The 55,996-nt window shown below is 71.3% G+C and carries 51 protein-coding genes, 1 tRNA gene and 2 pseudogenes (1 of these 54 cut by a window edge); 35 read left to right on the forward strand and 19 right to left on the reverse strand.

The window, feature by feature from the left end:
* The first annotated feature begins 185 nt into the window (after nucleotides 1–185).
* From ACFYY7_RS30955 to ACFYY7_RS30975, 5 genes are all read left to right on the forward strand, one after another.
* The gene (locus ACFYY7_RS30955) at nucleotides 186–1,001 is read left to right on the forward strand and encodes an SDR family oxidoreductase (RefSeq protein WP_388666858.1); all 816 of its coding nucleotides are present in this window, start codon (nucleotides 186–188) and stop codon (nucleotides 999–1,001) included.
* A gap of 55 nt (nucleotides 1,002–1,056) precedes the next feature.
* On the forward strand, nucleotides 1,057–2,070 hold the full coding sequence (locus ACFYY7_RS30960; protein WP_376422143.1) for an SPFH domain-containing protein: 1,014 nt from the start codon (nucleotides 1,057–1,059) through the stop codon (nucleotides 2,068–2,070).
* On the forward strand, nucleotides 2,067–2,966 hold the full coding sequence (locus tag ACFYY7_RS30965; RefSeq protein WP_388666862.1) for a hypothetical protein: 900 nt from the start codon (nucleotides 2,067–2,069) through the stop codon (nucleotides 2,964–2,966). The genes ACFYY7_RS30960 and ACFYY7_RS30965 overlap by 4 nt, the downstream gene beginning before the upstream one ends.
* 103 nt (nucleotides 2,967–3,069) lie before the next feature.
* Nucleotides 3,070–3,585 carry an NUDIX hydrolase gene (locus tag ACFYY7_RS30970; protein WP_388666865.1) on the forward strand — a complete coding sequence of 172 codons (516 nt, stop codon included), beginning with the start codon at nucleotides 3,070–3,072 and terminating at the stop codon, nucleotides 3,583–3,585.
* 55 nt (nucleotides 3,586–3,640) lie between these two features.
* Nucleotides 3,641–4,135 (forward strand): FBP domain-containing protein, encoded by a 495-nt coding sequence (locus ACFYY7_RS30975; RefSeq protein WP_388666868.1) that lies wholly within the window; start codon nucleotides 3,641–3,643, stop codon nucleotides 4,133–4,135.
* Between the two features lie 39 nt (nucleotides 4,136–4,174).
* Here ACFYY7_RS30975 and ACFYY7_RS30980 read toward each other — a convergent pair whose 3' ends face one another.
* Nucleotides 4,175–5,401: a cytochrome P450 gene (locus ACFYY7_RS30980; protein WP_388666871.1), complete on the reverse strand. Its 1,227-nt coding sequence runs from the start codon at nucleotides 5,399–5,401 to the stop codon at nucleotides 4,175–4,177.
* A gap of 129 nt (nucleotides 5,402–5,530) precedes the next feature.
* On the reverse strand, nucleotides 5,531–6,097 hold the full coding sequence (locus ACFYY7_RS30985) for a GNAT family N-acetyltransferase (RefSeq protein ID WP_388666874.1): 567 nt from the start codon (nucleotides 6,095–6,097) through the stop codon (nucleotides 5,531–5,533).
* 165 nt (nucleotides 6,098–6,262) lie between these two features.
* On the opposite strand from ACFYY7_RS30985, the gene ACFYY7_RS30990 reads away from it, so the two are divergent.
* Nucleotides 6,263–6,877: a hypothetical protein gene (locus tag ACFYY7_RS30990; RefSeq protein WP_388666878.1), complete on the forward strand. Its 615-nt coding sequence runs from the start codon at nucleotides 6,263–6,265 to the stop codon at nucleotides 6,875–6,877.
* A 149-nt stretch (nucleotides 6,878–7,026) separates the two neighbouring features.
* On the opposite strand, the gene ACFYY7_RS30995 is transcribed toward ACFYY7_RS30990, so the two are convergent.
* Nucleotides 7,027–7,605, reverse strand: coding sequence for a TetR/AcrR family transcriptional regulator (locus ACFYY7_RS30995; protein WP_388666881.1), 579 nt, complete (start codon nucleotides 7,603–7,605; stop codon nucleotides 7,027–7,029).
* A 91-nt stretch (nucleotides 7,606–7,696) separates the two neighbouring features.
* On the opposite strand from ACFYY7_RS30995, the gene ACFYY7_RS31000 reads away from it, so the two are divergent.
* From ACFYY7_RS31000 to ACFYY7_RS31015, 4 genes are all read left to right on the forward strand, one after another.
* Nucleotides 7,697–8,143 carry a DUF1772 domain-containing protein gene (locus tag ACFYY7_RS31000; protein WP_388666884.1) on the forward strand — a complete coding sequence of 149 codons (447 nt, stop codon included), beginning with the start codon at nucleotides 7,697–7,699 and terminating at the stop codon, nucleotides 8,141–8,143.
* 265 nt (nucleotides 8,144–8,408) lie between these two features.
* A complete protein-coding gene (locus ACFYY7_RS31005) occupies nucleotides 8,409–8,834 on the forward strand; it encodes a DUF4267 domain-containing protein (RefSeq protein ID WP_388666888.1) in 426 nt (141 codons plus the stop codon).
* Between the two features lie 240 nt (nucleotides 8,835–9,074).
* Nucleotides 9,075–10,157, forward strand: a complete 1,083-nt coding sequence (locus ACFYY7_RS31010; RefSeq protein WP_388666891.1) for a protein kinase family protein — start codon at nucleotides 9,075–9,077, stop codon at nucleotides 10,155–10,157.
* A 90-nt stretch (nucleotides 10,158–10,247) separates the two neighbouring features.
* Nucleotides 10,248–10,451 (forward strand): hypothetical protein, encoded by a 204-nt coding sequence (locus ACFYY7_RS31015; RefSeq protein ID WP_388666894.1) that lies wholly within the window; start codon nucleotides 10,248–10,250, stop codon nucleotides 10,449–10,451.
* A gap of 123 nt (nucleotides 10,452–10,574) precedes the next feature.
* Here the strand turns inward: ACFYY7_RS31015 and ACFYY7_RS31020 are convergent, their stop codons facing one another.
* Nucleotides 10,575–11,000, reverse strand: a complete 426-nt coding sequence (locus ACFYY7_RS31020; protein ID WP_388666896.1) for a GFA family protein — start codon at nucleotides 10,998–11,000, stop codon at nucleotides 10,575–10,577.
* A 658-nt stretch (nucleotides 11,001–11,658) separates the two neighbouring features.
* Here ACFYY7_RS31020 and ACFYY7_RS31025 point away from each other — a divergent pair.
* From ACFYY7_RS31025 to ACFYY7_RS31065, 9 genes and pseudogenes are all read left to right on the forward strand, one after another.
* Nucleotides 11,659–13,656, forward strand: coding sequence for an ATP-binding cassette domain-containing protein (locus tag ACFYY7_RS31025; RefSeq protein ID WP_388666899.1), 1,998 nt, complete (start codon nucleotides 11,659–11,661; stop codon nucleotides 13,654–13,656).
* A gap of 260 nt (nucleotides 13,657–13,916) precedes the next feature.
* On the forward strand, nucleotides 13,917–14,855 hold the full coding sequence (locus ACFYY7_RS31030; RefSeq protein ID WP_388666901.1) for an NUDIX domain-containing protein: 939 nt from the start codon (nucleotides 13,917–13,919) through the stop codon (nucleotides 14,853–14,855).
* 6 nt (nucleotides 14,856–14,861) lie between these two features.
* Entirely contained in the window at nucleotides 14,862–16,091 is a 1,230-nt protein-coding gene (locus tag ACFYY7_RS31035; protein WP_388666904.1) for a methyltransferase, read from the forward strand.
* Between the two features lie 40 nt (nucleotides 16,092–16,131).
* Nucleotides 16,132–16,965: a class I SAM-dependent methyltransferase gene (locus ACFYY7_RS31040; protein WP_388666907.1), complete on the forward strand. Its 834-nt coding sequence runs from the start codon at nucleotides 16,132–16,134 to the stop codon at nucleotides 16,963–16,965.
* A gap of 23 nt (nucleotides 16,966–16,988) precedes the next feature.
* Complete coding sequence (locus ACFYY7_RS31045) at nucleotides 16,989–18,380, forward strand: phosphotransferase (protein WP_388666910.1); 1,392 nt, start codon at nucleotides 16,989–16,991, stop codon at nucleotides 18,378–18,380.
* Nucleotides 18,377–18,973 carry an NUDIX domain-containing protein gene (locus tag ACFYY7_RS31050; RefSeq protein WP_388666913.1) on the forward strand — a complete coding sequence of 199 codons (597 nt, stop codon included), beginning with the start codon at nucleotides 18,377–18,379 and terminating at the stop codon, nucleotides 18,971–18,973. The genes ACFYY7_RS31045 and ACFYY7_RS31050 overlap by 4 nt, the downstream gene beginning before the upstream one ends.
* Nucleotides 18,974–19,111: 138 nt before the next feature.
* On the forward strand, nucleotides 19,112–19,732 hold the full coding sequence (locus ACFYY7_RS31055) for a class I SAM-dependent methyltransferase (protein WP_388666916.1): 621 nt from the start codon (nucleotides 19,112–19,114) through the stop codon (nucleotides 19,730–19,732).
* A gap of 41 nt (nucleotides 19,733–19,773) precedes the next feature.
* Nucleotides 19,774–19,833, forward strand: a pseudogene (locus ACFYY7_RS31060) (hypothetical protein); the annotation flags it as partial.
* Between the two features lie 204 nt (nucleotides 19,834–20,037).
* The gene (locus ACFYY7_RS31065) at nucleotides 20,038–21,165 is read left to right on the forward strand and encodes an NUDIX domain-containing protein (RefSeq protein WP_388666919.1); all 1,128 of its coding nucleotides are present in this window, start codon (nucleotides 20,038–20,040) and stop codon (nucleotides 21,163–21,165) included.
* A 154-nt stretch (nucleotides 21,166–21,319) separates the two neighbouring features.
* Here ACFYY7_RS31065 and ACFYY7_RS31070 read toward each other — a convergent pair whose 3' ends face one another.
* Nucleotides 21,320–21,910 carry an AAA family ATPase gene (locus tag ACFYY7_RS31070; RefSeq protein ID WP_388666922.1) on the reverse strand — a complete coding sequence of 197 codons (591 nt, stop codon included), beginning with the start codon at nucleotides 21,908–21,910 and terminating at the stop codon, nucleotides 21,320–21,322.
* 458 nt (nucleotides 21,911–22,368) lie between these two features.
* Between ACFYY7_RS31070 and galE the strand changes: the two genes are divergently transcribed.
* From galE to ACFYY7_RS31090, 4 genes and pseudogenes are all read left to right on the forward strand, one after another.
* Nucleotides 22,369–23,364, forward strand: coding sequence for a UDP-glucose 4-epimerase GalE (gene galE / locus ACFYY7_RS31075; protein ID WP_388666926.1), 996 nt, complete (start codon nucleotides 22,369–22,371; stop codon nucleotides 23,362–23,364).
* An 8-nt stretch (nucleotides 23,365–23,372) separates the two neighbouring features.
* Nucleotides 23,373–23,714 (forward strand): hypothetical protein, encoded by a 342-nt coding sequence (locus ACFYY7_RS31080; protein ID WP_388666929.1) that lies wholly within the window; start codon nucleotides 23,373–23,375, stop codon nucleotides 23,712–23,714.
* Between the two features lie 165 nt (nucleotides 23,715–23,879).
* Entirely contained in the window at nucleotides 23,880–24,674 is a 795-nt protein-coding gene (locus ACFYY7_RS31085) for a GPP34 family phosphoprotein (protein ID WP_388666932.1), read from the forward strand.
* Between the two features lie 162 nt (nucleotides 24,675–24,836).
* A pseudogene (locus ACFYY7_RS31090) lies at nucleotides 24,837–25,055 on the forward strand (transposase); the annotation flags it as partial.
* A gap of 573 nt (nucleotides 25,056–25,628) precedes the next feature.
* On the opposite strand, the gene ACFYY7_RS31095 reads toward ACFYY7_RS31090, so the two are convergent.
* A tRNA-Pro gene (locus ACFYY7_RS31095) sits at nucleotides 25,629–25,702 on the reverse strand.
* A 50-nt stretch (nucleotides 25,703–25,752) separates the two neighbouring features.
* A complete protein-coding gene (locus ACFYY7_RS31100) occupies nucleotides 25,753–28,386 on the reverse strand; it encodes an ATP-binding protein (RefSeq protein ID WP_388666935.1) in 2,634 nt (877 codons plus the stop codon).
* Nucleotides 28,387–28,493: 107 nt separating this feature from the next.
* Between ACFYY7_RS31100 and ACFYY7_RS31105 the strand changes: the two genes are divergently transcribed.
* On the forward strand, nucleotides 28,494–29,021 hold the full coding sequence (locus tag ACFYY7_RS31105) for a DUF309 domain-containing protein (RefSeq protein ID WP_383715919.1): 528 nt from the start codon (nucleotides 28,494–28,496) through the stop codon (nucleotides 29,019–29,021).
* A 109-nt stretch (nucleotides 29,022–29,130) separates the two neighbouring features.
* Nucleotides 29,131–29,607, forward strand: coding sequence for a hypothetical protein (locus ACFYY7_RS31110; RefSeq protein ID WP_388666938.1), 477 nt, complete (start codon nucleotides 29,131–29,133; stop codon nucleotides 29,605–29,607).
* Nucleotides 29,608–29,614: 7 nt separating this feature from the next.
* Here the strand turns inward: ACFYY7_RS31110 and ACFYY7_RS31115 are convergent, their stop codons facing one another.
* From ACFYY7_RS31115 to ACFYY7_RS31125, 3 genes are read right to left on the reverse strand one after another with little or no spacing between them, the layout of a single operon-like run.
* Nucleotides 29,615–30,853, reverse strand: coding sequence for an FAD-dependent oxidoreductase (locus ACFYY7_RS31115; protein ID WP_388666941.1), 1,239 nt, complete (start codon nucleotides 30,851–30,853; stop codon nucleotides 29,615–29,617).
* Nucleotides 30,850–32,274 carry an NAD(P)/FAD-dependent oxidoreductase gene (locus ACFYY7_RS31120; protein WP_388666944.1) on the reverse strand — a complete coding sequence of 475 codons (1,425 nt, stop codon included), beginning with the start codon at nucleotides 32,272–32,274 and terminating at the stop codon, nucleotides 30,850–30,852. The genes ACFYY7_RS31115 and ACFYY7_RS31120 overlap by 4 nt, the downstream gene beginning before the upstream one ends.
* 19 nt (nucleotides 32,275–32,293) lie before the next feature.
* On the reverse strand, nucleotides 32,294–33,727 hold the full coding sequence (locus ACFYY7_RS31125; RefSeq protein ID WP_388666946.1) for an FGGY family carbohydrate kinase: 1,434 nt from the start codon (nucleotides 33,725–33,727) through the stop codon (nucleotides 32,294–32,296).
* Between the two features lie 448 nt (nucleotides 33,728–34,175).
* On the opposite strand from ACFYY7_RS31125, the gene ACFYY7_RS31130 reads away from it, so the two are divergent.
* Complete coding sequence (locus ACFYY7_RS31130) at nucleotides 34,176–35,183, forward strand: hypothetical protein (RefSeq protein ID WP_388666949.1); 1,008 nt, start codon at nucleotides 34,176–34,178, stop codon at nucleotides 35,181–35,183.
* 89 nt (nucleotides 35,184–35,272) lie between these two features.
* Nucleotides 35,273–36,802 carry an amino acid permease gene (locus ACFYY7_RS31135; RefSeq protein ID WP_388666952.1) on the forward strand — a complete coding sequence of 510 codons (1,530 nt, stop codon included), beginning with the start codon at nucleotides 35,273–35,275 and terminating at the stop codon, nucleotides 36,800–36,802.
* Nucleotides 36,803–36,926: 124 nt separating this feature from the next.
* Here the strand turns inward: ACFYY7_RS31135 and ACFYY7_RS31140 are convergent, their stop codons facing one another.
* From ACFYY7_RS31140 to ACFYY7_RS31150, 3 genes are read right to left on the reverse strand one after another with little or no spacing between them, the layout of a single operon-like run.
* Complete coding sequence (locus ACFYY7_RS31140) at nucleotides 36,927–38,207, reverse strand: MFS transporter (protein ID WP_388666955.1); 1,281 nt, start codon at nucleotides 38,205–38,207, stop codon at nucleotides 36,927–36,929.
* 5 nt (nucleotides 38,208–38,212) lie between these two features.
* Entirely contained in the window at nucleotides 38,213–38,818 is a 606-nt protein-coding gene (locus ACFYY7_RS31145) for a DUF5825 family protein (protein ID WP_388666957.1), read from the reverse strand.
* The gene (locus tag ACFYY7_RS31150) at nucleotides 38,815–40,731 is read right to left on the reverse strand and encodes a RiPP maturation radical SAM C-methyltransferase (protein ID WP_388666960.1); all 1,917 of its coding nucleotides are present in this window, start codon (nucleotides 40,729–40,731) and stop codon (nucleotides 38,815–38,817) included. The genes ACFYY7_RS31145 and ACFYY7_RS31150 overlap by 4 nt, the downstream gene beginning before the upstream one ends.
* 428 nt (nucleotides 40,732–41,159) lie before the next feature.
* Here ACFYY7_RS31150 and ACFYY7_RS31155 point away from each other — a divergent pair, with 428 nt between their 5' ends.
* The 6 genes from ACFYY7_RS31155 to ACFYY7_RS31180 all read left to right on the forward strand — a co-directional run bounded on the left by ACFYY7_RS31155 (nucleotide 41,160) and on the right by ACFYY7_RS31180 (nucleotide 48,728).
* Entirely contained in the window at nucleotides 41,160–42,320 is a 1,161-nt protein-coding gene (locus ACFYY7_RS31155) for a substrate-binding domain-containing protein (RefSeq protein ID WP_388666963.1), read from the forward strand.
* 102 nt (nucleotides 42,321–42,422) lie between these two features.
* Nucleotides 42,423–43,793, forward strand: coding sequence for an ABC transporter substrate-binding protein (locus tag ACFYY7_RS31160; protein ID WP_388666966.1), 1,371 nt, complete (start codon nucleotides 42,423–42,425; stop codon nucleotides 43,791–43,793).
* Nucleotides 43,794–43,868: 75 nt separating this feature from the next.
* Complete coding sequence (locus ACFYY7_RS31165) at nucleotides 43,869–44,879, forward strand: carbohydrate ABC transporter permease (protein WP_388666969.1); 1,011 nt, start codon at nucleotides 43,869–43,871, stop codon at nucleotides 44,877–44,879.
* On the forward strand, nucleotides 44,876–45,748 hold the full coding sequence (locus ACFYY7_RS31170; RefSeq protein ID WP_376422216.1) for a carbohydrate ABC transporter permease: 873 nt from the start codon (nucleotides 44,876–44,878) through the stop codon (nucleotides 45,746–45,748). The genes ACFYY7_RS31165 and ACFYY7_RS31170 overlap by 4 nt, the downstream gene beginning before the upstream one ends.
* 35 nt (nucleotides 45,749–45,783) lie before the next feature.
* Nucleotides 45,784–46,830, forward strand: coding sequence for a hydroxyacid dehydrogenase (locus ACFYY7_RS31175; RefSeq protein WP_388666974.1), 1,047 nt, complete (start codon nucleotides 45,784–45,786; stop codon nucleotides 46,828–46,830).
* On the forward strand, nucleotides 46,827–48,728 hold the full coding sequence (locus tag ACFYY7_RS31180; protein ID WP_388666978.1) for a DUF2264 domain-containing protein: 1,902 nt from the start codon (nucleotides 46,827–46,829) through the stop codon (nucleotides 48,726–48,728). The genes ACFYY7_RS31175 and ACFYY7_RS31180 overlap by 4 nt, the downstream gene beginning before the upstream one ends.
* Nucleotides 48,729–48,801: 73 nt before the next feature.
* Here ACFYY7_RS31180 and ACFYY7_RS31185 read toward each other — a convergent pair whose 3' ends face one another.
* From ACFYY7_RS31185 to ACFYY7_RS31210, 6 genes are all read right to left on the reverse strand, one after another.
* Nucleotides 48,802–49,434 carry a lactate utilization protein C gene (locus ACFYY7_RS31185; RefSeq protein WP_388666981.1) on the reverse strand — a complete coding sequence of 211 codons (633 nt, stop codon included), beginning with the start codon at nucleotides 49,432–49,434 and terminating at the stop codon, nucleotides 48,802–48,804.
* Nucleotides 49,431–50,984, reverse strand: a complete 1,554-nt coding sequence (locus ACFYY7_RS31190) for a lactate utilization protein B (RefSeq protein WP_388666984.1) — start codon at nucleotides 50,982–50,984, stop codon at nucleotides 49,431–49,433. The genes ACFYY7_RS31185 and ACFYY7_RS31190 overlap by 4 nt, the downstream gene beginning before the upstream one ends.
* Nucleotides 50,981–51,748: a (Fe-S)-binding protein gene (locus ACFYY7_RS31195; protein ID WP_388666986.1), complete on the reverse strand. Its 768-nt coding sequence runs from the start codon at nucleotides 51,746–51,748 to the stop codon at nucleotides 50,981–50,983. The genes ACFYY7_RS31190 and ACFYY7_RS31195 overlap by 4 nt, the downstream gene beginning before the upstream one ends.
* Nucleotides 51,749–51,922: 174 nt before the next feature.
* Nucleotides 51,923–52,669 carry a FadR/GntR family transcriptional regulator gene (locus ACFYY7_RS31200; protein ID WP_388666989.1) on the reverse strand — a complete coding sequence of 249 codons (747 nt, stop codon included), beginning with the start codon at nucleotides 52,667–52,669 and terminating at the stop codon, nucleotides 51,923–51,925.
* Nucleotides 52,670–52,805: 136 nt separating this feature from the next.
* Entirely contained in the window at nucleotides 52,806–53,852 is a 1,047-nt protein-coding gene (locus ACFYY7_RS31205; protein ID WP_388666993.1) for a S66 peptidase family protein, read from the reverse strand.
* 93 nt (nucleotides 53,853–53,945) lie between these two features.
* On the reverse strand, nucleotides 53,946–54,725 hold the full coding sequence (locus tag ACFYY7_RS31210; protein ID WP_388666995.1) for a crotonase/enoyl-CoA hydratase family protein: 780 nt from the start codon (nucleotides 54,723–54,725) through the stop codon (nucleotides 53,946–53,948).
* Nucleotides 54,726–54,898: 173 nt separating this feature from the next.
* Between ACFYY7_RS31210 and ACFYY7_RS31215 the strand changes: the two genes are divergently transcribed.
* Together ACFYY7_RS31215 and ACFYY7_RS31220 are read left to right on the forward strand one after the other, a co-directional pair.
* On the forward strand, nucleotides 54,899–55,777 hold the full coding sequence (locus ACFYY7_RS31215; protein ID WP_388667183.1) for a DUF2510 domain-containing protein: 879 nt from the start codon (nucleotides 54,899–54,901) through the stop codon (nucleotides 55,775–55,777).
* A gap of 120 nt (nucleotides 55,778–55,897) precedes the next feature.
* A protein-coding gene (locus tag ACFYY7_RS31220) for a hypothetical protein (RefSeq protein WP_388666998.1) crosses the window boundary here: on the forward strand, nucleotides 55,898–55,996 show its 5' portion. It continues 228 nt past the right edge of the window; 99 of the gene's 327 nt are visible here — the first part of the coding sequence; its start codon is at nucleotides 55,898–55,900; its stop codon lies off the right edge, out of view.

Consider the following 55,996-nt stretch of genomic DNA (forward strand, 5'->3'; position numbering starts at 1 on the left):
GTTTGCCCGCGGGTCTCCCGCCCCCCCGCCGGCCCCCCCGGGGGGGGGGGGGGGGGCCCCCCCCGGGGGGGGGGGGGCCCCCCCGCGCCCCCCCCCCCCGCCCGCGGTTTCCACACCTGTTCCACCAAACAAACAGTTGGTAGATTTACCCGACCGTGCAGGGCGGAAGACGGCGGGGCGGACCCATGGACATCGGCAATCCCATCGACCTCACGGGGCGGGCCGCGATCGTCACCGGCGGCACGAAGGGCATCGGCGCCGTGATCGCCGAGGCGTTCCTCGCCGCCGGGGCGGACGTGCTGGTCTGCGGTCGCGGCGAACCGGCCGAGCTGCCCGGGAGCGGCACCCGCAGGGCGCACTTCCGGTCGGCGGATGTCCGTGACCCGGCGGCCGCCGCCGCCCTGGTCGACGAGGCGGCGCAACGCTTCGGACGGCTGGACGTACTCGTCAACAACGCGGGCGGCTCCCCCGACTCCGACGCGGCCACCGTGTCACCGCGTTTCGTCGAGAAGATCGTCGCCCTCAACCTCCTGGCCCCGTTCTATGTGTCACAGGCCGCCAACCTGGTCATGCGGGAACAGGACACCGGAGGCTCGATCGTCAACATAGGCAGCGTCTCCGCGCACACCCCGCAGCCGGGCACGGCCGCGTACACGGCCGCGAAGGCCGGGCTGCTCGCACTGACCCGGGCGCTGGCCCTGGAGTGGGCGCCGAAGGTGCGCGTCAACCACATCACGACCGGCCTCGTCCGCACGGAGAGCGCCGCATCGGTCTACGGCGAGAACGGCGGGGCAGCCCTGGCCGGGGTCATCCCGATGCGACGGATGGCGACACCTGACGACGTGGCCCGCGCCTGCCTGTACCTGGTGGGTGACCTGGCCTCCTACGTCAACGGCGCCGATCTGGCGGTGCACGGCGGGGGTGAAGTGCCGGCCAGATTTCTCGCAACGGCGCGGGACACGACGGCCGGGGCGAACAATCACCCTTTCTCGTCCCCTTGACGATAATCACCACTCTCTTTATCGTCTTCATGACGAGAAAAAGAGGGGGCCCGACATGGCCGACATCACCAGGCGCTTCGGCTGGCGCCATCTGCGCTCCGCGCCCACCGCGCACATCCGCCACCACAAGCGCGGCCGGCTGGCCCACGACGGGCCAGGACTGAGCTTCTGGTACCGCTCACTGAGTGCCGCCCTCTCGGAAGTCCCGGTGAACGACCGGGAGTTGGCGATGGCGTTCCACGCCCGCACCTCCGACTTCCAGGATGTGACGGTGCAGGCCACCGTGACGTACCGGATCAGCGACCCGGCCGAGGCCGCCGCCCGGCTGGACTTCTCGGTCGACCCGGACACCGGGGTCTGGCGCGGGGCGCCGCTGGAGCAGATCGCCACCCTGCTGACCGAGACCGCCCAGCAGCACACCCTGGACGTACTGGCCAGGACGGCGCTGGCCGAGGCGCTGGTCGACGGTGTCGCGTCGGTACGCGAGCGGGTCGCCGCGGGGCTCGCCGCCGAACCGCGGCTGCCCGCCACCGGGATCGATGTGGTCGCGGTGCGGGTGGTGGCGATCCGGCCCGAGGCCGAGGTCGAGCGCGCCCTGCGCACTCCCGCCCGCGAGCAGATCCAGCAGGAGGCCGACCGGGCCACCTATGAGCGCCGTGCGGTGGCCGTGGAGAGGGAACGGGCCATCGCCGAGAACGAGCTCGCCAGCCAGATCGAACTGGCCCGCAGAGAAGAGCAGTTGGTGGAGCAGCGCGGTACCAACACCCGCCGCGAGGCCGAGGAGAACGCGGCGGCCGACGGGGTGCGCGCCGAGGCCGAAGCGGCACGCAAGGTGCGGCTGGCGCGGGCCGAGGCCGAAGCGGCACGCGAGGTCGGCGCCGCGCGGGCGGAGTCCCAGGCGGCCTGGCTGCGGGTGCACGGAGAGGTGGACGCGGCGACACTGCACGCCCTGGCGGCGACCAGGCTCGCCGAGAACCTGCCGCGCATCGACAGCCTCACCCTCTCCCCCGACGTGCTCACCGGCCTGCTCAGCAAGCTCGGCAACGCCGGCCCCGAGACCCGGGCATGAGCCTCGCGCCGCGCGCGGTACTGGTCCACCGCACCACCGAGTACGAGGAGTTGCTGGCCCGGCACGGCACGCACGGGCAGGCCGCCTTCTTCCTGTCCAGCCGCGGCCGGTCCATCGACGGGGTGGCGCGGCGGCACCGGCAGACCAGGCAGGCACTGGCCGATGTGGCGGCGGCCGTACCGCTTCAGTGGCGTCAGTCGCGGGTGGAGCGCGCGGACCTCGACCGCTTTCTGTTCGGGCCGGAGGACGTGGTGGTCGTCGTCGGACAGGACGGGCTGGTCGCCAACGCCGCCAAGTACCTCTCCGGCCAGCCGGTCGTGGGCATCGACACCGACCCCGGGCGCAATCCGGGCGTGCTCGTACGCCACCGGCCCCGGGATGCGGCCGCCCTGCTCCGGGCGGCCTCGTCCCCCGGCGGCACTGCGGACGAACTCACCATGGTCGAGGCGGTGTCCGACGACACCCAGCGCCTCCTCGCCCTCAACGAGATCTATCTCGGCCCGCCCGGCCATCAGACCGCCCGTTACCGGCTCGGCCCGGACGTCCCCGATGCCCCAGCCGAGCCGCAGGCCTCCTCCGGTGTGCTCGTCGGCACCGGTACCGGCGCCACGGGGTGGCTGCGCTCGCTGTGGCAGGAACGCCACAGCGACCTCCGCCTTCCGGCGCCCACCGACCGGCGCCTCCTCTGGTTCGTCCGCGAGGCCTGGCCGTCCCCCACGACCGGCACCACACAGGTCGCGGGCGAGCTGGGACGCCGGCAGGGGCTGAGGCTCACCGTCGAGTCCGACCGGCTGGTGGTCTTCGGCGACGGGATGGAGGCAGACGCACTGGAGCTGACATGGGGCCAGACGGTGCGGCTCGGCATCTCGGCGACCTCGCTGCGGCTCACCGTCTGAATGTCCGGCCTCCTCACCTGCCGACGGATGCGCGGCGGACGGCGGCACGACCTGTCCGTAGGCTGCCTCGTACGACCGGTACACGAGGAAATCAGGGAGCGCCATGACGACCACATCCGCGGACACCTCTTCCCGCAACACCCGTCCGCCGAAGGCACAGGCGGCGCTCGGTGTGGGTGTCATCGTGCAGGACGGCCGGGGGCGGATCCTCCTCGGCAGGCACCACGGCGGAACCTGGGAGCTGCCCGGCGGCAAGGTCGACCCGACCCATGAGTCCGTCGCCGAGGCGGCCGCCCGTGAGCTCCGGGAGGAAACGGGCCTGGAGGTCGATGCGGCGGGCGTGCGCGTCTTCGCCATGCTCCACGACGTGGTCGGGGGCATCAACCGGGTGTCGATGGGCGCCGAGGTGACCGTCCGTTCGGGAAACCCGGAGGTGACCGAGCCCCATCTGATCAGCGCCTGGCAGTGGACCGGGCTCGACGACCTGCCCGGGTCCTTGTTCGGTCCCTCCGCCCAGGTCCTCGCGGCCTGGCGCCCGGATCTGTCGATCGAGCACCCGCCGGCGCACCGGCTGATGATCGCGGACAGCACGGGCGGCGTCGGCGGCGGCGGCGCATAACCTTGCCCCATTAACCATTTGCCTAGCCCTCATAGGCAGCGTTAGCGTCCCTCGCATGAAGGCCTTGAATGAGCAGGACATCCGCACGTCGTTCATCAACTGCTCGAAGGGGGAGGCCAAACGTCTGCCACTCCCCCGTGATCTCGACGAGCAGCCCTGGGACGACCTGGACTATCTGGGATGGCGGGATCTCTCCGCTCCCGGACGCAGCTACATCGTCACCGAACGCGACGGCGAACTCATCGGCGTGACGCTCCGCTTCCCCGCCAAGCAGCGCGGCTTCCTCCACCGGAGCATGTGCTCGCTGTGCCTCACCACGCACCCGGGGAACGGCGTCTCGCTGATGACCGCCCCCAAGACCGGGGCGGCGGGGCGCGAGGGCAATTCGGTCGGCCTGTACATCTGCACCGACCTCGCCTGTTCGCTGTACGTCCGGGGCCGGAAGACCCCGGCGCCCGGTGGCCGCTTCGAGGAGACCCTGACGATGGAGGAGCAGGTGGCGCGGACCAGGAACAACCTCGACGCGTTCCTGGGCAAGCTCTACGCCTGAGCCCGGCGGCCCGACCGGCTCCCTGTCCGCTGGACGCCTTCAGGCCAGGGTGTCGGCGGTGAAGGTGACGGGCAGCCGCTCCGGGCCGCGCAGCCCTCCCGGCCGCCACCGCAGTTCGCCGGGCGGCACGGCCAGGGCGAGACCGTGGAGGCGGCGCAGGACGGTGCCGATGGCGATCTGGCCCTCCAGCCGGGCCAGCGGCGCCCCGAGGCAGTAGTGGATGCCGTGCCCGAACGCGAGGTGGGCGTTGTCCTGCCGGGAGATGTCCAAGCGGTCGGGCTCCGGGAAGTGGTCCGGGTCGCGGTCGGCGATGGCGGATGCCACGAGCACGGTCGCGCCGCGCGGGATGTCCACGCCCGCGATCGTGACGTCCTCGCGCGCGAACCGGGCGATGCCGGGGTTGACCGGTCCGTCGTAGCGCAGGAATTCCTCGATCGCCCCCGGCAGCAGCGTCGGATCGTCCCGCAGCCGCCGGAGCTGGTCGGGGTGGGCGAGCAGTGCCGCGATCCCGCTGCCGATGAGGTTGACCGTGGTGATGTACCCGGCCGCCAGCAGCAGGAAGGCCATGGCGATCAGCTCGTCCTCGTCCAGCCTCCGCTCCTCGTCCCGGGCGGCCACAAGTGCGCTGAGCAGATCGTTCCCGGGCCGGGCCCGCTTCGCCCCGATGAGCCCGGTCAGGTAACCATGCATGTGCCGCCATGCCTCGTCCGTCCGGGCCGGGTCCGGCGGCTCGGCCCCCTGCAGGACCAGGTCGTCGGTCCACCGCTGGAAGTCGCGCCGGTCCGTCAGGGGCACGCCGAGCAGTTCGCTGATCACGGTGACCGGGAGCGGCAGCGCGAAACTCCCCACGAGGTCGGCACGGCCGTCGGGCGCGATCTTGTCGAGCAGCCGGTCGGCGATCTCCTGGACGCGGGGCCGCAGCTCGGCCACGCTGCGGGCGGTGAACGCCTTGGACACCAGGCGGCGCAGTCGGGTGTGGTCGGGCGGATCGGTGCGGAGCATGTTGCGCAGTACGGATCCGCGGTCGTTGGCGGGCAGCCGCTCGATGAGCCGGGGGTCCGACGCATCGCGGACGTCGCTGCTCAGCCTCGGGTCGGAGAGGGCCGCGAGGCCGTCCTCGTACCGTGTGACGAGCCATGCCTCCAGGCCGCCGGCGATGATGGCGCGCCGCACCGGGCCGTCCTCGCGCAGTTGCCGGTAGACCGGGAAGGGATCGGCCACGAAGGCGGGATCGGTGTAGGGAAGAAGGACCGGCTGCTGACTCATCACGCCTCCCTGAGGTCCACTCCGACCTATTCCAGCCGCTTCGTACCAGCGTAATGGGCCCGGAACGGCCCCTGCTGCGGGGCGGAAGGCGGTGCGGGGTTGGAGGCGGCGCGGCGCGGCACCGGTGGCTCAGGACTCCGGTTCGCCCTTCCCGTGGCACCAGGTCCGCAGCAGCACCCTTCGCCCCTTCGCCTCCCGCGCGACGAGCTCGTCCGCGGTGGGCGCGAATCCGGCCGATCGCGCCACGGCGGCGCTCGGAGCGTTCTCGACCTCTATCCGCAGAACCACCCGTCCCGCGTCCAGGTGCTGAACGGCGTATTCGGTGGCGACCGCGACAGCCGCGGACGCCAGTCCGCGACGCCGGTACCGGGGCCCGACACCGTAGGCGAGCTCGATGTCCCGGTCGTCCAGGTCGTCCTGGAAGAGCAGCACCTCGCCCTGCGGCTGCCCGCCGTCGGCCGTGATGGCCAGCTGCATACAACGGCCTTCGCTCCGGGCCTTGCGGGCCCGCCCGAGGTATTCGCGAGCGGCGTCCACATCGAACGGCGAGGGTACGGGAGTCCAGCGGCCGATCTCCGGATCGTCGTACATCTCGACCAACGTGGGGATGTCTTCCTCGTCCCACTCCCTGAGCACAATGCCCCGCCCGGCCAGGCGAACGGGGGCGGTGGGCAGGGTTCTCGTCCGATTCTCCATGTGCCGATCATGTCCTGTCCGAGTGCCCTCATGCCGGGCCTCCTGCAGACACGGCCGGTTCTGACCGCAAGGGCAGGCAGGAGTCCGGGTCAGCACAACAGCTCGCACCGCTGTTGCTGGGTCCGGGCGCGGAGGTGCTGGGGCCGCGCCGGCCCGCGTGACGGGGTGGCAGAAGTGCTGCGCGCGGGCCAAAGGCTGAACGGGCTCCAGGAGTTGCCCTGTGCCTTCCCCACCCGCGTCCCAGCCCTTTTCGGGCTTCCCGTGCTGGCGGACAACCTCGCCGAGGGCTACGTCCTCAAGCCTGCGGGCGAGTGGCCGGAGGCGGGTCCCGGCGCCGGGGTCCGCCCGGTGGTGAAGGTGAAGCAGGAGGCCTTCGCCGAGGACGAGCGCTTCGACGGCGCACGGCCCTGTCTGGTGCCGCCGCAGGGCGCGGCCGGTGTTCCCGCCTGGCTCCTTGTGCAGGCATCGGCGCTGCTCACGCGTGCCCGCGCGGCCGCCGCGGTGAGCAAGCTCGGCCCCCGGACCTCCGTGGACGCGGTGGCGGAGGAGATCACGCGGGGCGTTTCCGAAGAGCTCTCCGAGGCCCTGGGCGGAGTGGAGGAGCCGCTCCTGCGCGCTCTGGGCGAGCCCTTCGGCCGGGGGTCCGCGCCCTGGCGGCGTTCGACGCCGAGGACCGCTCCGCCTCCCGCGGCGGGTGGGACTGAACCGGGGATCACGGAACCCGGTGCGTGGAGCCCCCGCGACGGCAGGGCGCGGCTGAAGCAGGGACCCGCGGTATGAGCATCGCAGCTTTCGGGGCGGGTGCCCGCCTGGAGCACGGGGCCCGGCGATCTGCGGCTGCGCCGTGCGGGCGCGAGTGATCGGAAGCGATGCGGCGGGCAGGCAGCGGGGCCGGAGGGGCCCCGCTGCCTGCCCGCCGGGACGGTGTGTCAGGCGATGGCGAGCCGGTCCACCAGCAGTTCCACTCTCTGCCCGGTGTACTCCGGCGGCAGCCGTCCCGCCCTGGTCAGGGTCGCCAGGCCGTGCAGGGCCGCCCAGAACGTCTCGGTGAACAGCCCCGGTTCGACGCCGCCCCCGGCGACCTCGCCGAGGGTCTCCAGCAGGGCGGCGAAGGCGTCCTTCAGCGGCTCGGGGGTGTCCTCCTGCGCGTACGCCAGGCCGCCGTCGAGCTGGAACAGGGCGTCGTAGACCGCCGGGTTGTGTGCGGCGAAGTCGAGGTAGGCGCGGGCGAGGGCGGCGACCCGCTCGCGCGGGCCGTCCGCTCCGGAGGCCGCGGCCCGCACCGCCGCGGCCAGCTCGGCGGCGCCCTCCAGGGCGACGGCGCCGATGATCTCGCGCTTGCCGCGGAAGTGGCTGTAGAGGACGGGCTGGCTGTATTCGATGCGCTCGGCGAGCCGGCGGGTGGTGACCGCGTCCCAGCCCTGCTGCTCGGCGAGTTCGCGGGCCGTCGCCACGATGAGGCGCTCGCGTTCCGCCCGTTCACGCTGCTTGCGTTCCTGTACCGACATGATTCGATCCTAGCATCGCTAGACATTCGAGCGGCAGCAGTACTAGCGTTGCACCGTCATCTAGCGACGCTAGATCCCAGGAGGGGTCATCATGCTCAACGCACTCGAGGTGTTCACCACCGTGGTCGTCGGCCTGATGGTGGGGGTGGAGTTCTCCGTCGCCTTCGTCATGAACCGGATCTTCGACGCACTCCCCGAGGACAGCGGCCAACTCGGCCGCGCCCACGGGGGCCGGATGCTCGGCGCCGTGATGCCGGTCTGGTACATCACCTCGCTCGTCCTGAGCGTGGTCTGGGCCATCGCCGGACGGCACCACGACGGCACCGGCCTCGTCGTCACCGCCGGCGCGCTGCTGATCCTCAGCGTCGTCATGTCGATCCTGCTGCTCGTCCCGATCAACAACCAGGGCAAGACATGGACCCCCGAGAACCGGCCCGAGGACTGGAAGGAGCAGATGAACCGCTGGGACCGCTACCACTATGTCCGCGTCGCCGTCATCATCGCCGCCTTCACCCTGCTGGTCGCCGCCCTCGCCTGAGCCCGCGCGGGCCGTCCCGACATGCACTGGTTCGCCCCCCGAATGTCGACGGCTTTCGCCCCATCGGGTGAGCCGACAGGACTTCGGATCCCTGACCCGCGGGCCGACGCCGCGCCGGTGGCGCACAGTCCCCACTCCCCGGGTGCGATCCCGACGAACTACGCCCCTCGATCAGCTGCGTCCGCGTGGCCTGATCAGGCCCCACACGCCTCGGCAAGCTCCACGAAGCTCACCGAGCTGACAAAGACTCACAAGGAGAAGAACCATGTCGCTGAAGAAGATCAACACCGTCCTGGCCGCCGCCTTCATCCTCTTCATCCTCTGGTTCGGGACGGAGTACATCCTGAGCCCGGAGACGACGGCGCCGGGCTACGGCCTGCCGAGCTGGCCGTCCGGCGACGGCGACGGCTTCCTGATCATCAAGGGAATCCGCGACGTCGTCCTGGCCCTGGTCCTGGGCATCCTGCTGGTGACGGGCCACCGCCGGGCGCTGGCCTGGGCGCTGCTGGTGGAAGCACTCGCCGCGTACGGCGACATGACCAACGTGCTGGTCCACCACGGCTCCGTGGCCACCGCGCTCGGCGTCCACTGCCTGACCGCGACACTGATGGTGGTCAACGGCCTGCTGATCATGCGCGAGACCCGCAAGGTCGCGGCCGCTCCGGCAACACCCGCCCCGCAGCCCGCCTGACGCCACCTCGGCGCGTGTCGGGATTCGCCTGTCAGCGCCCGCTGGGAAAGGCGAGGCACACAATCTTCTTCCAGTGGGCGGCGGCCCGGTCCCGTCTCTCCGGGATGGCGCAGCGCGGCCCCTGTTCCGATTCTCATAGACGGTCGTTCACGAGAGCGGCTGACCATTTCAGCGTACGGTCGATGCCGTTGCCGTACGTGGGATCGCCGAAGCCCTGGTTCGGGCGCTGAGGAGCCGTCGATGCTGGACCAGGATTTACTGCGCGCCGCACGCCTGGCTCGTCATGGGACCGTGAGCACTCAGCTCTCCTTGTTGAGCGACCACCGGCTCAGGGAGGTCGTGGCGGCCGCTGCCCCGCTCGGGTCGGGCATCGGCGGCAGGTCGGCAGAGCTGGACATCAACGGAACGCGCGTCTTCGTCAAGCGGATCCCTTTGACGGACACCGAGTTGCGGCCGGAGAACGTGCGGTCGACGGCGAACGTCTTCGAACTGCCGATGTTCTACCAGTACGGGGTGGGCTCGGCCGGGTTCGGTGCCTGGCGGGAGCTTGCCGTGCACACGATGACCACGAACTGGGTTCTCGGCGACGAGTATGCGGGATTCCCTCTGATGTACCACTGGCGGGTTCTGCCCGACTCCCCTCCCGAAGGATTCACCGACGAGTTCGGGGGCCTGGAGGGGGCCGTCGCGCACTGGGAGGGATCACCCGCCGTTCGTGACCGGTTGGAGGCCATCGGCCAGTCCTCGTACAGCCTGGTGGTCTTCCTGGAGCACGTGCCGCACACCCTCGCCGGATGGCTGGCCGACCACCGCAAAACCGCCGTGCCGGCAGACGGGGACGGCTTGCCCTTCCGCTGGGTGGAGGAAGCTCTGATGAGTGGAGCTGCCTTCATGAGTTCTCGCGGACTTGTCCATTTCGATGCTCACTTTGCCAACATCCTGACCGATGGCCGCCAGCTCTACTTCGCTGACTTCGGACTTGCCCTGAGCTCCCGCTTCGACCTTTCCGCGGACGAGTCCGACTTCCTCTCGGACCACCTCGCGTACGATCACTGCTACACCGCGAGCCACCTGCTCCAATACCACTTGCTCGACGGCGTGCGCGGTGACACGGAACGCCAAGTCTTCCTGCACGACTGGATCGCAGGCCGGCGACCTGGCGACACCCCGCCCGAGATCACGGCCATCATCGACCGGCACGCGCGCTCCACCGTCGTCGTGGACTCCTTCTTCCGCCGTCTGCTCACCGAAAGCAAGCAGACGCCGTTCCCGGCCGCGGAGATCGAGCGGCAGTTGGGCGCCGGCGCCACAACCCCGACCTGATCCACAACCTCGCCTCGGCTGTCCGGCATCGACTGCCACGGTCGCTGCCTGCCGATGGGCCTTTCGGTGCACCTTCCCGGGCTCTGCGCCGTGGGCGTACTGACCGGATTCCTGATTGCCGAGCAGGGCGGTGGCGAGGATCGTCTTGATCCGCTCAGCGATCTGACTCCCCGCCGTGATCCGCAGACTCCCACTTTCGAGATGGCCGGCCCGGCTCAGGTCCCGATGGTCACCGGTGTCCTCATGGCAGCGCCGATGGGCATGGACACCGCGGCGTCGCACGACCGGTATTGAACGGCCCCGCACCATTGACTGGTTGATGTGGGAAACCTTCGACTCCATGACCGCCGAACACAGTTGATGTGCGGGCGGTGCCCGGTCACAGCTCGCCCCTGCGGGAAATCCGTGCATCCGTCCTCACTGTCCGGAGGTCCTGGACGGTGGCTGGGTTGAGGGGATGGGAGGAAGCCACGCGGGGGTGTTGCAGCGGAAGCTGTGTCCGGCGGGGGTGATCTCGGAGCCGTTGTCCAGGGCCGAGAGGCAGATCCCGAGGTACTCCTCACCGTCGGCCACCGCCCCGAGCGGCGTGCAGCACACAGGGCAGGACCAGCGCTCCATCGTGGGCCAGGACCGGTACGAGCGAGGTGTCCCGGGCCCGGTCCAGCTGAAGGCGGTCCGGCGGAAGCCGACGCAGGCCATGAGCGGGCCGCCGGACAGGCGGGAGCAGTGGGGGCAGGCGCATACGTGGGGGTCGTATGGCTCTCCGGTCGCTTCGAATCGGATGTGTCCGCACAGGCAGCCGCCGGTGGACACCTCGTGGGTGGGTGTGTCGTCGTTCGGCATGGGGGTGCTCCTTGCTGTCGCGGCAGGATCGTTGTGCGCGTCGGATCGCCGCGAGCGGGCTGGGAGGTGGGCGGAATCCGGGGCGTCTGAGTGCGTCTCGGGGTCGGCAGCCTGGCAGGCCCATTCCGCAGGTGTGGTGCGACGGCACAGAATCGGGCCATTGCCGCCCCCGTGACACCGCGCGGCGCCGACTGGAATGGCGCAGTCGCTGCACGGGTCGGCAAGGGTTTCAAATTGGCCGGAAACCTGCGGCGGATGCGGCCGAAGGGGTGACCGTCCATCGAACGGGGACGTTTCAAACGCCCTGCCCCCACGTGTCCTGCGCGAACCGAGGTATTCGCACAGACGTCCAGAATTCCCCTCGCCGTCACCCGTTACGGCGAGCTGCGGGGCCAGTTCTTAGAGCACCCGTGCCATTCGATGACCTGATGGAGGACACGATGACTTCTCTTCCCGCCTCCGTGCACGAGCCCCTCGGGTTCGAACGATTGCGGCCCTCCCCTGCCCTTCCTGCCTCTGGTGTGCAGCGAGTTGGCGTGGTGGCCCGCTGCTCGGTACGGCCGGATACGGGGTGGGCAGCCGACCGGCTCCAGATCCGCCGGGCACCGGGCACGTGCACGCCGGGCCGCCGGCTGTCCGCCGGGCTGGGGTGGCGACGGTGAGCGCGCGCAAGCAAAAACACGGTGGCGTCTCGCAGGCCGAGCAGGAGCTCTACGGGGGCCGGCTCCGGTGGGACCAGAGTTTCGTGCGTTACGAAGGGGCGCTGACCCGGCTGGGGTTCGGTCAGATGGCGGCGGCCTTGCCTCAGATGGCCGGGATGGTGCTGCGTACGGGGTGGGAGGTCGACCGGCGGGCGCTGGCCGGGGTCGTGGCAGCACAGGCCGGGCAGGGGGTGACCGCCGCGTGGGGTCTGGTTGCGGTCAACAGTGTCCTGACGCAGTTGTTCGCCGAGGGCCCGACCGCGGACAGGCTTCGCGAGTCCCTGCCGTCCCTGGTGGTTCTGGCCGGGGTGTCCGTGGCAGCGGCCTTGCTGGCGGCGTGGTCGACGGCGATGTCCGGGCGGCTGGAGCCGCAGGTGGAACGCGCGGTGTCCGCCCGCTACTACGAGGCCGTGACCCGGGTCGAGGTGGAGGCGACTGAGCAGCCCGAGGTCCAGCGTGTGCTGGAGGCGGGCAAGTTCGGTACGGACTCGGCCCGCGCGATGCTGCGGTTGACCGTGGGCGTGGGCAATGTCCTGGTCGGCATGGTGGCGGCCGCCGCCGTGCTGGTGGCACTGCACTGGGCCCTGCTGCCGATGCTGCTGGCCATTGCCCTGCCCAAGGGGTGGGGTGCGGTGCGCTCGGCGCGCCGTGACTACACGTCACGTCTGAACTGGGTCGATCACCGGCGGGCGATCGCCTCGCTGCTGGCGTACCTGACCCGGCCCCATGCGGCGGGCGAGATCCGCGTGCATGCGGCGGGCAGGAAGTTGCTGGCCGGATACGAGGAGATGTCGCGGCAGACGGAGGCGGAACAGCGGCGTCTGGCGCGGGCGCAGGCGCAGACCGACCTGGTCGCCGGAGGTTTCTCCGGTCTGGCCTCCCTTGCCGGCTATGGGTTGCTGTGGTGGCTGTTGAGCAGTGGTGGTCTGCCTCTGGCGGTCGGCGGGACTGCGGTCATCGCCATCCGTACGTGCACCGCGCGGCTGACATCGCTGGTGCAGCAGGTCAACAGGCTGTACGAGGAAATGCTGTTCCTCTCCGACACCAAGAACGCCACCGAGGTGGCGGGCAAGCACGCCATCCCGTCCACCGGCACGCCGCTGCCGGCCCCCGTGTCCGCCGTACATGTGAAGAACGTGTCGTTCGTCTACCCCGGTGCGGCGTCCCCCTCCCTGAAGGGGGTGAACATGTCGGTCCGCCGCGGGCAGGTGACAGCCCTGGTCGGCGCGAACGGTTCGGGCAAGACCACGCTGACCCGCATCCTTGCCGGACTGCTGCTGCCCTCCGAAGGCAATGTGTGGTGGGCGGGCGAATCCGGTGAGCAGGTGGACCTTCGTGAAGCGGATCGGACGCAGGTCTTCGCCCAAGTGGCCATGCTTGCCCAGGACTTCCCCCGATGGGAGATGACCGCCGCGACGAATGTGGCCATTGGCATCGGCGACCGGCCCCGGGACATGGACCGGGTCGAGGAAGCCGCAAGGGCCGCAGACGTTCAGGACCTCGTCGAGGATCTCCCGCATGGCTGGGACTCGATCGTCTTCAAAGGGTACGAGCGCGGAGTTCAGCTCTCCGGCGGACAGTGGCAGAAGCTCGGTACCGCTCGCACCTTGTACAGGAGCGCGCCGTTCCTCCTCGTCGACGAGCCGACCTCGGCTCTCGATCCCCATGCGGAGATCGCTGCGTTTCAGCGCTTGTGGTCACTGGCCGAAGACAGTCATGCCGTTGTACTGGTCACGCACCGGCTGGCCGCGACAGCGAAGGCCGACCACATCTACGTCCTCGACCACGGCGTCGTCGCCGAACAAGGCACGCACGGCGAACTCATGAATATCAGCGGGGGTCTCTACCGGCAGATGTACGAGGCCCAGGCCGCACAGTACGGGCTCAACCTGCCAACAGGCAGCCGGATCCCCACGCCGCGCAGCGGCACCGACCAGCACAGGAAGACCCAGTGACCCGGTCATGCGCCTCGGGCCCGGCTCGGACCCCGCGCTGCTGGAAACGTCCGCTTCGCGGCCGTCGCGGGCACGGCCCGGCGGCACACCACACGGCGCCACAGCAGGCGGTGCTGACGGCTGTATCGCGCCCACGGTCCGCGGCCATGCCTCGACGCCGGACGGGGCCTCAGCCGATGCGCCCGCACTCGTCGCCGGCGCCGCTGGCCGGCGCTCCGTACCGACCACCAACCGACTCCCTGCGTATAGGCGGTAATTCGTTGAACGCGTCCGCTTTCCCCCAGTCCGCAAGTACCGCCGTCCTGATCGTCAACAGCCGCGGCGAGTACCTCCTTCACTTGAGGGATGCGCACAAGCCGATCTGTGATCCTGGCACCTGGTCGCTGGTCGGCGGCGGGCCCGAGCCCGGCGAGACGCCGGACGAAGCGATCGCCCGCGAGATCCTTGAGGAGACGGGTCTCGTCCTCTCCGGTGTTACCGCCTACACGACCGTGCAGGCCCACGGCCCGGACGTCACCGAGGGGAACATCCAGGTCTATATGGCCCGCTGGGACGGCGCCGCCCATGAACTGCCCGTCACCGAAGGGATCATGTTCGCCTGGTTCGACATCGCCACCATGGAGCAGTTGGCGATGTGCCGGTGGGCTCACGAGGTCATCAAGGCCCACCACGTCGAGCACCCCGCACTACTGCTGCCCGGGCCACGTGACGACGTCTGTCAGGGCGGGGCGGGAGCAGTGAAGAACGTAATCGGCGCACACCTGTTCCTGGAGCGCGACGGCCTTACTCTGCTTGGTCGGCGCCATCCGGATGTGGATTTCGCGGGTGGCGTGTGGCATGCCCTGGCCGGTCATGTGGAGTGGGAGAGCGTTCGCGCGTGCCTGATCAGGGAGGCGCATGAGGAGGCCGGGATCATTGTCGAGCCCGCAGACCTCACCCTGGTGCATACCGTGCACCTGCTCGACGATCGCGAGAACGCCGAACCCCGGATCCAGTTGTTCTTCCGGGCAAGCCGATGGTCCGGGGAACCGGAGATCCGCGAGCCCGACAGATGCACGGCCTGGCAGTGGTGGCCGCTGGACGGACTGCCGGACCCGATGGTCGGCTACACCCGTGCCGCGATCGAAGGCATCCTCGCGGGCACCGCGTACACCGAGCTCGGCTGGGCACCCGCAGTGCCTGCCACCGGTGGCAGGTGAACTGCGGTGCAAGGTGAATCCGGCGCGGCCGGCTCAATGGCCGAGGGCCGGCCCATCGATGCGACTTCGGCGCGGCTGGCGTTGGCCGAACGCCTGCAAGCCGACGGGGTGTTGACCGATCCGCGTCTGCGGGATGCTCTGTCGCGCCTGGACCGCGGGGTGCTGATGCCACGGGCGTATGTACGGCGTAGCGAGCAGGGCGGCGAGCCGGTGGTGTGGGAACTGCTCGACGGAGCACATCCCGAGGACCGGGCCGAGTGGCAGGACCTCATGTACTCGGGCGAGTCGGTCCTGGTCCAGCGTGACGGCGAACGGCTGGAGGATCAGGTCCGTGGCGTCGTGAACGGGGGCCGGATGACGGCGATGTCGACGTTCACCCCGTACACCGTGGAAGTCCTCCAGCGGATGCAGATCGACGCCGGGCACACGTATCTGGACCTCGGGACCGGGCCGGGTGTCTCGCTCGCGCTCGCCGCGGCGCTCACCGGGCCCGGACGGGCGTTCGGAGTCGAACGGGACGAACACATGGCCGCCTTCACGCGAAGCAGCCTCGACCGGGTCGGCGCCGGAGCGAGCGTGGTGGCCGGCGACGCACTCGACGGGCACGCTCCGCCGGCGCCGTACGACCGGATCCATTCCGGGATCGGCGTGCCGTGCCTGCCGTCGGCGTGGGTGGACCAGCTCGCCCCCGGCGGACGGCTACTGACCACGCTGGCAACGCGCACGCCGAGTTGGGCCGGGCAGTGCCTGGTGACGCGCACGACGGGAGGACATGTCGAGGCCGTTCTGGAAGGCGGACCTCGCGGCCACCTCCCCCTGCACGGATTCACCCGGCTCACCGCCCGGCACCATCTCCAGCAGATCGCGAGCCACCCGGGGAAGAGACGCCCCACCGCCTTCACTCCGCCGCCGGATCACGCGTACGGGTTCTGGCTGGCAGCCGCCTACCTCGTTCCGGGAGTGGTGCGGCACTTCCAGGCGGACACAGTCACTGTGGTGGCCCCCGAGGAGAACTCCTGGGCCGTGGCCGGTCACGGTGACGGCACCGTCCGGATCCATGGTCCGCGCGATGTGTGGGGCGAACTCGAGCACGTCCACGACCTCTGGCTGCGGGCCGGGTCCCCCGCGGCCTTCCACGTCGACATCCCGAACGACGGCGCCGTGCAGCACGTCACTTCCGGAACCGGCACCGCCGCCCTCGGATGGGAGCTGCCCGCACTCTCCGCCACGGCATGACAGCCCACCCGACCCGCGCTTCCGCACGGAAAGAGGATCTGTGACCTTGTTCGACTCGGCGGCCGACTACGCCCGCTACCGCCCGGGAATTCCCGACGAAGCCGTCCGGCTGCTCACCGAGAGCCTGGACGGCTTCGACCGGCCGACCCTGCTGGATCTCGGTTCGGGCACCGGGCAGGTACCGGCCGCCCTGCTGCCCGCCGTTCCCGGAATCACCCACGTCGACCTCGTCGACCAGGACAGCGCCATGCTCCGCACCGCCGCCGAGCAGCTCCGGCCACTGCACGGACAAGCGACCGTGGCCTTCCACGCTGTCCCCGCGGAGATGTTCTCCGCGCCGGTCGTCGGCTACCAGGCCGATCTGGTCACCTGTGCCCGAGCCTTCCACTGGCTGGACCGCCCCGCCGCCTTGAGAATGGCCGACCGGGTCACCGGCCCCACGGCCGCGGTGGCAGTCATGGGCGACGGAAGCCTCTGGACGTACGAGGCGCACTGGACCGCAGCCCTGAAGGCGCTGATCCAGTCCTACCTCGGTGACCGGCGGCGGGCCGGCACGGCCGGGACATACACCGAACCGCGCGGCCGCTACGAGGACGACCTCGCCGAGTCCGTCTTCAGCGAGGTCACCGAGTACCGCTTCCCTGTTCGCCGCACTTGGACCCCCGACCAGGTCGTCGGCTACCTGCGCAGCACCAGCTTCGCCCACCCCTCCCTGTTCGATGAACCCGGTGCTCCACCCGGACATGCAGGCCGTCGGCATGCCCGGTTCGAACGGGAGACGCGCGCACTCCTGGAGGAGCACGTACACGGCGAAGGACTCGTCGAGGACGCCGTGTTCAACGTGCTGCTCGCGCGCCGCGGCGGTGCGGTGTGAGCGCGGGGCGGCACACCGAGCCGTTGGACGTCCATCTGATCCTGCGCCGTGACAGCAGGGACGGGCCGGAGGTTCTGCTCTCCCGCCGGGCCGGTTCCGTCTACGCCGCTGGGTTGTGGCACCTCGTCTCCGGGCACTTGGACGGCCCGCACGAGGACGTCGTCGCTGCTCTGGTGCGGGAGGCCCGGGAAGAAACCGGCATCGTCATCGACCCGGCGGATGTGCGGGCGGCCGTCATCGTGCATCACCGTGCACCGTCCGGATCCGCCCGTACTGGTTTCTTCTTCGAAGTCACGCGGTGGCAGGGCCAACCGCGGGTTGCCGAGCCGGATGTCTGCGATGCCATGGAGTGGGTGCGCCTGCACGCTCTGCCTGACGGAATGGTGGCGTACTGCCGTGCCGGGCTGGACGCCTACGCGGCCGGAGCACGCCTCGCGGTCCATTTCCAGATGCCTGGCGACGCGATCGCCTATGACGCCGGAGCCGACCGTCTCCGTCTCGTGCCGGACGTAGACAGTCCGCCGGCCGGCCGACCCGACGCCCCCGTCGTTGAGTTCACCCGGAGTGCCGTCGGGCGTATCACCGAATGGGAGGACATCTCCTGGGCGCGGGAAGGCAGCCGTGTGTGGCGGGTCCGAGGCGCCGGGGGAGGCACCTGGTACGTGAAGATCCACCAGTCCGAGAAGTTCCACGCCCGCGAAGTCCGGGCGTACCGGACCTGGGCCCTGTCGCTGGATGGGGGCGCGCCACGGCTGGTGGCCTCCGACGAGAAGTTGAGGGCGGTGGTGCTCACATCGGTGCCGGGTCGGCCGCTGCACGGCGCTGTCCTCTCCCCCGGGCAGGAACGCGCCGTCTTCCACCGGATCGGCGCACTGGCCCGCCGCATCCACCAGGCGTCTGCCCCGCGGCCCGCCTCCGAAGGCAGCGGCCCGGCCGTCGGGAAGGCCGAACGGCACCTGACTGCCGCACGGCACCATCTGACCCCGGGTGATGAGGAGTTCGTCCGCGGACTCGTCCGGCAGGCGAGGACCCTGCCCTTGCTGGAGCAGGTCGAGACCCACGGCGATTTCCAGCTCCGCAACATCCTGTGTTCCGACGACGTCGATGACTCCCTGGCGGTGATCGACCTTGAGCGAAGTGAGCCCGGCCCCGCGGTCCGGGATCTGGTCCGTCTGTCCGATGCCTGGGCTCATCGCCCCGACCTCTACGAGGCATTTCTGTCCGGGTACGGGCGGACCTTGACCGATGCCGAGGAATCGCGCCTGATCATCGACTCAGCCCTCGACGCCGTGAGCGGAGTCGCCTTCGGCGCCGCCCATGGCGATCCCGAACTGGTCGAGCGCGGCCGGCGGACTCTGGCCCGGCTGCGCACTGAGCACCGATCCTGCAACTCGCTGACTGGAGACAGCCCATGATCCGCGACACGGCCCCTGCCACCACGATCGGTTCACCGGGTGCGGCCCGGCGACCGGTGGTCCCGAGTATTCGGTCGAGCGGCGAAGCCGTCAGGTCCTCGATGACGATGGAGCAGTACGCCGAAACCGTCCCCAAGGCAACCCTGTGGGCGTGCGTCTACTTCACCGACGAGGACGACCAGTCGCTTCAGGTCCACTCCGTCTACTCTCCGGCGTACCCGTGGCAGTTGGTGGGCGGGACGATGGACCCCGGCGAGCCGCCCTGGCAGACAGCCGTGCGGGAGTGCCGGGAAGAAACCGGAATCACGCCGACCGGGCCGCCCCGGCTCCTGGCCACGGTGTACGGCCCGCCCGGCGGCGGATGGCCCTACAGCACGATCGGCTGCGTCTTCGATGGCGGCCGACTCACTGCAGCGCAGATCCGTGGCATCACCCTCGACCCGGAGGAGCACGACGAGGTCCGTGTCCTGCCGCTGACCGGATGGGAAGAGCTGATGCCGCCCGGCGACTTCGCTCGCCTGTGCGCCGTGGAGGAGGCGCGCCGTACCGGCGTGGCCGCGTACTTCGACACCTGGGGCTGGGAAGCCGAGTGACCGGCCGCATCGTGCTGTCGCCCGGGCAGACGGTGCCCGCGAACCGGGGTGCCCTGGCCGTGCTGGATGCCGTTTCGGGCAACCGGCACGGCACCGGGGACGGGGACTTGAAACAACCGGACCAGTTGAGGAGCAGCAGTGGGGTACGTCGTCCGCGAGGCATGGCACGAGCACTATGCCGATGGGAAGGATTTCCGGCCGCTGGGTGATACCGAGCGGGCACTGCTCGCCGAACACGTTCCTGTGCCGGACGGTGGCGGGCGTGCGCTCGATGTGGGCTGCGGGACGGGCGGGCTGGCTGTCTGCCTCTCGTCGCTCGGCTATGTGGTGGATGCCGTCGATTTCGCCGACAGTGCGATCGGCCGGGCCCGAGCCGAGCACGCCGATGTGGAGGGGGTGCGTTGGCTGCGGCTTGATATCGAGCGCGATGACCCGGTGGAGCTGCACCCGGATGGTTATGACCTGGTGACGCTGCGTCTGGCGTACCCGTTCTTCCATGACCGCAGTCGTGTCCTTCACTCGCTCGGCGAGCGACTGCGCCCAGGTGGCGCGCTCGTGGTCATCACACCCACCGCCGAGCTCACGTCGAAGGAGCGGCGGAGCATCGCTCTGGACGAGGGCGAGATCAGTCTGCTCACCGCGGACTGGGAGCAGGCCGAGCGGCTGGACGCGGACGGGCTCGCTGTGGTTGTCCTGCGTGGCCCCGGGCGCACGGTCGGCGCGGCGGTCGAGAAGCGGCCGCCCACGGCCATGCTCTGACCGGTGCGCTCTCGGTCGTCACCGACGAGGCCGGCCGGGTCCTGCTCGGCCGGTCCACCCGGGGCATATGGGAGTTGCCGGGCGGCAAGACTTCGGGTTCGGAGGAGTTCGCGTCGGCGGCGGAACGGGAGCTGAGGAAGGAGACCGGCCTGATCGCCCCGGCCAGTGACGCGTATGTGGTGGCGATGCTCGCTGACGACAGCCATGGCGTCTGGCGGCTGACCGCCGCCGACCGGCCGCCCATCATCCGAACCCCCACCCCTCATTCCAGCCGCACCCCACCAACCCGACGGACGGGAGCACAAGTGAGTACCCCCACGCACGGCGACGCAGCCGCGGTACCCGAGCAGCCGAAGATGTCCCAGGAGGAGTACGCCCGGTCACGGCACGCTGTCTGGTTGAGCACAGACGCGCTCGTGACTGACGAGCTGGGGCGTGTCCTGCTGGTCAAGCCGACCTACCGCAGGCAGTGGCTGTTGCCGGGGGGCGGCGCTGAGCCGGGAGAAGGCCCGGGGCAGGTTTTTCTTCGCGAAGTACACGAAGAAATCGGGCTGCTGAAGACGCCAGGGCGGGTGCTGGCCGTGAACTGGGTCGCCCCGGGACATCCGGACGTCGCTGCGGACCTGCCGTTCCCGGGCGAAGTGCGCTACGTGCTCGACGGCGGAACGCTGACCGAGCAGGAGATCGCGGCCCTCCACCTGCCCGCAGACGAACTGCACGGATACGAGTTCCTCGACTCCCGGGCAGCAGCCGAGCGGATGATCCCCGTGGACGCACAGAGCATGCTGGCCGCGCTGCGCGCCCGCCTGTCCGGCACGACCGCCCACCTCGACGGTGGACGACATGTCGGGCCGGTGCCACCGCTGGACCTGTACGAGGTACATACACGGCCCCGGAAGGGCCGCGACTGGCCGTGGCATCCTGACCGGGTACCCGACCAGCTCCCAGTACCTCAGGCCTGGGGCTGGCTCTTCATGCCCGACGGCCGCGTCGTCGTGGTGATCGACCCCGCTGATCCGCTGGCCATGCTGCCCGGCGGCACGGTCGAGACCACAGACGCATCGCCTGAAGCCGCCCTGGTACGCGAGGCCGCCGAAGAAGCTCAACTGACTCTTTCCCTGGGAAGGATTGAGCGGCTGGGATGGGTCCACGACGCGACCGGTGCAGTCTACGGTGGCATCGGCGAGTGCGCGCGGCTGCGACTGGCGGCGCCGATCACAGCAGTCGGCCCGTCCGCGACCGACCCTGCCAGCGGACGCCGGTACGCCCGGCTCCTGGCCACCCCCGAGCAGGCCGCCGCGCTCCTCGGCTGGGGCGACCAGGGCCACCGACAGGCGACCCAAGCCGCCCGCCTGGCCCACGAACAATGGAACATCCCACTCGCAGCGCCGTCCCCCATCACAGAAATCCCCACCGAGGGAATCGGACGGTGACCGGCACCGCGTTCGTCCGGTGCAGCAGCAGCTCGGCCACGCAAGAACGCCCGACACGGTCAGCCGACCGGACCGGCCTGCGTGCCGGCCGCCTGCGGGAGGCGTCGCTGTCCGGCGGAGCGGGGACCGACCGGCGCCGCCCCGGACGCCGTCTTCAGTGGCCCGCCTCCGGCTCGGGCGATGCGCCGACCTGCACGGGCGCCCGGACGAAGTCGGCGATGGCATGGAGGCCCGGCTGGTATCCGTCCGAGGTGTCCACGGTCAGGGTGGGGACGTCCAGGGAGATCGGCACCCAGGAATCGAGGGAGTGCTCTCCTGCAGAGATCGCTCGAAGCAGGTCCTGGTCGCCGTGGGCGGCCCGGTGCGCGTCTTCCTTCGCGCGCTGGACGATGCGGTCGTGCGCGATGTCGGCGTGGACGGTGCAGCGGATGACACGGAGGTGCGCGAGGCCGGTGAGCGGTTCGAGGTTCGGCCGCCAGATCCGGTCCTGGAAGGCGGCTTCAGCGACGAGCGTCACGCCGCCCTTCAAGAGCACCTTCAGCACACCGAAGAAGGCGTCGAGGGTGGGGTGGTTGAGGGGGTCGTCGCCGCCACTCAGGTAGCCAGGGTGGGACAGGACCATGCCCTGCTTGATCTCGTCGCGGATGATCGCGGGGCATCCGAGCACGCGGGCGAGCTCGTGCGCGAGCGTGGTCTTTCCCGTTCCCGAGCCACCGCTCACGACGACCAGGGTCGGTGTGCTCATCGCGTGTTCTCGCAGGTCAGCATGGAGTTCCCGTTCGTGGTGTCATCCCGTCAGGGCGGGGTGGATGGGCATTGTGCTCTACGCGAGCCGGAGGGCGATGAATCCGGGCTCGCGGGACAGTTTGGCGTATTCGCGGGGGTGGAGTCGGGCCATTGCGGGGGCCGGGGCCGTCTTGCTCCCCGCTCGGGCGCCCGAAGCGTACGGCTCGCGTCAGACCCTCGGGGCAGCAGCAGGCGGGCCATCTGCGGGTGCCGCAGGTGCTGCCCGCCTTCGCGTTCTGTCAACCGCCGTCGCTCGGCGTAGCGGTGGCGGCGGGAGTTCACGGACCCCGGTGACGCCGGCGTCCGTGAACCGGGCCCGACGGGACAGCCGAGAGGCCCCCTCCCCCGCCTGGTTTCTCCGCTAGCCTTGCTGCCGGTCGCCTACTGGGGTTGGAACGAGTCCGGGAGAGAAACATCGTGGTGAAGGTCCTTATCGCCGGGGGAGCCGGTTACATCGGCAGCACCGTCGCCTCGGCCTGCCTGGACGCAGGCATCACCCCGGTGATCCTCGACAGCCTCGTTCGGGGCCGCCGCGAGTTCACCGAGGGCCGCACCTTCTACGAGGGCGACATCGCGGACGGCGCACTGGTCGACCGGATCTTCTCGGAGCACCCGGACATCTCCGCCGTGGTGCACTGCGCGGCGCTGATCGTGGTGCCCGAGTCCGTCGCGGACCCGATCGGCTACTACGAGGCGAACGTGGCCAAGAGCCTGGCCTTCATCAGCCACCTGCACCGCAACGGCTGCGACCGCATCATCTTCAGCAGCTCGGCCTCCATCTACCAGGCCGAGGACGGTTCGCCCGTCAACGAGGGCTCGCCGCTGGCGCCGCAGAGCCCCTACTCGCGGACCAAGGCCGTGTGCGAGGCTATGTTCGCTGACATCACCGTGGCCGGGCCCCGCGTGCTGTCGCTGCGGTACTTCAACCCGGTCGGGTCCGACCCCAAGCTGCGTACCGGGCTCCAGCTCAAGCGGCCAAGTCATGCCCTGGGGGTGCTCATCCAGGCGCACCAGGCAGGCCGTCCGTTCCCGATCACCGGGACGAACTACCCGACGCGCGACGGCAGCGGTATCCGGGACTACGTGCACGTCTGGGATCTCGCCGCGGCCCACATCGCGGCGATCGAGCGCTTCGACTCCATCCTCACCGGGTCTACGCGCTCGCTCGCGATCAATCTCGGCACCGGCTCCGGCACCACGGTCCGGGAGCTGTGCGAGGCCTTCAACAACGTCGTCAGCACCCCCTTGGCAACCATCGTCGCCGGTCCGCGGCCCGGTGACGTGGCCGGCGGCTACACCAAGAGCGACCGGGCGGCCGAGCTGCTGGGGTGGACGCCCAAGCTGTCCCTGGAGGACGGCATCCGATCCGCCCTGGACTGGATTCCGGTGCGCGACGCGCTGTTGACGGACTGAACCCGTCCTTGCCGCCTGCACTCCTCCCGGGCGCTCGGGTCCAGGAGGAGGTCGGCTTCGACGGCGAGCAGATGCCGCATGGCGGGAGCGAGCCACGCGGTGTCCCACCGGTGGTCTGCCAGTGCGTCCCGACAGGCGTCGTGGGAGACGTCGAGCGTTGCGAGGAGCTGGTGGCCGGCGGTCCAGTCGGCCTCCAGGGTGCCGATGCCCCCGAGCGCGATGCGACGGGAGCCACTGAGGTGCTGCTCGTGGGTGCGCAGGTTCCGCCGTACGTCGTGCTCGTCGAGCCGTGCGGCACTTCCGGCGACGTCCACGAGCTGCGGGTGGGACGGCCGGTCGCTGAGCAGTGAGGCATCCCGGAAGCAGATGCTCCGGTACAGCCGGCATGCTGGGAATCCTTGCCATGCCCGGACTCGGAGGACGCAGGGTGAGGCCCGTCGAGGAGGCCGGCGCGGTAGGTCCCTCGGAGTGCGGAGTTCTCCCTTCCGCGGACCGCCGCGCCTACCCTGGCAAGCATGACCACGGGGGATGAACTGCTCCTGCTCGCGATAGTCCCGGGCAGGCAGCGCATACGGATACGAAGCGAGGACCGGCTTCGGTACGCCCTGCGGACCTCGGAGTTGGCGGATCTGTGCCTGGCCGGACGGATAGCCGTCGGGCGCCGTCGGATCGAGGTGCTGGACACCCGGCCCGTCGAGGACCGTCGCCTGAGCAGTGTCCTGCAAAGTCTCGGCGCAGCTGCTCCCCCGCCCGGCCTCAAGGACTGGCTGCGCCGGACACCGCGCTCCCTGACCGTCGAGTACCTCTCCCGGCTGGAGGACCAGAAGGCGGTCCGTGTCCGTCGGTGGCGCGATTCCAGCGGCCGTACCCGCAACGACATTCTCTCCGTGGACCTGCCGCGCCGCCAGGCGCTGCTGACCCGCCTCGACAGCGTGGTCCGCTCCGGCTCCGCAGGGTCAACCGCCGACCTCACCCTCGCCGTGCTCGCCCAGGCCGCGCGCCTCGCCCCTGCCGCCTACCCTGGACTGCGCGGCATCACCGACCGCCGCCGTATGGCCGCGCTCGCCGCAACGCACCGTCTCACCCCCGCAACCACCGGAGCGGTCCCGGTCGCCGACGAGGAAATCGCTGCGGCACTGACCACCGGCGCCGACGCCCTCACCCGCCAACTCCTCGGCGAGCTCAGTGACCTCTACGCCGACTTCACCACCGGCGGCCACGGTCTCGGCCACGACCTGGACTCCGGCAGTTGGTCCGAGGGCGGCGCAGGCGGCACCGGCCACCACGGCGACGGGCACGCCGGCTGGTGACTCCGACAGCCGGGAGTCGCACGGCTCTCGACCGAGCCCGGGGCCCGTGGAATTCGGCGCGCGAGTCGTGCGGGCATCCCCCGCCACCGATCACATGACACAGTGTCAGGGGCGCCGCCAGGTCGCGCCTTCGAACGATCTTGCGTGGTGGATCACGGCCGGGTGATACGCCGTCATGAACTGTCGGATGCGGAGTGGGAGTTCGTCCGGGTGCTGTTGCCCGTTTCGCCGCGGGGGCGTGAACGGCTGGACGACCGGCGGGTTCTCAACGGGATCGTGTGGAAGTTCCCAACCGGGACGGCCTGGCGGGACGCGCCCGACCGGTACGGGCCGTGCGCCACGCTCCACACCCGTTTCTGTCGGTGGGCCTTGGACGGCCAGTTCGAACGGATGCTCCGGGCCGCCCAGGCAAGGGCCGACGCGGTCGGGGACATCGACACCACCCAATGGATCTGGACCGTGCGACGCCGGACCACACCCGCGTCCGGCGAGCTGACCGACAGGGGCACCAAGGGCAAGCGAGCCCGCAAGGTTCCCATCGTCGAGGAAATCCGCCCACTCGTCGCCCAGCGCATCCTGTCCGCCGGCCCCGATTCCGACGCCCGCCTGTTCACCGGCCCATGCGGCGGACTCATCTCCACCGCCGTCCTGCGCGACGCCACGCACTGGGACGAGGTGGTCACCAAGCTCGGCTACGAACACCTGCGCCGCCATGACCTCCACCCAGCGCTGCCTTCACCCGGACGTAGGCAAGATCTCGGCTGTCGGCGCGGCGTTCTCCGCGGGCCTCAGCGTGCTGTGTGCACCGCGCTCCCTGCCGGGCCCGATCGTCATGCCCCGCTGACACCGGTCAAGGAGGCTGGTCCCCAACTGGTCCCCAACTTGTCCCCAAGAATGACCAAGGGCCGGTTTCGGATGTCTCCGAAACCGGCCCTGACCTGCGACTGTCTCCAGTCGGGACGACAGGATTTGAACCTGCGACCCCTTGACCCCCAGTCAAGTGCGCTACCAAGCTGCGCCACGTCCCGATGCGGTTCCCCCCGGTGTTCCCCGGCGGGCTCGCAGGACAAACATTACCTCACTCCGAGGACCGGATCGACGCCCGTGCCTGGTGGGCGCGGTTCGCCAGGGATTCCGCACCGCATGCGGTGGCCAGTTTGTGGGCTCGGGCGAGTTCGCGCGGTGAGCGGATCGCGATGCCGTAGTCGACGAGGGCCAGCGCGTGTTCGTACGCGGACGGGGACGCCTCCAGGTGGCGGACCGACTCGGCCAGCAGGTGGGTGGCGTCCTCGGGGCGGGCGAACAGGGAGACACTGCGCAGGGCCTCACCGATAGCGGTGTCCGTGCCGAAGCGCTCGGCGTGCACCCGGGCCGTGGTGGCGAGTTGGGCGGCGCGGGCCGGGTCCTCCTCGGCCAGGGCGCGGGCCAGGTCGCCGGCCCAGGGTGCCCAGACCCCGTTGAACCTGCCTCGGGGTTCGAGGGCATGGCCGGCCGCTTCGAGTTCGGCGATCGCTTCCTTCGTACGGCCTTCGGCCAGCAGCAGGCGACCGCGTACGCACGGGCCGTCGGGCAGCACCATTGCGCTGGGGTAGGGCGCGCCGAAGGCGTAGCGGTCGGCGATCTCGCGGGCCTCGGTGACCCGGCCGCGGGCGACCAGGGTGTCGATGAGCAGGCAGGCCGCGTCCCAGTGGACCGGTAGTCCGCTGCCGACCCGGTCGGCGAGGCGCAGCCCTTCGCGCAGGAAGCCCTCGGCCTCTGCGAGCCGTCCGCGACGGCGGTGGACCAGTCCGAGCAGGGTGTGCGCGAACGCGAGGTGCGCCCCGCTCCAGCCGGAGATCTCGAAGGCCCGGACCGCCTCGCCGAAGAGTTCCTCGGCCCGGTCGAGCTGATCGGTGAAGGCGTAGGTGATGCCGACGAGGGTCGGCAGTTCGAAGCCCCACTCGGTGTCGGTCCAGCCGAGGCCCCGGGCGGGGTGGCCGTCGACCAGGGCGCGTTCGCAGAGGTCGACGATGAGCTGGGAGTTCTCGCCGCGCAGCATGGCGTCGAAGGCGCGGAGCGTGAGGAGGGCGCGCTCGGCGTTGTCGCGGCCCTGGAGGTGGTCGGCGTTCCGTGCGAGCCGGCCGGATCGGCCGGGACCGTCCTCCTCGCCGGCCTGCATGCCCTCCCAGAGGAAGTGGGCCGCCTGGAGCCGCATCAGGCCGGGGCCCGGAGCGGTGCGTGCGGCCTCTGCGGCGAGGGCGCTCGCCGCTTCCTTGAGCTGGTTGTTGTGCGAGTGCGCTGCCGCGAGCCGGTAGGTGGCGTCGACCCGCTGGTCGTCGCCGAGTCCCGGCATGTCGAGGGCGGCGCGCAGGTGCTGGACGGTGGTGGCCGGGGAGCTGAGCAGTGTGGCGCAGCCCAGTTCGTACAGCAGGGTGGCCTTCACGCGCTGGCGCGGTGGTTCCTGCAGGGCGCGTTCGAGGCAGCGGCGGGCGGCTTCCGGGGCGCCGACGGCGAGGTGCTGCTTGGCCGCTTCGCGGAGCTGCTCGACCAGTTCCTGGTCGTCGTCCGGGTGCACTTCGAGCAGGTGGCGGGAGGCCGCGGCGGGGCCGAGGCCCGCCCGGGTGATCGCCCAGGCGGCGCGGCCGTGCATGGCGGTGCGGGTGGCCGGCGGGATGGACCGGTACACCGCGCTGGCGATGAGCGGGTGGACGAATTCCAGCGGGTCGAAGCCGGTGACGATACGGGCTTCGCGCAGCCGTGCCGTGCAGTCGGCGGCCTCGGCGGAGCTCATTCCGGCGAGGGTGGCGGCGAGGTCCTGTGAGATGTCCGTGCCGAGGACGGCGGCGGCCCAGGCGAACCGGTTGGCGTTGGTGCCGAGCCGTTCGAGCCGGGCGACGAGGCCGCTGCCCCGGGCCGAGGCGCCGAGCTCGCGCAGCAGTCCTGCCGCCTCCTCCAGCGGTGCCAGTTCGCGGTCCTGGACCTTGGCGACGAGTTCGACCGCCTCGTAGGGGTTGCCGCCGGTGACGGCCCACACCTCGCGGCAGAACGGGTCGTCGGCGTGCTCGCCGAGGGCCGCGCGGACCAGTTCCGCGGTGGCGTCCGGGGTGAGTGCGCGCAGCGCGACCCTGACCTGGGAGGGGTGGGCGCTGCCCGGTCCGCTCTCGTTCTGCCGCGCCGCCAGCTCTTCCGGGCGGTGGGCCTGGACGACCAGGACGGGCAGTTCGCCGAGGCGGGCGGTGAACGAGGCGAGCCAGGCGAGGGATTCGCCGTCCGCCCAGTGCGCGTCGTCGATGATGAGGAGCAGCGGACGGTGGCTCAGCCGGGAAGCGAGCCGGGCGACGACGAAGTCGAGGCCGTCGCGCACACCTTGCGGGTCCGGCTGCGGGCCGGTCGGCTCGGCCAGTCCGAGGGCCGGTGCGGCGATCTCGTACCAGGGCCCGAACAGGGTCCGCACCTCGTCGGGCGGGAACCGGTCGAGTGCGGGTTGCAGCAGCTGGCGCACGACGTGGAACGGCACGGATGTGACCGTCTCGCCGCCTCGTGCCGACCAGACGGTGCAGCGGTCGGCGGCGATGGTCTGGATCTCGCCGAGCAGTGCTGTCTTGCCGATGCCTGCCTCGCCGCTGAAGATCAGCAGCCCGCCGACGGCCTGGGCGCCGCAAAGGGCGTCCACGGCTTGTGCGGCGGCAGCGAGTTCCGGTTCGCGCTCGTACAGCGGCCGGGACGGCTTCATGCCTACCCTCCCCAGGGTGGTGCGGATGGCTTCGACACTAGTCGTGTACGGGGGTCCACGGACAGTGGTTCGGACAGTTCGCCGCAGGTGCGGGGCACAATCGTGGCGTGGACGAGACTCGCAGGGACCGCGACACCGAGGGCCGGGCGCGCAGTGCCCGCCCGCGCGACGGGCTGGGACGCCCCCTTCCGTACGGGGCGCCGGGGGTCGAACGGCAGCCGGAGGGGGTGGTGCGTACTCCCGAGGAGACGGTGCGGGAGGCACAGCGGTTGCTGGACGCGGGGATGCCGTTCCACGCGCACGAGGTGTTCGAGGACGCGTGGAAGTCGGGCCCGGTGGCCGAACGGGAGTTGTGGCGCGGTCTCGCCCAGTTGGCCGTGGGGCTGACCCATGCGGCCCGGGGCAACGCGACGGGCGGGGCCCGGCTGTTGCGGCGCGGGGCGGCGGCGCTCGCGGAGTTCGCCGGGGTCCGGCCGTACGGGATCGGCGTCGACGGGCTGATCGGCTGGGCCGGTGAGCTGGCCGGGCGGGTGGAGGCCGCGGGTGGCGGGGGCGCGGCCGGTGGAGGGGGTGTGCGTGCCGAGCCGGTCGACGCGGCCGCCGAGGCGCCGTGCCTGCGGCCCCCGGCCCGGTGACCCGGGCCGCAGGGATGTGGCCGGGCACGCCGCACGCCCGCGTCATATTGCGCCGCCCGTCTGCCGGAGCGGTGAACAGGGCGGCCCGTACCGATTACGATCGCGCGTCATGAGCACTTCTGACCAGGACCCGGCAGTGGAGACCCCGATACCCGGTCCCGAAGCCGATCCCGAAACCGGACCCGGGGTCAGGCCCGAGGCCGGGCCCGAGGCCGTCGCGAAAGCGGAGCCCGTCGCGAAGGCGGAGCCCGTCGCGAAAGCGGAGCCCGTCGCGAAGGCGGAGCCCGAGGCTGACGAGGAGACGGTGCAGCACGAGGAGCCCGGGGACCGGAGACTGACCCCTCGTCAGGCGAGACGGCTGCGGGTGGTCCTCTCGTCGGTCGGCATGGCCGCGATGGCGGTGGTTCTCGCGCTGCGGATCGCCAGCCGGTCGTCCGTCCTGGTGGTCGGGGTGTACGGGCTCGCGCTGATCCTGTGCGGGATCGTGATCGAGCTCAGCCGGAACGGCCGTACCCGCCTGGGCAGTTGGCTGCTGGCCGTCGGTCTGGTCGCGGCGATCGGATCGGACTGGCTGCTGATTCCCTGACGTACGGTCAGCGCACCGAGACCCGCACGGTCCCGCCGCCCGGGTCGGCCCGGTCGAGCCAGTCGCCGCGCAGATGGAACGGACGGTCCGGCACGGCGGGCAGCAGCAGCCGCTGCCGGTGGAGCTCCCGGCCGTCCTGGCGGACGACGAGCAGCGGCGAGGACAGCCGCCGGTCGGTGCGCAGGACGAAGCGGCCCCGGAGCGGGAGGCCGCCGTCCGGGTCCACGAGGTTCGGCGCGATCCACCGCAGTGGGGAGTCGACCGCGACGGCCGGCCGTCCGGTGGGCCAGGCGCCGGTTGTCAGATGACGCAGTACGGGCGCGGCGGCGCCCCGGCCCTCGGCGAGTGCGACGCCCGCGCTCTCCACGCCGTGCAGCAGGTTGCCGACGGCGAAGACTCCGGGGCGGTCGGTGCGGTGGGCGGCGTCGTACGCGGGGCCGCGGGTGCCGGGGTCGAGGGTGACCTCGCCGCGCCGGGCGAGTTCGTGGTCGGGGATCCAGTCGCCGGTGAAGACGACGGTGTCGCAGCGCAGGGTCGCGGTCCGGCCGTCTTGGTGGCGCACCGAGACTCCGGTGAGCCGTTCCCGGCCGGTCAGGGCGGTGACGGTGGTGCGGCCGAGGACCGGGGTGCGGTCGCCGGACGGACGGGTCAGGGCGGCGAGCTTGGGAGCGGGCCGGCCGGTGACCATGGCGACGACGTCCACGCCCGCGACGCGCAGGGTGTCGGCCGCGGCACGGCTGACGGGCTCGTCACCGATGACGACCGCCCGGGTGCCGATCCGCTGCCGGTACAGGTGGACGGCCTGCTGGAGTTCGCCGGTGGTGTAGACGCCGGGCGGGCGGCTGCCGGGGACGAGGCGGGCGCTTCGGGGGCGTTCGCGGGCGCCGGTGGCGAGGATCACCGCGCGGGCGGTGATGCGTTCGAGGCCGGTGGGTGCGGTGGTGTCCACGGTGAGCGGTCCGGCCCAGCCGGTGACGGTGACACCCGTACGCAGGGTGGCTCCGGCGCGGACGGCGGCGGCCACGCAGCTCTGGGCGTACGTGGGCCCGGTCGTCCCTCCCCCGCCGATGGTGCGTCCGCCGAATCCGCCGTGGTGGCAGTGGCGGGGGACGCCGCCCGCGGTCTGTTCGCGTTCCAGGATCTCGACCCGGCCCGCGCCGGACGCGGCGAGTTCGGCCCCGGCGCCGAGGCCGGCCGGGCCGCCCCCGACGATCAGCACGTCGACGGTCCGTTCGTGCCGGGTCATGGCCTGGCCTCCTCGAAGAGTGCGCGGACCGCTGCCCCGCAGTAGAAGCCCTGGCACCGCCCGTTGCCGGCCCGCGTCCTGCGCCGCAGGCCGTCCGGGGAGTGCGGCGGCACCGGGCCGGCCAGGGCGTCCCTGATCTCGCCCGCCGAGACCCGTTCGCAGTGGCAGACCAGCGTGCCGTACGCCGGGTCCGCCGCGATGAGTCCGGCGTCCTGGTACGGGCGCGGGAAGGCCTCGCCGAGGTTGGGCATGGTGACGGGCGGCAGTTCGTGCGGTGTGCCGAGATCGAGGCCCGAGTCGCCGAGCAGGTCGGCGACGTGTGCGGCGATGGCCATGGAGGCGGTGAGTCCGGTGGACCGGATGCCGCCCACGGTGATGTACCGCAGCTCCGGCCGGGAGCGGATGCGGTAGTCCTCCTGGCCGGTCGCGGCCCGGAGTCCGGCGTAGACGGCGGTGACTTCCTCGTCGAGCAATTCCGGCAGGATGCGGCGGCCCTTCTCGCGGAGCAGGGCGATCGCGTCGGCCGTCGATCCGGTGGCCGTCCTGTCGTCGAGGTCCTCGGCGGTGGGGCCGAGCAGCACGTTGCCGAAGACGGTCGGTGCGACCAGGACGCCCTTCCCGGCGGCGGTGGGCACCGGCAGCAGGATGTGGTCGACGAGGTCCCGGGCGAGCTTGTCGAAGACGATGAGCTGGCCGCGGCGCGGGGTGACGGTGAAGTCGTCGTGGCCGAGTTCCCGGTCGAGTTCGTCGGCGTACAGTCCCGCGGCGTTGATCAGGTGGCGGGTGCGCAGCGGTCCACGGGTGGTGGTGAGGGTGTGGGCGTCGTCGCCGCTCTCGATGTGCCGCACCCGGCAGTTGAGGTGCAGATGGACTCCGGCCCGCACGGCTTGGGTGGCGTAGGCGAGCGGGGTCGTCCAGGGGCAGATGATGCTCTCGTCGGGGATTTCGAGCGCGCCGAGGGCGCCGGGTCCCAGGTGGGGTTCGCGGGCGCGCAGTTCGTCGGCGTCCAGGAGGCGGGCCGCGTGGTAGTCGTTCCGCTCGGCCTTGGCCAACAGGGCGGGGAGTGTGGCGAGTTGTTCTTCGTCCCAGGCGACGAGCAGGGCTCCGACGCGTTCGACGGGGATGCCGGTCTCGGCCGCGTACGCGCGGAGTCTGTGCTGTCCCTCGCGTACCAGCCGGGCTTCCAGGGAGCCGGGTACGGCGTCGAAACCGGTGTGCAGGATGGCGGTGTTGGCCTTCGAGGTTCCGTTGCCGATGTCGTCACCGGCGTCCAGGAGTGCGGTGTGCAGCCGGTAGCGGGCCAGTTCGCGGGCGATGGCGGCGCCGACGACGCCCGCACCGACGACGGCCACGTCGTAGACCTGGCTGCCGGGCGGCTCGTCGGCGGACAGTTCGCCGGCCGTTGTGATCGTGGGGCTCATCGCGTGACTCTCGTACGTCTCAGGCATGGTCCAGCAGGGTCTGTACGGCGGTCCGGAACCCGGCGAGCCGTTCGGCCGCCTCGTCGGCGCCGATGCGGGGTTCGTACACGGCGGCCGGCTTCCAGTCGGGCAGGGCCTGGCGGACCGCGAGCCGCGGGTCGAGGCCGAGCCTGGCGACGGCTCCGACGCCGAGTGCGGTGACATCGGGCAGGGCGGACACCTCGACGGGCCGTTGCAGCAGGTCGGCCTGGGTCTGCATGAGGAGTTCGGAGCGGGTCAGGCCGCCGTCGACCCGGAGCGCGGTCAGCGGCGAGCCGAGGTCGGTCGCGACCGCCTCGGTGAGCTCGACGACCTGGGCCGCGATGCCTTCGCACAGGGCCCGCACCAGATGGCCCGGGGCGGTGCCGAGGCCGAGGCCGGTCATCGATCCGCGCAGGTCACCGCGCCACCAGGGAGCAGCGAGTCCGGCGAGTGCCGGTACGAAGGTGACGCCGCCGGAGTCGGGGACGGCCGTGCCGACCGGGTCGAGGTCGGCCGCGCCGGAGATCACCCCGAGGCCGGTGAGCCAGTCGACGGCGGACGCGGCGGTGTAGACCTGCCCGTCGAGGCAGTAGCTGGTGCGGCCGCCGAGCCGCCAGGCGACGCAGCTGACCAGTCCGGTGGAGCCACGGCGTGGGGCGGGCCCGGTCAGCGCGAGCAGGAAGGCACCCGTTCCGTAGGTGCATTTGGCGTTGCCCGGCTCCAGGGCGTTCTGGGCGAGCAGGGCGGCCTGCTGGTCGACGAGCAGGCCGGTCAGCGGGAGTTCACCGCCGAAGGCGGTCGTCGTGCCGACCGTGCTGTCGCAGTCGACGACATCGGGCAGCCGTTCGTCGCCGAGGCCGAAGACGTCCAGGGCCCGGGGCGACCAGTCCGCCCGGTCGAGGTCGAGCAGTTGGGTGCGGCCCGCCGTCGCCGCGTCGGTGACGAAAGCGCCGGTCAGCTGATGGACGAGCCAGGAGTCGCTGGTGGTGACGACGCCTTCGCGGGTCAGCTCCCGGCGGATCCAGGCCATCTTCGGCGCGGCGAAGTACGGGTCGAGCGGCAGCCCGGTGAGCTGCGCCAACTCCTCGCCGTACGAGGCAAGTTCGGTGCAGACCGAGGTGGCTCGCCGGTCCTGCCAGACGATCGCGTCGGTGAGTGGCCGCCCCGTTTCCGGGTCCCAGGCGAGCACCGTCTCGCCCTGGTTGGCGAGGCCGGCCGCAACCACGGGTTCGGCGGCCTCCCGTAACGCCCGGCGGCCCGCTTCGACGACCGAGCCGAGCAGTTCGGCGGGGTCCGCCTCGACCACTCCTCCGGCGCCGTGCCGGGTTCGTACCGGAACGGAAGCGGAACCGATCACACCTCGCTCGGGGCAGATCACCAGCGCCTTCGTCCCCGACGTGCCCTGGTCCACGGCGAGTACCGGGCCTGTCATCGACTCTCCAGCTGTGCGGAAGCTCTGCGGCTTGAACGGAATCGTGATCACTGAACTCGCCGCCCAGAGTGGTGCAGACCACCGCGTACGTCAAGGGCCGTCCGGGGCACGACCGGAACAACCGGTACATCTTTCAACGTCCTGGGGAATCAACTGACTTGAGTAAGATCCGCGAATCGGTCCGGACTTCGGAGTGACTGGCCTTACACTCACCGCCGAGCAACAACCGGACGCTTTCGAGCAGTTCGTTTCTCAACAGCTGCTTCACCCCCCACGTCCTTGAGGATTGATGAGACCGACAACCTGCCCCGAACCACCGACCACCGATGTCCCGGCCTTTTGCAGTCGCACGGGTTCCATGCCGCCAACGGGTTGCGTGACGTGCTGAGCAGATCTCCCGACCGTCGTATGCCGTTCTGTCGTGCAGGGGCAGGGACAGGGCGAGTCCATGGCCAACAGTGATTTCCGGCCGGTCTACCACCCGGCCGGCCATGACAACGATCTACGGGTCGCGTTACAGGACCTGCGCACCGGACGCTGGATGTCCATGCGGAATCTGCTGGAGAGCACGCCGGACTGGACCCTGTGGACCCAGCGCACACAGGTGCTCGGGGCGGTTGCCGCCGGTTCGGACGCGGTGCAGGCCTGGCTGGCCGAGGACCCCCGGAGCGTCGCCGCCACGGTGATGCAGGCGCGCGTCGTCGTCGAGCGGGCGGTGCGCGCCCACCGCGAGGGCCACCACCGGGCACAGGAGTTGTGGCAGGAGGCCTGGCAGGCGTGCCGGACGGCCGCGAACGCCTCGCCCGCGGACCCGGTGCCCTGGGTGTGCCTGCTGGCCCTGTCCCAGCTGGACGAACACCAGCAGCTGGAGGAACACCGGCTGCGCCCGCCGGGGCCGATGCTCTTCCCCGGTCCGTGGGGGCTGCTGGCCGAGGCCGACAAGCGCGATCCGTGCAACCGCGAGGCCTACCACCGGATGCTCCAGTTCGTGTACGCGCGCAAGGCCGGCGGATCGCTCTCGGAGGCCGTCAACTTCGTTCAGTGGGCCGCCTCTTCGGCGCCCGACGGCTCCGCGCTGCACGTACTGCCGCTGTATGTGCGGGTCGAGCGCTACCGCCGCGAGCAGGGCCACGAGAAGGCCCTGGACCTGCACTGGGTCACCGAGGACGCGGAACGGGACGCGGCCCGTGCGCTGGAGCTCTGGTTCCGTCGCACACCACCGATCTCCCACTCCCTGCTCGACCTCAACCACCTGGCCCACGCCCTGTGGGGAGCCCTCCAATTCGCCGACGCCGCAACGGTGTTCCAGGAGCTCGGCCCCTATTTCACCTCGGTTCCATGGGTGTACCGCACACGGGGCCGCAAGGGCACCGGAGACGCGGAGGACGTCTTCCTGCGTGCCCGCAGCCGCTGCCTCTCCGTCTCCCGCGACCCCGGACGGGGGCCGCAGCGCTGAGCGACGGCACCGCGATGCCGTGTGCCCGCCCTGTCCCGGACCGATGACCGACCGTCCCTTTTCACCACCCGCTCATGGAGGTTTTCCCGATGTCCATATCCACCCCGACCCAGTCGGGTGCGGAGGCAACCCCGCCGAAGGACGAGGAGGAGCGGCTGCGCGAACTCGGCTACCAGCCGGTGCTCGCCCGCCGCATGGGAGGCTTCGGCAACTTCGCCATCAGCTTCTCCGTCATCTCGATCCTCTCCGGCTGCATGACCCTGTACGGCTTCGGCATGTCGACCGGTGGTCCGGCCGTGATGCTCTGGGGCTGGGCCGGTGTCGGGCTCTTCGTGCTCTGCGTCGGCATGGCGCTCGCCGAGGTCACCAGCGCGTACCCGACCTCGGGAGCGCTGTACTACATGGCCGACCGGCTCGGCGGCCGCAAGTGGGGCTGGTACACCGGCTGGCTGAATCTGCTGGGTCTGCTGGGCGCGATCGCGGGCATCGACTACGGTGCGGCGCTGTTCACCGGTGCGCTGATGAACCTCCAGTGGGGATTCACTCCCACGCCCGGCAAGACAATGATCATTTTTGTCTGCATCCTGCTGCTGCACGCCGTGCTGAACCTCTTCGGCGTCCGCCTCGTCAGCGTCCTCAACTCCATCAGCGTCTGGTGGCACCTCGCCGGTGTCGCGGTGATCGTCACCGTGCTGGCGATCGTCCCCTCGCACCACCAGTCGCCGTCGTTCGTCTTCACCGAGTTCGTCAATGACACGGGCTGGCACAACCCGTTGTACGTGGCGGCGATCGGCCTGCTCCTCGCGCAGTACACCTTCTGCGGTTACGACGCGTCGGCCCACCTGTCGGAGGAGACGTCGAACGCCTCCGTGACCGCGGCCAAGGGCATCGTCCGCGCGATCTGGGTCTCCTGGATCGCCGGCTTCGTGCTGCTCGCCGGGCTGACCTTCGCCATCCAGGACTACGCGGGCGCCCAGGACAGCCCCTCCGGAGTGCCGCCGGCACAGATCCTGATCGACGCGCTCGGCACCTCCGGGGCCACCGCCATGCTGCTGATCGTGATCGCGGCCCAGCTGTTCTGCGGCAACGCCGAGGTCGCGGCTGCGAGCCGGATGGTGTTCGCCTTCAGCCGTGACAACGCCCTGCCTGGCTCGGCGCTGTGGCGCAAGGTGAGCGCCCGCACCCAGACACCCGTCAACGCGGTGTGGCTGTCGGTCGTCGTCGCAGGTGTGCTCGCGCTGCCCTCGCTGTACTCCGCCACGGCGTACGGTGCGGTGACCGCGATCAACGTCATCGGCATCACGCCCGCCTACGCGATCCCGATCTTCCTGAAGCTGCGCTCCGGCAGCCGGTTCGAACGCGGACCGTGGCACCTGGGCCGCTGGAGCAGGCCGATCGGCTGGATCGCCGTCGGGTGGGTCGCCATCGTGACCGTGCTGTTCCTGCTCCCGCAGTCCTCCCCGGTGACGGTCGACTCGATGAACTACGCGTCGATCGCGCTGATCGCCGTGCTGGTCCTGGCCACCGTGTGGTGGTTCGTCGCCCGTCGTTCGTACAGCACGCCGTCGGCGTACGGGAATGCCCGCGAGCAGGCGGAGATCGAGGAAGGCATCGTCTGATCCGGCCCTTCTCCCCCGCCGGCCCTTCCGGAACCGCCCCGCCGACAGGCAGCGGTCCGGGAGGGCCGCGTGCGTGGTGGATCCCCGCACGGTCCACTGCGCCAAGTCCCGACGGCTCCAGGCGCTAGGGCAGCCAGAGGCAGGCGGCGGCCACCAGTGCCACCGTCGCCCCTCCGGTGAGCACCGGCACATTGCCCAGCCAGGCGGCGAGCGCACCGCCGCCGAGGGCGCCGATCGGCACCGTACCGATGAGCGCGGCCTGCAGGACCCCGGCGACCCGGCCCTGGAGCTCGGGCGGTGTGACCAGTTGCTGGGTGGTGGTCATGGAGATGGCCCAGACCGTGGCCGCGAGACCGAAGACGAACTGGTACGCGAGCAGCGCCGGGAAACCGGGCCCCAGGGAGGCGCCCGGGATCAGGAAGATCGCGAGGGCGGCCACCACGGCGCAGATCCGGGTCGCCCTGGCCAGTCCGATGGTGGCGGCGAAGCGCCCCGCCAGCAGCACTCCGAGGACGGTGGCGACGCTGAACGCGGCGTAGACCGTGCCCAACTGCCAGGCCGGCAGTCCGAGATCACGCGTGGCGTAGAGCACGAAGAGCGCGTCGACGGCTCCGCTGCCGAGATTGAACCCGGCCCCGGCCAGCACCTGCCGGCGCAACAGCCTTTCGCCGCGCACCACTTCGAGTCCGGCGCGCAGTGCGGCCGTCCGGGATTCCTTCTGGCGACCGGCCTTCCGGACCAAGGAGTTGAGTGTGGCGGGGAGACCCAGCAGCAGCATGGCCTCGATGCCGTACGCCGCACAGGCGGCCAGCAGCGCGGTGGAGGCCCCGGTCAGGCCCACCAGCACACCGCCGAGCGCGGGGCCGCCGATCTGCCCGGTGGTCCGGGCACCGGTCAGCGCCGAGTTGGCGGACAGCAACTGCTCGGGGTGCACGACCCGGGGCAGGGCCGCCTGGAGGGCGACGGCGAGCATGGAGGTCAGCGCGCCGGACAGGGCGGCCACCACGTACAGCTGGGGCAGCCCGAGCCGTCCCAGGGTGTCCGCCAGGGGTACGGAGCCGACGACCAGCACCTGGAGAACGGTGAGGAGTACGGTCAGTCCGCGCAGCCGTGCCCGGTCGACCAGCACCCCGGCGAACGGGCTGAGCAGCGCGCCGGGGAGGTAGCTCAGCGCCATCAGCGCGGAGGCGCCGAAGGGTCCGGCGCCCAGCCGGGTCACGGCGAGCAGCGCGAGGGCCAGGGTGGTGACCTGGCGCCCGACGGAGCTGGCGATCTGTTCCCCGCACAGCAGCGCGAACGGCCGGTGGCGCAGCAGGGCACGTCCGGACCGCCCGGAGCGGTCGGTCCCGGCACCGGCGGGAGGGATCTCGGCTGACGGGGTCGGCGGGTCGGGCAGCTGCTCCATCCCGTTCAGATGTCGGTGCAGGGGACGGGCCACCGGCGGATGCGGGGCGGCAGGGCCACCACCCAGCCGTCGGTCACCCGGGCGAGGCGTTCCGCCACCAGCAGCTCCGCCGCTTCCCGGCCGACGGCGCTCAGTTCGGCCACGGCGGTGGGGTCCTGGACGGTGCGGAACGTGGCGAGCAGATCGGGGTCGTCGATCGTGAAGCGGGCGGCGGCCGATGGCTCCCTGCGGTCCATGACGGTGACGAAGTCCGGTCCGCGCCGGTGGTAGAGCTGTCCGTAGGCGTGGCGGTCCCGCCAGGTGGTGAGCTCCGGCGGTTCGCCGGGCAGCGGGCCGGGGGCCGGCAGGTGACGCAGCAGGCCCGCCGTGTCGGCCACCTCGTGCGCGGGCCCGGTGAACAGCGGGTCGTCGGTCGCCGGAAGCCAGCGCACGACGAGATCGTGGCTCTGGCACTCGCGCAGGAACCGGACCGCTTCCGCCGCCGGCCGGCCGCCGGCGCCGAGCCGCAGGGGTTCGTAGACCGTCACCAGCCGTCCTCGGATCCGGTGCGGCACCTGCCAGGCCGGCAGGGCGGGGGCGGTGCGGGTCGGGGGTGCGGGCAGCGGGCTCATCCGGCGACCTTCTCTCCGTTGTCCGGCGCGCCCGACGACCCGCCGACCGTCCCGTCCGGCGCCTGGGTGCGCTCGACCGACCGGACCGGCACGTGCCAGGTGGGCAGCGACACGTACGACCGCCCGTCGTCGAAGAGGAGCCCCAGGGCGACCGCTTCGCGGAGCCAGGCGTCCAGTTCCTCGGCGGCCGGCGGGTTCGTGTCGGCCGTGAGCAGCCGGTGCAGCGCCGTCCGGGTGCGGCCCGCCTCCAGGTGGCGCAGGGCGGCGGCGTGCCAGCCGGTCAGCCGGTGGGTGCGGCGCGGCCAGCCGTGCCGTCGGTCGTGGACGAGCAGCACCTCCTCGCCGTCGGGCTGTTCCAGGACCAGGGTCGAGGCGGGGTGGCCGGTGTACCAGTCGCGGGCCGCGGCCTTCAGCCGCGCTTCGGTCCCGCCGCCGATCCCGGCGGGCGGGGTGTCGAATAGGTAGACCAGATCGGCCAGTTGTTCCTCGGGCAGGTCGTAGACGTGGCGGTACATCTCGGCGGGCCACCGCTCGGGGAAGCCCAGCGCGGGGTTGGCGAAGTTGGGGCTGAACCGCTCCAGCTGGATGCGGTGGGCGCCGCCGGGCGGCTGGAGGTGGACGAGCGCGGGCATCTGGTCGATGACGGAGGCGTAGTCCTCGGCGGTCTCCCCCGGGAAGCCGTAGAGGTAGTTCCAGGAGCAGGTGAGCGAGTGGTTCTCGCACTCGCGGAGCGTACGGATGTTGCGGGCCCCACTGACGCCCTTGTCCATGAGCTCCAGGGCCTTGTTGTTGAGGCTCTCGATGCCGGGCTGGATGTGGACCGATCCGGCTCGGGCGAGCGTCTCCAGTTGCTCGGCGGTGAGGTTGGACTTCACCTCGTAGTGCATGCGCAGGTCCCAGCCGCTGTCGGCGGCGAGCGGGAGGAAGTCCTTGAAGTACGCCATGTCGATGATGTTGTCGACGGTGACGATGTCCAGGATTCGGTGGCGCCGGACCAGGCGGTCGACCTCGTCCCAGAGCCGGTTTCCGGGTTTGGCGCGGAAGGTCATCGCCGAGCCGTTGAGTCCGCAGAAGGTGCAGTGGTGCTTCTCGCCCCACCAGCAGCCCCGGGCCCCCTCGACCACGAGTTTCGGATGGACGTACTCGGCGAGCGGGGAGGTGTCGATGGCCTGCTGCCAGAGGTCGTAGTCGGGCGAGGGGATGTCGGCGGGCGCGACGGTGCGCCGGGACTCCTCGTTGGCGCGCGACTCCGGCCCGTCCCACCAGCAGAGTCCGGGTACGTCGGCCGGTGCGGTGCCCGCGTCGACGTGGGCGAGCAGGGCGGGCAGTGCGTACTCCCCCTCGCCGCGCACCACATGGTCGACGAAGCGGTGGTTGCGGTGCAGGGCGTGGCCCATCGGGCCGTCGCAGTTGCTGCCGCCGAACACCACGGTCAGTCCGGGGCGGCGCCGTTTCAGTTCCGCCGCGAGCGCCAGCGAGGAGACGTTCTGCATGAACGTGGAGGTGAACCCGACGACATCGGGTGCGTCGTCGAGTATCGCGCTCGCGCTCTCGTCGATGAACTCCGCCGCGTGGACCCTCATCGCGGTCGCGGTGGACATGTCGGTCCCGCGCCGCGTGGCGTACTCCTTGAGCTGCGCCACGCCCCATTCGGGATCGTTGTACAGGACGCCGGAGAACACCCAGTCCCCGAGGCCGTCGAAGATCGATTCGCTGCCGACCGCGACGTGATCGCCGGGCCGGATCGCCCCCTGCGAGCATTCCAGCAGGAATTCCGCCCAGCGCAGGGAGCCGTGGAACTCGCGCACCTCGTCGTCCGGCCGGGTCCGGTCCAGCAGCGCGTGCAACAGTCCCACCTGGAGCGAGGGGAGTTCGATCGGCTGCCACGGCATGGTCACCAGATGTATTCGCACTGCGCCTCCCACGGCACGGGGGCGGACGCCGGACCGCGTCCGGCGTCCGCCCTTTTTGTCACTGTCCGGCCGTGGCGCACCGGCCCCGGAAGGGCGATCGCGTCAGGCGCCGGCTGAACCGGAACGCACCGGTTCAGCGCGTCGGACGTTTCTCGATCGTCTGCCGTTCGCGGTTCTTCGCCTCTTCCTCGCGGACCACTACCTTCTTGATCTCCATATGCCCCTCCCCTCGGCTTTCGGTCTCAAGTCCGTTGACGTTAGGTCGCGTTGTGACGGAGTCGCAAGAGTGCCTGCTGGGGTCGGTGGGGCGGACGGGATGGTCCGCACCGGTGGCGGGCCGGAGACCGATCGCTATGCTGCGTGCCGAAGCGCTCACCGGAAGCGCTCAAACGAACAGTGCGCGGCGGTACGGCGAGGGGGCCAGCAGCATGCGGGAGCCGGTTGAACTCAGGCGTCAGCGAATCCTGTCGGTGGTGGAGTCGCGCGGCGCCGTGAAGGTCAGCGCGCTCGCGGCCGAGCTCGACGTCTCGGTGGTCACGATCCGGCGGGACGTCGAGGAGCTGGCCCGGGACGGGCGGCTGCGGCGCGGGCACGGGGTGGCCCGCCCGGTGCGGGAGCCGGTCCCGACCGGCGCGGTCCCGGCGGCCCGGGGCGAGGAGCCGGCCGGGGAGGCCGGGGCGGTGGCCCTGGTCGTCCCGGAGCGGCACACGTACCTGTACGAGACCCTGCACGGCGCCCGCTCCGTCCTGGAGGAGTCCGGGATCCGGATCGCCCTGCACATCGCGCCCCCGTCGGCCGGTGCCGAACGTCCGCTGGTGGAGCGGGCGCTGGCGGACGGGGCGCGCGGGCTGCTGATCGCGCCGCGCTGGCTCAGTACCCGCTCGGAGGAGCTGGACTACGGCTGGCTCGCGAACGTGGGGGTGCCGACCGTGCTGATGGAGCGGCGGCCCCGGCCGGGCAGCGCGCTGCACGCCCTGGACTCCGTCTGCTCCGATCACTGGTACGGGATCCATCTCGCCGTGGACCATCTGGTGTCGCTGGGGCATCGCCGTATCGTGCTGGCCGCCCGTGACGACAGTCCGACGGCGCGCAGCATCCGTGCCGCGTTCGCCGAGATCGCGGCGGCCCGTCCGGAGGTGGCGGACTGGTCGGTGGTGCTGAGCTCGCCCTCGGCGGCGGAGCCCCACGGGTCCGGCCCGGCGGCCGGGCCCCATGGTTCGGCATCGGCGGCCGACGGCCGGGCCGCTCTCGACCTCGCCGCGCTGCTGCGGGGGCGGGGCGCCACGGGGGCCGTGCTGCACGGCGACGTGGACGCGCTGATGCTGGTGCAACGGCTGGCGGAGAGCGGTGTCGAGGTGCCCCGGGACTGCTCGGTGGTGGCGTACGACGATGTGGTCGCGGCCCTCGGCAGCACGCCGCTGACAGCGGTGGCGCCGCCGAAGGCGGAGATCGGGCGGGCCGCCGCCGAACTGCTGCTCCACCGGCTGTCCGGTGCGGCGGGCGCGACCGGACCGGTGCGCCGCACGGAGCTGCTGCCCACGCTGAAGGTACGTGGATCGGCCCAGGGGCTGCCCCGTTCCACTGAGTGATCGTTTGACCGTTTTGATTTTCTTCTGAGCGATCACTTGACCAGTACCGATCAGCCGATCAGGATTCCCCGTGAGCCGATTCAGCAGCCGCGGGAGGCGAACATGCCCGGACGACAGAGCCGTCGATCCGTGCTTGCCACGATCGCCGCTCTGCCGCTGGCGGGTGCGCTGGGTGCCTGCGGAGGCAGCGGCGGCAACAGCGACGGGGCGTCCGGGCCGTCCGGGCCGTCCGGGCCGGGCAACAGAGGCGGGAATCGCGCCACCCGCATCACCTTCTGGTCCGCCCTGCGCGGCAGCCAGGAGGTCGTGGACGCGTTCAACCGCACCCACGACACCGTCCAGGTCGACTTCCAGCAGGTCCCCGCGGGCTCGATGGGCGGGTACGCCAAACTCAGCAACGCCGCGCGGGCGGGCAACGCCCCGGACGTCGCGACGATCGAGTACCCCCAGATCCCCGGCTTCGCCATCGACGGGGTCGCCCGGGACATCACCGGCCTGGTCGGCGACCGGCTGCGCGCCGCGCTGCTGCCGCAGGCGCTCGGCCTGACCACCTTCGACAAGCGGGTCTTCAGCGTGCCGCTGGACGTCGAGCCGATGGTGATGCACTACCGCACCGACCTCTTCGCCGAGTACGGCCTGCCGGTCCCGCGCACCTGGGCCGAGTTCGAGGACGTGGCCCGGACCGTGCGCCGCAAGGCCCCCGGCCGCCGGCTGACAGCCTTCGCCACGGACGGCGCCCCGCAGTTCGCCTCCTTCGCCTGGCAGGCCGGTGCCCGGTGGTTCGACACCCGGGCGGGTGCCTGGAACGTGTCGTTCGCCGACGCGCCGACCCGCCGCGTCGCCGCGTACTGGCAGCGGCTGATCGACCAGGACCTGGTCGTCGTGAACGCCGTCGACAGCCGGCAGTACGACGCCCAGCTCGCCGCCGGCCAGGTCCTCACCCGGCTCAGCGGCGCCTGGGACGCCGGGGCGCAGATGAACGCCCGGCCCGCGCAGAAGGGCAGGTGGGCCATCGCGCCGCTGCCCCAGTGGAGCCCGTCCGCCGCCGTGCTCGGCACCCACGGCGGGTCCACCTTCGCGGTCACCTCCGGCAGCAGCCACCCGGAGGCCGCCATGGAGTTCATCGAGTGGCAGGTGTCGCACCCCGACGCGCTGCGCGCCCGGCTCGCCGGCGGCACCAGCAGCCAGTACCCCGCCGCCCCCGGCCTCGTCGCCGTCGGCCGGAAGGCCTTCGACCGCGGCTACTACGACGGCCAGGACATCTACGCGCTCTTCGAGCAGGAGGCGCACAAGATCAGGGACGGCTGGACGTGGGGACCCCGGATGTCCGCCTCCCAGAAGGTGATGCAGGACGGCTTCGCCCGGGTGCGCGGCGGCCGGGGCTCACTGATCGACGCCGTGCGCGCGACCCAGCGGGGCACCATGCCGGACCTCAGGGCCCTGGGACTCGCCACCACCGAGCACAGCACCTGACCGTGCCCCGTCCCCTCCTCCCCCGTCCCCCGTACCGGCAGCAGACCTTCCAGCAGCAGAGAGGCAGGTGACACCGTGTCCAGCCACCTCACCACCCCCGCCCCCACGCGTCCGCCCGCGCACCCCTCGGGGACCACCGGGGAGCAACCGCCTGCCGCCGGACCGGCGCGCCGCGCCCGCAGGGCCGCCAGGCGCCGTGAACTCGGCGCGTGCGGCGCCCTGATGACCCCCTTCCTCATCCTTCTCGTGACGGTCTTCCTGATCCCCGTCGGGACGGCCGTGCGGCTCAGCTTCTTCGCCGACGACCAACCGGGGCTCGGCTTCGGCCCGGAGTCGACGGTCTTCGTCGGGCTCCGCAGCTACACCGCCGTGCTGACCGACCCGACGTTCATCGGCGGGCTGGGCACCGTCGCCCTGTACTGCCTGCTCTACATCCCGCTGATGGTGACCGGTGCCCTGGCACTCGCCCTGCTGCTGGACTCCGGGGTGGTGCGGCTGCGGTCCTGGGCCCAGCTCGGACTGTTCCTGCCGCACGCGGTGCCCGGCATCATCGCGGCCGTCATCTGGCTGTACCTGTACACGCCGGGGCTGAGCCCGGTGATCGAACTGCTGGGCAAGGCCGACATCACCGTCGACTTCCTCGGCGTGCACACCGTCGTGCCGTCGATCGTGAACATCGCCCTGTGGAGCAATCTCGGCTACAACATGGTCGTCTTCTACGCCGCCCTCCAGGCCGTGCCCCGCGAGGTGATCGAGGCGTCGGTGGTCGACGGCGCGGGTCCGGTCCGCACCGCGCTCCAGGTCAAGGCCCCGCTGGTGCGTTCGTCGATCGTGATGGTCGCCATGTTCACCCTGATCTTCGCGCTGCAGCTGTTCACCGAACCGATGCTGCTCGGCCAGGCCACACCGTTGATCAGCTCGCGGTTCTCGCCCAGCATGTACATCTACGACGCGGCGTTCACCCGTAACAACTACGGCCTCGCCGCTGCCGCCTCGGTCGTCCTGCTCGTCTGCACGATCGCGCTCTCGTACGGCGTCACCCGCTGGTCCAACCGCGCGGGGACCCCCGAGGAGGACGCCCGATGAGCGCGAGCTCCACCCGCGCCCGGGGCGCGCGGCGGCCCCGGCTCCTCGGCCGCGCCGTCGTCAACCTCGTCGTCGGCATCTCGGTGCTGTACACACTGCTGCCCGTGCTGTGGCTGGTGCTCGCCGCCTCGAAGGACCGCGACGCACTGTTCGGCAGCGATGTGCTGTCGCCGGACCACTTCTCCTTCGGCCAGAACCTCAAGGACCTGTTCGCGATGGACGGCGGACTGTACGGGCGCTGGTACGGCAACAGCCTGCTGTACGCGGTCCTGGGCGCCGCGCTCGGGGCGATGGTGAGCATCGCCTGCGGGTACGCCTTTGACAAGTACCGCTTCGCGCACAAGGAGAAGCTGTTCGCCCTGGTGCTGGCGGCGGTGATGGTGCCGCAGACCGTGCTCGCGCTTCCGCTCTATCTGATGGCGTCCGGCACCGGACTGGTCAACACCTTCTGGTCGGTCTTCATCCCGGTGCTCTTCAACCCGTTCGGGGTCTACCTCGGCCGGATCTTCAGCCGGGGTTACGTGCCGGACGAGGTGCTGGAGGCGGCGCGGATGGACGGCGCCGGCGAGCTGGCGGCCTACTTCCGGGTCGCCCTGCGGATGCTGGGGCCGGGCCTGGTCACCGTCTTCCTCTTCCAGCTCACGGCGATCTGGAACAACTTCTTCCTGCCGATGGTGATGCTCTCCGACCAGCATCTCTATCCGGTCAGCCTCGGCCTCTACACATGGAACAGCGCCGCCGTCGTCTCACCCGAGTACTACCCCGTAGTGATCATGGGTTCGCTGCTCGCGGTCCTGCCGTTGATCCTCGCCTTCGCCCTGCTCCAGCGTTTCTGGAAGTCGGGGCTCACCGCAGGCGCCGTGAAGTGACCGGGCCACCGCCCCCGTTCCCCACCAGGAGAGAGATGCCCAGCACAGACCCCTCCGCCACCGCCCCCGCCGCCCGGAACCGGCCGCGCGCCGCCGTCGCCATGAAACCGGCCGCCGCGGACGCGCTCCTCGGTGCCCGGTCCCTGGCCGCGCTCGACGAGGTGTGCGAGCTCGCCGCCCTGCCCGCCCTCGACGACTTCTCCACCGACCGGGCCCGCGCGGTGCTGGCCGACACCGAACTGCTGGTCACCGGCTGGGGCTGCCCGCCGCTCGACGCGGCAGCCCTGGACGCGGCGCCGCGGCTGCGCGCGGTCGTCCACACCGCGGGCAGTGTGCGCGGACACATCACCGAGGCCTGCTGGGAGCGCGGCATCGAGGTGTCCTCGGCGGCCGCCGCCAACGCGCTGCCGGTGGCCGAGTACACCGTCGCGATGATCCTGCTCTCCGGCAAACGGGCCCTGGAGCGGGCCCACGGCTACCGGACACAGCGCCGCCGTGACGCCTGGCTCACCATCCCCGACCGGGTCGGGAACTACGGCCGCACCGTGGGCATCCTGTCCGCCTCCATGATCGGCCGGCGCGTCGTCGAACTGCTGCGCCCCTACGACCTGCCCGTCCTGCTGCACGATCCGTACGTCTCCGACGCGGAGGCCGCCGCGCTCGGCGTCCGGCCCGTCGGCCTCGCGGAACTCTTCGCACAGAGCGATGTGGTCAGCGTCCACACCCCGCTGCTGCCGGCCACCCACGGGCTGGTCAGCCGCGAACTGCTCACCTCGATGCGCCCGGACGCGGTGCTGATCAACACCGCGCGGGGCGCCGTCGTCGACCAGGACGCGCTCGTCGACGTACTCCGGCAGGACCGCATCCGGGCGATCCTCGACGTCACCGATCCGGACACACTGCCCGCCGCACACCCCCTCTGGGACTGCGAGAACGCCCTGATCACCCCGCACCTCGCAGGCTCACAGGGCAACGAGTTGCGGCGGCTGGTCGATCTGGCGGCGGGCGAGGCCGGCCGCTGGGCCGCGGGCGACGGTTTCGCCCATCCCGTACGACGCGAAAGGCTGGCATTCCTCGCATGACCGCTCCGCATCCGATCTCAACCCTCGAACTCCCGGCGGACGACCGGGTGTCGAGCCCGTACACCGGCTACACCCGCGCTCACTGGGAGGCCGCCGCCGACGGGCTGCTCCGGGCCGCCTGGCAGTGGGCGACGCCGGGCGGCGCCCTGCTGGACCTGCCGGGCCGGCCGTCCGCGTCCGGAGTGCGCTCCGACGGCCTGGAGGGTTACGCGCGCACCTTCCTCGCCGCCGCCTTCCGGGTCGCGGGCGCTCAGGGCAAGGACCCGCACGGCTGGCTCGACCGGTACGCGGACGGGCTCGCGGCCGGTACCCGTACCCCCGGCCGCGAGGACGCCGAGTCCTGGCCGCTGATCCGCGACCACACCGTGTTCGGCCAGCCCATGGTCGAGTCCGCCTCGGTGGCCATCGGTCTGCGGCTGACCCGCCCGTGGCTCTGGGACCGGCTGGACGCCGGGGTCCAGGACCGGACCGAGGAGTGGCTGCGCGACGCGCTGCGGCACACCCCCGCCCCCAACAACTGGTACCTCTTCCCCTACTCCGTGGCCGGATTCCTGGAGTCCGTGGGCCGTGGCGACGCACAGACGGCGCGGGCGAGGCAGCGGGCCCTCGAACTGCTGGAGGGCTGGTACCGGGGCGACGGCTGGTACGCGGACGGCGACGGCCGGGCCTTCGACCACTACAACGGCTGGGCGCTGCACCTCTACCCCGTGCTGGACGCGCACCTGTCGGGCGACGCCGGACTGTCCGCGCACTACGGCGCCCGGCTGCGCGAGCACCTGGAGGGCTACTCGCTGCTGTTCGGCGGCGACGGGGCGCCGATCCACTTCGGCCGCTCGCTGACCTACCGCTTCGCGGCGGCCTCGTCGGTGGCGCTCGGCGCCGTCAGCGGGCACACCCCGCTCACGCCCGGCGCCTCCCGGCGGGTGATCAACGGATCGCTGCGCTACTTCCTGGAACGGGGCGCGACCGGTACGGACGGGCTGCTGAACCTGGGCTGGCACGGCCCGCACGAGGCGTCGCTGCAGAACTACTCGGCGCCCGCCTCGCCGTACTGGGCGTCCAAGGCCTTCGTGTCGCTCCTCGCCCCGGACAGCCATCCGCTGTGGACCGCGACCGAGGAGCCCGCGCCGAGCGAGGGCCCCGACCGGGTTCTCGCGCTGCCCGCGCCCGGACTGCTCGTCCAGACCACCCGCGCGGACGGGATCGTACGGCTGCACAACCACGGCAGCGACCATGTGCGCCCGCACGAGGGCGAATCGGGTGTGCAGGACGACCCGCTGTACAGCCGCCAGTCGTACTCCACGGTGACCGGTCCCACGTCGAGGGCGAACGCGGCGGACAACCACCTGGCCGTGGTCGTCGCCGGGGCCCGCAGCGGTCGCCGGGTCATCCGTGCGCTGGGCGCCGGCGGGGGCGACGGCTGGGGCTGGGCCGCCTCCTGGCACCGCCCGGTGTTCACGTCGGGCTCACCGATGGTGCCGGGGCTGCGGGTGGAGAGCGTCACGGTGGTGCGCGGGCGCTACGAACTGCGGGCGCACCGGGTGATCGGTGCGCCGGACGGCGCGCGGGTGGAGCAGACGGGCTGGGCGACCGGCCGCGACGACGCCCTGACCTCCGCGCTGCACGGTCTGCACGGCTGGGAGTCCCGGGACGATGTACGGGCTCCGCAGGGCACCGCGTACACGCCCTGGGCGGTGGTCCCCCGGCTGTCCGCGTCCGCGACCGGCTCGGTGGTCCTGGTGGCGCTGGCCTCGCTGACCGCGGAGACCGACGCGGCGCCGCTCGACGCGGTGGTCGACGCGGTGACGGTGGACGGGGACACGGTGGAGGTCCGCTGGGCGCACGACGGGGCGACGACACGTATCGGCTTCGAGCCGGTGACGGTCACGCACGGCTGAGCGCCGGGGTGCGCGGCCCCGGGAATCGTCCCGTGACCGCCGCGCACCCCGCCCGCCGGGCAGGCCCTGCGCGTCACATGTCCGTCCGGATCACCACGGCCAGGGTGCGCGGACCGTGCACGCCCTCCACCCGCTCCAGCTCGATGTCGGAGGTGGCCGAGGGGCCGCTGATCAGCGTCGTCGGACGCTGCGGCACCAGCCGCGCCACCGCTTCCGGCACACCGGTCTCGACCGTCGACAGATCGACGACACAGACGTGGAGGTCGGGGACCAGGGACAGCGCCCGCCGCCCCTGGTCGGGCGAACCGTCCAGGAAGATGGTGCCGGTCTCGGCGCAGCTGACGGCCGAGGCGGTGACGACCCCGTCCAACGCGTCGAGGCCGGGCGCCGGAATGTCAGCGGAGTCATGCTGGACCTCGCCGTCGAACGCTTCGAGCCAGCGCGCGTCGAGCCCGGCCGGCACACCGATCCGCCGCGCCCCGCGCTCCCGCAGCACCTCGGCGACGAGCTCCGCGGTGCGGTCGGCGGTGCAGGTGTGGACGGTGGCCTTGTAGTCGACGAGCCGGTCGGTGAAGAGGGCCAGGCGTTCGTCGTCGGGGAGGGTGCGGCCGGTGCGGTAGGCACGCGGGACGGCGACGTCATGGGCGGGGGCGAGGGAGAGGGCGTCCTTGATCCGCCCCAGCACCGTTTCGCGAGCGTTGGTCACTTCTCCTCCTCCTTCTTCTCCTGCTTCTTCCGGTTCTGTCCGTGCTCGCCCGCGGCAGCGCGCATCGTCGCGGCGCCCTCGGCCGATGCCAGCCAGGAGCGGAAGGTCTGCTTCGGCGGCACTTCGGTGTCCCGGCTCTCGCTCCAGCCGTTGAACGGCGGGGGCAGGTGCGAGATCTTGCCGTCCCGCCCGCCGATGACACGGCCGATCCCCGCGCCCTTCTGCGCGGCCGTGAAAAGCTTCGGGTGTTTCATGACGGTGGCCGCGGCCTTCATGGCCAGCTTCTCCGCCGTCGTACCGGACTGCTCGGTGTGCTGGTGGCGCAGTTCGACCAGGAGCGACGGAATGTCGATCTTGACGGGGCAGGCGTCGAAGCAGGCGCCGCAGAGGCTGGAGGCGTACGGCAGCGAGCTGTTGGGGTCGTCCTTGGCGGCGTGCATCCCCGCGAGCTGCGGGGTGAGGACCGCGCCGATCGGTCCGGGGTACGTCGATCCGTACGCGTGGCCGCCGGCCCGTTCGTACACCGGGCAGACATTGAGACAGGCCGAGCAGCGGATGCAGTTGAGGGCCTCGCGTCCGATCCGGTCGGCGAGCGCCGCGGTGCGGCCGTTGTCGAGCAGGACCAGATGGAAGTCCTGCGGCCCGTCGCCCGGCGTCACACCGGTCCACATCGAGGTGTACGGGTTCATCCGCTCGCCCGTGGAGGAGCGCGGCAGCAACTGCAGGAACACTTCGAGGTCCTGGTAGCGCGGCAGCACCTTCTCGATGCCCATGACGGTGATCAGGGTGTCGGGCATCGTCAGGCACATGCGGCCGTTGCCCTCGGACTCCACGACCGCGAGCGTTCCGGTCTCGGCGATCCCGAAGTTGGCGCCGGAGACCGCCACCTTGGTCGTCATGAACTTCTCGCGCAGATAGGCGCGGGCGGCGGCGGCCAGGTGCGCGGGCACGTTGTCCAGGCGCGGGTCGACGCCCGGGATCTCCTTGAGGAAGATCTGCCGGATCTCGTCGCGGTTGCGGTGGATCGCGGGGACCAGGATGTGTGACGGCTTGTCGTGCGCGAGCTGGACGATCAGTTCGGCGAGGTCCGTCTCGTACGGGGTGATGCCGACGGATTCGAGGTGTTCGTTGAGGCCGATCTCCTGGGTGGCCATCGACTTGACCTTGATGACGTCGCTGCTGCCCGTCGCCCTGACCAGCCGGGTGACGATCTCGTTGGCCTCGACGCCGTCGCGCGCCCAGTGGACGGTGCCGCCGCGCTCGGTGACCTTCCGCTCCAGCTCCTCCAGGAGTTCGGGGAGCCGGTTCATGGTGTCGGTCTTGATGGCCGAGCCCGCCTCGCGCAGTGCTTCCCAGTCGGGGAGTTCACCGGTGACATTGAGGCGTTTGGCGCGGATGGTGCGGGTGGCCCGGCCGAGGTTGCGGCGCAGTTGTTCGTTGCGCAGCTCGTCGTGGGCGGCCTCGGGGAACTTCCGGTCGCCGCGCAGATTGCCCGTCCCGTACGGGGAACGGGGCGGGGTCGCGGGCATGCCGAGGAAGGTGCTGCTCATCGGACGGCCTCCGTGGGGACGTACGGCGAGGTGCGGGTGGCGGAGAGGATCTGCGCGAGGTGCAGGGTGCGGGTGCCCGACCTGATGCGGGAGAGCCCGCCGCCGATGTGCATCAGGCAGGACGAGTCGCCCGCGGTGCAGACATCGGCCCCGGTGGTGGCGATGTTGCGCATCTTGTCCTGGAGCATCGCGGTCGACGTCTCGGCGTTCTTGACGGCGAAGGTGCCGCCGAACCCGCAGCAGGAGTCGGCTTCGGGGAGCTCGACGAGGTCGATGGAGTCGACGGCCCGGAGCAGCTTCAGGGGCTTGTCACCGACGTGCAGCATGCGCAGGGAGTGACAGGTGGGGTGGTACGTCACCCGGTGCGGGAAGTACGCGCCGACGTCGTCCACGTCCAGGACGTCCACGAGGAACTCCGACAGCTCGTACGTCTTGGCCTTGACGGTGGCGACGCCCGCGCGCAGCGCGGCGTCCCCGTACCGTTCGGCGACGATCTCGTGCTGGTGGCGGACCGAGCCCGCGCACGATCCGGACGGCATGACGACGGCTTCGATCGAGGCGTCGCCGAACTGGTCGGCGAAGTTCCGCACCAGGGGGACGGGTTCGCGCTGGTAGCCGGTGTTGACATGCATCTGACCGCAGCAGGTCTGCCCCGGCGGGAACACCACGTCGTGGCCCAGGCGGGCGAGCAGGACCGCGGTCGATTTCACCGCCTCGGGGAAGAGCGTGTCTCCCAGACAGGTGGCGAAGAGTCCGATGCGCATGGGGGTCTCTCCGATCGCTTCTCCATTTTTATGGTCCGACCATACTAGCCTCGGTCCGGAACGTGAAGGATGCGGCGCCACGAGCCCGGGTGCGAATGATCATGCACCTGACAACACTTGAGTCCGCGCGGCCAGGGATCGGGCCCGTCCGGCAGCCCGAGCCCTCGCCCTGCGTCAGGAACCCTCCGGGCCCCGGTCGGAGTTCTCGTCGACCAGCGTGCCGTGAAGGCTGCGGATGTGCTTCTCGACCAGGTCGGCGGCGCCAGCACCCTCGCCCGCGCGCACCAGCCCGAGCAGCTCGGTGTGCTCCGCGTTGAGCGCGGCGGCCGTGGCCGGCCAGTCCTCGGCCTCCTCCAGTGCCCGCAGGATCAGCGGTCGCACCGATTCACGGACGGCGGAGGTGAGCGTGGAGGTCAGTTCATTGCCGGAGCTGCGGGCGATGTGCACATGGAACCGGGTGTCCAGATCGTTGAACTCCGGCACCGTGACGTCCGGCTCCCCCATGCGCGCGACCAGCGCCTCCGCCTCGTCGAGATCCGCCGGGGAGGCATGCCCGGCGGCCGCCTCGAAGCTGGACCGCTCCAGCACGACGCGCGCCTCCAGGACGTCCTCCAGGCTGTAGCTGCCCAGCGCGAAGTGCAGTCGCAGCAGCCGCCCGAGCGCGTCGTCGGGGTTGCGTACGATCCGCGCCCCGGCATCCGGCCCGCGGCCCGGCTGCGCGACCAGCACACCGATGGTCTCCAGCACCCTCAGCGCCTCGCGCAGCGCGGACCGGCTGACCCCGAGCACCGGCGCGAGCTCACGCTCGGGCGGCAGCCGGTCACCCGCCCTGAGCTCACCGGCGAAGACCCGCTCCTCGATGCTCTGGAGCACGAGCTCATGCGTACGGGACTGCCGTACGGGTTGCCATTCGACGGGCATCCCGTCACCCCCTGCCTCGGCCGGAATCGTCCGGTTGCCGTCGCGTCTGCTGCCGGATCTTCAACTATGTCACACACCACGTATGGTCGGACCAAAGAGGCGATGCCGACAGGTGACACCGGCAGGCGATGCCGGCTCAGTAGGTGACGACGATGCGACGGCCCACTCCGTCCACCTCGATCTGTCCGCCGAACGGAATGACCAGCTGGGGGTCGGTGTGACCGAGGTCGATGTCGAGGACGGCCATGGCCCCGGGGGCGTACTCGCTCAACGCCCGTAGGACCGCCTGCCGTTGCTCCTCGCGGAACCGCTCCCCCGCCTCGGCGTCCAGCGGCTGCTCGAACGACCAGTTCTTGGCCCGTCCCATGAGGAGGGCGGGGAACTGCGCAAGCATCCCCCGCTCCCCCATGTTCCGCAGAATCCGGTAGACCTCGTCGGCCGAGGGCATCTCCTCGCTCGTTTCGAGGAACAGCACCCGCCCCACGTAGCTGTCCACCGGCCGGATCTCGCGATCGGCCATCAGCAGCCAGGCCAGGATCTCCAGATTTCCGCCCCAGCTCGCACCTTTCACGGTCCGGCCGTCGGCGTTGTGCCATGTCCAGCCGTCGCAGGGCCGCATCTCGGGTTCGGAGTCGAAGGTACGGGGCTCCTCCCACCGGCCGCCTGCCCCGTTGGTCTCCTTGGACGGGGTGAGTGCGAAGTCGCCCCGGGTGAAGAGCGCGGCCCGCAGGGAGCCGGCGGTCAGCGGGTGCATCGCGCCGGGACGCCCCATCTCGACCATCACCGTGCCGCCGTGGTAGCCGACGATGCCCAGGTTCTCCAGGAACACCAGCAGGTTGGTGTTGTCGCTGTACCCGAAGAAGGGCTTGGGGTTGGCGCGCAGCAGGTCGCGGTCCAGGTACGGCAGCACGGTGATCTGGTCGTCGCCGCCGATGGTGGAGATCACGGCCTTGATGTCGGGGTCGGCGAACGCCGCGTGGATGTCGGCGGCCCGTTCCTGCGGGGTGGAGCCCATCTTCCGCGTCGTCGGGTACTCCACCGGTTCGAGGCCGAAGTCCTCCCGGAGCCTGCGCAGCCCCAGCTCATGGGGGAGCGGCAGGACGCCGGGGAGGCCGGAGGCGGGGGACAGCACGGCGACGCGGTCGCCGGGCCGGGGCTTGTCGGGGTACGTGTGGGTCGGCATCCGCCGAGCGTAGGGTGGCTCGCGAGGCGGCGTCGCCGCATTTTCGGACCGGCCGACAGCAGCGGGAGCGGGGCCCCGCCGCCGGTCCACCGGTCACCCGTCGAAGGATCCGTGACGGCCCGCGCCGCCTCCGAAGCGTTCGGCCCCGGCCTGTGTCTCCCCCGCGGTCAGCGGCACCAGACCGTGCCGGTACTCCTGGGCCAGCGCCTCCGGTTCGCTCAGGCCGTGCTGCTCGCGCACCGAAAGCCGGTCGTGGCGCAGACACAGCTGCGGGAACGCGGCGATCTCGCGGGCGAGGTTCTCCGCCGCGCCGCGCGCCTCGCCGGGTGGCACGATCCGGTTGGCCAGCCCCATGGCGTACGCTTCCGCGGCCGGTACGGGACGCCCGGTGAGGATCAGGTCCATGGCCCGGCTCTCACCGATGAGCCGCGGCAGGCGTACCGTTCCGCCGTCCACCAGCGGCACTCCCCAGCGCCGGCAGAACACCCCGAACACCGCGTCGTCCTCCGCCACCCGGAGATCGCACCAGAGGGCGAGCTCCAGGCCCCCGGCCACCGCGTGGCCGGAGACCGCCGCGATGACGGGCTTGCCCAGGTGCATACGGGTCGGCCCCATCGGCCCGTCGCCTTCGGCCAGGACCTTGTTGCCCCGCTCCGTTCCGATGCCCTTCAGGTCGGCACCCGAGCAGAACGTACCGCCCTCGCCCCACAGCACGGCGACGGCCGCGTCCGGATCGGATTCGAACTCCCGGAAGGCGTCGGCCAGTTGCCGGGCGGTCGGCCCGTCCACGGCGTTGCGGACCTCGGGCCGATGGAGGATCACCGTGAACACGGGGCCGTCGCGCTCGATCCGCACGGCTGTTTCTTCGCTCATCGTTCGGCCTCCCGCTGGGACGGCGGAGAACCCCTCCGGCCGGTGGGGCGTCCTGAACCCGGGCTCCGTCCGTGGGGCGGAGCGCTGCCTCACCCTAGTGATCCGGATCGATCCGCCACAGCCGATTCATGCGATTCTCACGCAACCGTTCTACGGTGGGGTCCGTGACCCAGATGACCCCGCCCGGCTGGCACCCAGACCCCGGGTACACAGGAATCGGCCCCGTTCACGAGCGCTGGTGGGACGGCACCCGGTGGACCGACCAGTTGCGCGTGCCGCCCGCCACGATCCGGCGCCGCCGGATGCGCGTCGGACTGGGCATCACGGCCGCGGTGGTGGTCCTCGCCTCGGTAGGCGGCGGCGTCTTCCTGCTGTCGGACAACTCCGGCGACGACAACGAGCGCGCGGCCACGGCCCCGTCCGCCCCGCCCTCGGACTCCCCCCGTGGCGGGCCGGGCGCTCCGGGAGGCGGCGGCGGGAGCGGCGCCCCCGAGCAGCGGATGCCGGGGACCGAGGACGGCTACGCCACCGACCTGACCAGCGGGATCAATCTGCCGGTGCCCGACGGCTGGAAGGGCACCTCCGGGGTCACGAGTGCGGGAGTGACGACGGGTGAGTACCCGTGTCCCGGCGACACGTCCGAGCAATGTGTGCGCGGCGGGGTGTTCTCCGCGCCCGCGAAGGTACTGAAGCTCGACACCACGACGGCGAAGGCCACGGCGGAGAAGGACATCTCCGCCAATGCCACCGAATCGTACGGCGAGAAGATCTACGGCGGCATCACCTCGCACCAGGAACTCAAGTCCGAGCCGGTGACCGTGGCCGGCGAACAGGGGTACCTGGTGCGCTGGAAGGTGGTGACGAAGAACGGTGACGACGGGTACGTCCAGTCGCTGGCCTTCCCGTCGCCCCGTTCGAAGGACCTGCTGGTCGTGGTCCGGTCGGGCTTCGACGTCAACGCCAAGGCACCCGCGCTCTCCGTCATGGACGACATCACCAAGGGCATCAAGGCCGCCTCGGAAGCTGGCTCCGGCCCCGGCACCACCGCGTAGCGGCCGTCGCGGACGGGCACGGCGGCCCGCCTTCGTACACCCGGGCGTGAGTACGAGGGCGGGCCGAGCTGAGTACGTCGGCCGATCCGCCGGCGGGCGGTCGCTGGTCGAATGACTGTCATGCTTCCTGACGCACCGTCCCGCCCCCGCATCCAGCACGTCGCCACCGCCGGCACGACGCTGGCGCTGTCGCTGGCCCCGCTGGTGATCGGCGTGCTG

The organism is Streptomyces sp. NPDC001933, assembly GCF_042890955.1.
Lineage (GTDB): Bacteria > Actinomycetota > Actinomycetes > Streptomycetales > Streptomycetaceae > Streptomyces.

Coding starts and splice junctions, on each gene's coding strand:
- ACFYY7_RS30955 (WP_388666858.1), top strand. CDS start 186: ATGGACATCGGCAATCCCATCGACCTCACGGGGCGGGCCGCGATCGTC.
- ACFYY7_RS30960 (WP_376422143.1), top strand. CDS start 1,057: ATGGCCGACATCACCAGGCGCTTCGGCTGGCGCCATCTGCGCTCCGCG.
- ACFYY7_RS30965 (WP_388666862.1), top strand. CDS start 2,067: ATGAGCCTCGCGCCGCGCGCGGTACTGGTCCACCGCACCACCGAGTAC.
- ACFYY7_RS30970 (WP_388666865.1), top strand. CDS start 3,070: ATGACGACCACATCCGCGGACACCTCTTCCCGCAACACCCGTCCGCCG.
- ACFYY7_RS30975 (WP_388666868.1), top strand. CDS start 3,641: ATGAAGGCCTTGAATGAGCAGGACATCCGCACGTCGTTCATCAACTGC.
- ACFYY7_RS30980 (WP_388666871.1), bottom strand. CDS start 5,401: ATGAGTCAGCAGCCGGTCCTTCTTCCCTACACCGATCCCGCCTTCGTG.
- ACFYY7_RS30985 (WP_388666874.1), bottom strand. CDS start 6,097: ATGGAGAATCGGACGAGAACCCTGCCCACCGCCCCCGTTCGCCTGGCC.
- ACFYY7_RS30995 (WP_388666881.1), bottom strand. CDS start 7,605: ATGTCGGTACAGGAACGCAAGCAGCGTGAACGGGCGGAACGCGAGCGC.
- ACFYY7_RS31000 (WP_388666884.1), top strand. CDS start 7,697: ATGCTCAACGCACTCGAGGTGTTCACCACCGTGGTCGTCGGCCTGATG.
- ACFYY7_RS31005 (WP_388666888.1), top strand. CDS start 8,409: ATGTCGCTGAAGAAGATCAACACCGTCCTGGCCGCCGCCTTCATCCTC.
- ACFYY7_RS31010 (WP_388666891.1), top strand. CDS start 9,075: ATGCTGGACCAGGATTTACTGCGCGCCGCACGCCTGGCTCGTCATGGG.
- ACFYY7_RS31020 (WP_388666896.1), bottom strand. CDS start 11,000: ATGCCGAACGACGACACACCCACCCACGAGGTGTCCACCGGCGGCTGC.
- ACFYY7_RS31050 (WP_388666913.1), top strand. CDS start 18,377: ATGATCCGCGACACGGCCCCTGCCACCACGATCGGTTCACCGGGTGCG.
- ACFYY7_RS31070 (WP_388666922.1), bottom strand. CDS start 21,910: ATGAGCACACCGACCCTGGTCGTCGTGAGCGGTGGCTCGGGAACGGGA.
- ACFYY7_RS31085 (WP_388666932.1), top strand. CDS start 23,880: ATGACCACGGGGGATGAACTGCTCCTGCTCGCGATAGTCCCGGGCAGG.
- ACFYY7_RS31100 (WP_388666935.1), bottom strand. CDS start 28,386: ATGAAGCCGTCCCGGCCGCTGTACGAGCGCGAACCGGAACTCGCTGCC.
- ACFYY7_RS31110 (WP_388666938.1), top strand. CDS start 29,131: ATGAGCACTTCTGACCAGGACCCGGCAGTGGAGACCCCGATACCCGGT.
- ACFYY7_RS31115 (WP_388666941.1), bottom strand. CDS start 30,853: ATGACCCGGCACGAACGGACCGTCGACGTGCTGATCGTCGGGGGCGGC.
- ACFYY7_RS31120 (WP_388666944.1), bottom strand. CDS start 32,274: ATGAGCCCCACGATCACAACGGCCGGCGAACTGTCCGCCGACGAGCCG.
- ACFYY7_RS31125 (WP_388666946.1), bottom strand. CDS start 33,727: ATGACAGGCCCGGTACTCGCCGTGGACCAGGGCACGTCGGGGACGAAG.
- ACFYY7_RS31130 (WP_388666949.1), top strand. CDS start 34,176: ATGGCCAACAGTGATTTCCGGCCGGTCTACCACCCGGCCGGCCATGAC.
- ACFYY7_RS31135 (WP_388666952.1), top strand. CDS start 35,273: ATGTCCATATCCACCCCGACCCAGTCGGGTGCGGAGGCAACCCCGCCG.
- ACFYY7_RS31140 (WP_388666955.1), bottom strand. CDS start 38,207: ATGGAGCAGCTGCCCGACCCGCCGACCCCGTCAGCCGAGATCCCTCCC.
- ACFYY7_RS31145 (WP_388666957.1), bottom strand. CDS start 38,818: ATGAGCCCGCTGCCCGCACCCCCGACCCGCACCGCCCCCGCCCTGCCG.
- ACFYY7_RS31155 (WP_388666963.1), top strand. CDS start 41,160: ATGCGGGAGCCGGTTGAACTCAGGCGTCAGCGAATCCTGTCGGTGGTG.
- ACFYY7_RS31160 (WP_388666966.1), top strand. CDS start 42,423: ATGCCCGGACGACAGAGCCGTCGATCCGTGCTTGCCACGATCGCCGCT.
- ACFYY7_RS31170 (WP_376422216.1), top strand. CDS start 44,876: ATGAGCGCGAGCTCCACCCGCGCCCGGGGCGCGCGGCGGCCCCGGCTC.
- ACFYY7_RS31175 (WP_388666974.1), top strand. CDS start 45,784: ATGCCCAGCACAGACCCCTCCGCCACCGCCCCCGCCGCCCGGAACCGG.
- ACFYY7_RS31180 (WP_388666978.1), top strand. CDS start 46,827: ATGACCGCTCCGCATCCGATCTCAACCCTCGAACTCCCGGCGGACGAC.
- ACFYY7_RS31190 (WP_388666984.1), bottom strand. CDS start 50,984: ATGAGCAGCACCTTCCTCGGCATGCCCGCGACCCCGCCCCGTTCCCCG.
- ACFYY7_RS31195 (WP_388666986.1), bottom strand. CDS start 51,748: ATGCGCATCGGACTCTTCGCCACCTGTCTGGGAGACACGCTCTTCCCC.
- ACFYY7_RS31200 (WP_388666989.1), bottom strand. CDS start 52,669: ATGCCCGTCGAATGGCAACCCGTACGGCAGTCCCGTACGCATGAGCTC.
- ACFYY7_RS31205 (WP_388666993.1), bottom strand. CDS start 53,852: ATGCCGACCCACACGTACCCCGACAAGCCCCGGCCCGGCGACCGCGTC.
- ACFYY7_RS31210 (WP_388666995.1), bottom strand. CDS start 54,725: ATGAGCGAAGAAACAGCCGTGCGGATCGAGCGCGACGGCCCCGTGTTC.
- ACFYY7_RS31215 (WP_388667183.1), top strand. CDS start 54,899: ATGACCCCGCCCGGCTGGCACCCAGACCCCGGGTACACAGGAATCGGC.